Raw genomic sequence first — 56,037 nt, forward strand, 5'->3', positions numbered from 1 at the left:
AAGCGGTTAAAAATCCACCACCGAGGATCGGCGCATTTTTCGCCGCTATGGGCAAAACGAAACGCTGGCAGGAAAGGTAAAACAGAAATTATGTTTCAATCCGCTACTGGCAGCGGCAATCATCAATCTGATGCATGATTGTCCTTACCATAAAAAGTAGTTGATCTGGTATCGACAAGCTCTTATTTTGCTTCTCAGTTTTTAAACGAGATGAAACTGATGCCTACTATTACAGCCAGTAGTATGAAAGAAGCAAAAGAGTTAATGAATTGTGGGAAGTACAAAGAAATCGTTCTCAATTTCGATATTGATGCTGACGATTTTTTCACACTCGCAACATCCCAGTCAGGAACAAAAGTCACCATCACAGACAGAAATAATCGCTCATCGGTCAAAGCAGAAAAATAATAAAAACCCCTGAGGCTCTTCTTATGCTGTTAGCTATTGGTACCGTCGCTGTTGCTTTTCTTTCCACGTTGATGCTGATCTGGCTTGACGATCGCATTACCGACCAGGATTAACGACCCGGGCCGGCGATAAGCCGCAAAACCGCCCGCCTCTGTGTTTCTCTCGCCCGTAGCCATCGGCTGCGGGCGATTCAAAAAACCCGCCAATCCCGTTTTCACATTACGCACTGATGATTTTCGCCCGCCGGGCAGGTCATGCATTCGCATAAAAACAGGGGCTTAAAGAAGAAAACGAGAAGGGAGCCCCGCGCCGCCGACGGCGCGGAGCACGGCGATTACAGCGACTTCGCCAGGCGCTCGACGGCGGTCATCAGACCCTCTGTCGACACCGTCGAGTAGGACAGGCGCAGCGTGCGGGTATCCGGGTTATCGTTATAGAACGCTTCTCCTGGTACGTAGACCACGCCATTTTCCAGCGTTTTCTTCATCCATTCCATGGTATCGAACGGATAACGGAAGCGAGCCCACAGGAACATACCGCCTTTAGGACGGCTGAACGCCAGATGCTCGCCAAGCTGCGATTCCAGCGCGTCGGCCAGCGCCACGCACTTCTTGCGGTAATCTTCGCGGATCAGGGCAATCTGGCTTTCCAGGCGGTTCATGCTCAGGTATTCCGCGGTGATGACCTGCGAGAGCATATTAGTGTGCAGATCCGCCGCCTGTTTAACGATCACCGTCTGCTGCGCCAGCCAGTCCGGCATCACGATCCAGCCAATACGCATCCCCGGCGCGAGGATCTTGGAGAAGGTGGAGGTATAAACCACCTGATCTTCACAGCCCAGCTCAACCGCATACTGATACAGCGGACGGCGTACTTCATCAGTGAAGCTGATTTCACCGTACGGATCGTCTTCGATAATGACGAAGTCGTGCTTTTTCGCCAGCTCAACCAGGCGGCGGCGACGCGCTTCGCTCAGGGTTTTCCCGCCGGGGTTGCCAAACGTCGGCACCAGGTAAACGGCTTTCACACGCGTGGTTTCCAGCAGATCGGCCAGCTGTTCCACCAGCATGCCGTCATCGTCGGTATCCACGCTGAGAATATTGGCCTGCGCCAGCTGGAAGACCTGCAGCGCCGCCAGATAGGTCGGACGCTCAACGACAATCGCATCACCCGGATCGAGCAGAGTGCGGGCGACGATATCCAGCGACTGCTGCGAACCGGAAGTGATATAGACATGGCTTGCCGAACAGGCCACGCCGCGCGCCTGACACAGTTCGCTAACGGCCTGACGCAGCGGCGGATAACCTTCGGTCAAACCGTACTGGAACGCATCGTTAAAGCGCCCGTTCATCACCTGCTGCACCGCCAGGTTCAGGCCTTCGGTATCAAAAAGCTCCGGGGCCGGAATACCGCCGCCCAGAGAGATAACGCCGGGCAGCTTACTGTGCTTGAGGAGTTCGCGGACGGCGGAGGGCTTAAGTTCACCCGCGCGGGCGGCGAGTCGCCGATCGTGCATACTATTTTCCTTTTCTGTCTTGTTGTTGTGATGTTTTATCTGTTTTTTACCGATAATTCCCCCGGTCGCACTATGCTCACTGGGGCTACGGGTTCGTATGTTCGGTAGCCCGGACAGATGCGCAGCATCGCCTCCGGGATATTCCCCAGCATCCTGCGGCCTTCCCCCGGGGGCGGCGCGATGCGCCTTGCCCGGGCTACAAATGCCGCAGGTGACGAGAACCGCAATCCGGGGCCAAACTTAACGGCTATCTGTGTCTTTTAGCACGATTAACGGCTCAATATCGCTCTCTTTTTTAACCACCAGAGAATCATCTCCGCGCAGGCAGGTCCCGCCGTAGTTACCGCCGACGGTGAAGGTGCAAACCTGGATGTATTTGCCATCCACTTTTGGCAGGCACCACAGCTGCTGGTAGATATTTTTGCGGTCGAAAAACTGGCCGCTGGTTTTATCCAGCACTTCGTCCTGCGGGCCAATCAGGTCGATATTGTTGCCGCAGCGGCCCGAGATAGGCTTAACCGCATAGCCGCTTTCCGCCAGCTGCTCGTTGACCACAAAATCAGTATCCAGAAGATAGCGATGATTGGGGAACAGCGACCACAGCACCGGCAAAATCGCCTTGTTGCCGGGGATGACCGTCCACAGCGGCTCGAAGACTAATACTTCCGGGCGCAGCAGGACGTCTATCAGGCGCACTTCATTATTCGGGTGTCCGGTACGTATCGGCACCGCTGCGTACTCATCGGCGCTGACTTCCCGCACCTGCTCAATGGCGGTCTCCCATGCCCAGGTTTTCCAGACGCAGTTGACCAGACGCCCGTCGGCATCAATCAGCTGCCCGGCGGCATCCCAGCGCAGCTCATCCAGGCCAAACAGAATTTTGCTCTCGAAGCCGGCCTGAGTCAGCGAACGCTGGATAAACTGCGCGTGGTAGTTCTCCTCCAGATCCTTATCCTGCATGATGTGCACGAAAGGACGCGCCCGGCTGTGCTTCCACGCTCCGGCCAGCTCATCCAGCAGATTTTCCGCCGGGTTGTGACCGGTGCCGTAGTAGCCCTGCTTCAGCCACTGCTCGAGGATCAGCCCGCCTTCGGTATGGCAGGACGCGGAATCGGCGTTGTACTCATACACCTTGAGCCCGCGCTCATCCATACAGAAATCCATGCGGCCGGTAATCATATGATGGCGACGGCGCTGCCACGAGAGGCGCAGACGCGGCCAGAGAATTTTCGGAATATCGAACAGCGCCAGCAGGCTGTCATCCTTCATCACCTTGTCGGTGGCGTGCAGGTACATCAGATGCAGCTCGTTGGTGGCTTTGATAAGCTCCTGCTCGGCGCTTTCGGTGATGGTGAAATACTGGTAAGGGTCTTTATTGATGACGTGGCCGTTGGCTTCCACGTAGGCTTTTTGCAGCGAATCTTTCTCGTTGAGCCAGTTGCCGCGGTATTGGCCTTTATTCTGCAGCCGCGCGCCTTTGATGGCCATCGCCTCACCCGGCAGCACCGGCTGCGGCAGGCTGTGCTCGGTATCGGCGGTTTGGATCATCCAGCCGAGGATTTCGGTATCGGCAAAGGTGTCTTTAATCGTGTAGAGGCCGTTTTTCACTTCCAGCGTCAGCTCGCGGGTCCACTGCTGGCCCTGCGGCAGCGGCGAGTGAATGACGTTCTGTTCGGCGATCCTGACCTTATTCCCTATCAGTTGCGTAATCACCGCCACGTGGCCCGTGTGCTTAAACTCGCCGCCTTTCTGCCAGATCAGCAGTGAGCCGGCGAGAGGCGGACGGCGGGAGCCGTTGGCGAACGCCTGCAGCGGCAGAATATTGTCGTTGACCACCTCGCGGAGAAAACGCAGGGAGAAGATTTCGTAGGCCATGCCGACATCGGTGAAAACAAAACCGTAGGTGAGGAACAGAAAGCGGCGCGCGAACTCCACGCACTGCCATTTGTGCCCCATATACTCATTACCGATATAGCTGCGGAACGTGGCGTCATCCGGATAATCTTGCGGATTTAAGCTACTGTAATTAGAAGAATAAATCGCCACGCCGCCCGGTGCGTAGCCTAATAGTGTACCAAACGGGGCGTCACTGCTTGTGGAACCTTTGCTCATTTAGCCTGACCTCAAATTAATGCAGCCCGGGCAGTTGGCGAAACAAAACTCCCTCTTCTTATCCTGCCGCAGGCACTTACCAGACAGAGGTGGAATGATGATACCACTCATTCGATTCGCTAATCGTGCCCTTAAGGAAAATAAGCCTGCGCCCCCGGGCAAAAGTGATATCGTTATTTGAGATAAAAAAACAATCAGGAGTCGACAATGAGCACACCATCGCATCTGACCGCCCAACCGCTGGTCTGGGGGCATGGCCCCCGCACCTTTGAGGTGTTCCTCGAACCCACCTGTCCTTTCTCCGTGCGGGCATTTAATAAGCTTGATGACCTGCTGGATGAAGTTGGCGCGGATAACGTGACGATCAAAATTCGTCTGCAGTCTCAACCGTGGCATCTGTTTTCCGGCGTCATCGTCCGCTGCGTTCTCGCAGCCTCCACCCTGCCGCACGGCCGCGAGCAGGCGCATAAGGTGCTTAAAGCCGTCGCCGACCACCGCGAAGAGTTTGAGTTTACCGACCACTGCAGCGGGCCGAACATGAACGCCACGCCGCAGCAGATTATCGAGCGTATCGAACGCTATAGCCACGTCTCGCTGGCCGCGGCGTTTGCCCGCCCGGAGCTGCAAAACGAGATCAAATGGCATAGCAAGTACGCGCGCCAGAACGGCATCCACGTGTCGCCGACCTTTATGGTTAACGGCCTGGTGCAGGCGGATCTCGGCAGCGGCGACGACGTCAGCGTATGGGCCGCGCGGATTCTGGCTTAGTACGACTCTCCCGCGCCGGCGCGGTAACGCCAGCGACACGACATCAACACCTCACTAAAAAGGCAGATCAGCATGTCAGAGAATAACTACCAGCCACCTAAAGTGTGGGAATGGAAGCAAAACAACGGCGGCGCATTCGCCAATATCAACCGTCCCGTCTCCGGCGCAACGCACGATCGGGAGCTGCCGGTGGGCGCGCATCCGCTTCAGCTCTATTCGCTGGGGACGCCCAACGGCCAGAAAGTGACCATTATGCTGGAAGAGCTGCTGGCGTTAGGCGTCAGCGGCGCGGAGTACGACGCCTGGCTGATTCGCATCGGCGAAGGCGATCAGTTCTCCAGCGGCTTTGTCGAGGTTAATCCGAACTCAAAAATCCCCGCGCTCCGCGATCACTCCACCACTCCGCCGACCCGCGTTTTTGAATCCGGCAGCATCCTGCTCTATCTGGCGGAAAAGTTCGGCTTCTTCCTGCCCAAAGATCCGGCAGGCCGCGCCGAAACCCTCAACTGGCTGTTCTGGCTGCAGGGCTCGGCTCCGTTCCTCGGCGGCGGCTTTGGCCACTTCTTCAGCTATGCGCCGGTGAAAATCGAATACGCGATCGACCGCTTTACGATGGAAGCCAAGCGCCAGCTTGACGTGCTGGACAAGCAGCTTGCCCGCGGCCGTTTTGTGGCAGGAGAGGAGTACACCATCGCCGACATGGCCATCTGGCCGTGGTACGGCAACGTGGTGCTGGGGAATGTTTACAACGCCGCCGAGTTCCTGGATGCCGGTAGCTATAAAAACGTGCTGCGCTGGGCGCAGGATGTGGGTAAGCGCCCCGCCGTTCAGCGCGGGCGGATGGTTAACCGCACCTCAGGCCCGCTCAACGAGCAGCTTCACGAGCGCCATGACGCCAGCGACTTCGACACGCAAACCGAAGATAAACGCCAGGCGTAGCGCCCATGCCCGCCGGAGGCTTCCGCCTCCGGTTTTTAGCGCAAATACTTCTCAAACCACGCCAGCGTGCGTTGCCAGGCCAGGTCAGCCGCAGCCCGGTCGTAGCGCGGCGTGGAGTCATTATGAAAGCCGTGGTTAACACCCTGATAAATATAGGCCTCGTAGACTTTATTGTGTGCCTTCAGCGCTTTTTCATAGGCGGGCCAGCCTTCATTAATGCCGCTATCGAGTCCGGCATAATGCAGCAGCAGCGGCGCTTTAATTTTATCGACCTCATTCAGCGGCGGCTGGCGGCCGTAAAACGGCACCGCGCAGGCCAGCTCAGGGATCGCCACCGCCGCCGCGTTGCTGACGCCGCCGCCGTAGCAGAACCCGGTGATACCGACCTTCCCCGTCGCCTGCGGATGCTTCGCCATAAACGCGACCGCCGCAAAGAAATCATTCATCAGCTTCACGGGATCGACTTTCTGCTGTAGCGCGCGGCCTTCATCATCATTACCGGGATAGCCGCCGACGGAGCTCAGGCCATCCGGCGCCAGCGCGATATAGCCCGCTTTCGCCACCCGCCGGGCAACGTCTTCAATATAGGGATTCAGGCCGCGATTCTCATGAACCACCACCACGGCGGGCGCTTTGTCGGCTATTTTCACCGGCGTCACCTGATAAGCCCGCACTTCGCCGTGGCCGTCAGGAGAAGGGTAATGAATATACTCCGGACGGATATCCGGGTCGGTAAACGCCACCTGCTCCGCCAGAGCATAGTCGGGCTTCAGCAGGTTAAACAGCGCCAGCGCGGTCATCCCGCCGACGGTATACTTCCCCGCCAGCTGGAGAAACTCGCGTTTGCTGATTTTGCCGTGGGCGTAGTAGTCATAGTATTCGAGCAGCTGCTGCGGAAAATCTTTGGCCGTTAGTCGCGTCATCACCCTGCCTCCGTTATTAAGCGCCCTTTAAGCAAAGCAGAAGCCCGGACATACGCCAGCGGAGAAAAGCAGAAACGGGGAGTAAAAAGCCCAGCGGCCAACACCGCCGGAAGAGGAGGGATCAGTGTTTCACTTTGGTCAGACGATCGAGGTAGCCCATCACAAAGGCCGACAGCACAAAGGTCAGGTGGATGATGACGTACCACATCAGCTTATTGTCCGGGACGTTTTTCGCATCCATAAACACCCGCAGCAGATGAATGGAAGAGATCGCCACGATGGAGGCGGCAACCTTATTTTTCAGCGAAGTGGCGTCCATTTTGCCCAGCCAGCTGAGCTTCTCCTTGCCCTCGTTGATATCCAGCTGGGAAACAAAATTTTCATAGCCGGAGAACATCACCATCACCAGCAGACCGCCCACCAGGGTCATATCCACCAGCGACAGCAGGGTCAGAATCATATCCGACTCACTGACGCTGAAAATATGCGGCAGTATGTGGAAGATCTCCTGAAAAAATTTGATCGTCAGCGCAATCAAACCGAGCGAAAGGCCAAAATAAACCGGCGCCAGCAGCCAGCGCGAGGCGTACATAGCATTTTCCAGAAAGCGTTCCATAAGATCCTGTCAGTTAACATAAACGGCCGCCATTATACCGCAACAGGGCAACGTTATAGCAACAGGCGTCCAACAAGAGAGCGATTCGAGGAGATAAAAAAGGCTGGCGCAAGGCCAGCCTGAGAAGATGGGTGGAGAGAGGTTACTTCGCTTTGACGGTTTCTTCGCCCACCAGGCCAATCTTCAGATAGCCCGCCTGGTGCAGGGTATCCATAACCTTCATCATCGTCTCGTAGTCCACGGTTTTATCCGCGCGGAAGAAGACGGTGGTGTCTTTCTTGCCTTCGGTCAGCGCATCCAGCGAGGCGATCATGCTCTCGTCGGTAATGGGGTCATTGCCGAGGAACATGGTTTTATCCGCCTTCACCGACAGATAGATCGGCTTTTCCGGACGCGGCTGCGGCTGGCTGGAGGAAGCAGGCAGATTCACCTTCACGTCGACGGTAGCCAGCGGCGCCGCCACCATAAAGATGATTAACAGCACCAGCATGACGTCGATAAACGGCGTCACGTTGATGTCGTGCATTTCGCCGTTATCATCGAGGTTTTCGTTAAAATGCATCGCCATAAAGCATTAACCTACGCGTAGTTTCTGGGCGGTACGTACCGGCTTAACGCCGCTGGCGCTCAGGTCCAGGTCGCGGCTTTGCAGCAGCAGAACCTGGGCGGCGACATCGCCAAGGGACGCTTTATAGCTGGCGATCATGCGGGCAAAAATGTTGTAGATGACCACCGCCGGAATCGCAGCGAACAGGCCAATTGCCGTGGCCAGCAGCGCTTCCGCGATACCCGGCGCAACCACCGCCAGGTTAGTGGTCTGGGTCTGGGCAATCCCGATAAAGCTGTTCATGATGCCCCAGACGGTACCAAACAGACCAACGAACGGGGAAATCGCGCCGATCGTCGCCAGATAACCGTTGCCGCGCCCCATGTAACGACCCACCGCCGCCACGCGACGCTCCAGTCGGAAACCGGTACGTTCTTTAATGCCTTCGTTATCTTCAGAACCCGCGGAAAGCTCCAGCTCGTTCTGCGCCTCGTTGATCAAGCGCGAGGTCAGGCTTTTCGCATCGAAACCGTTAGCGATGTCGCTGGCCTGGTCGAGAGAGCGTGCTTCAGCAACCAGCTGCTGTTCGCGCTTGAGGCGGCGCTTGCTGGCCAGGATCTCTGCGCCTTTGCCGAAAAAGATAGCCCATGTAACGACCGACGCCAGAATCAGGCCGATCATCACTACCTTAACGACAATATCGGCATGATGATACATACCCCAAACGGAGAGATCCGCCTGCATCAAATTATTACCCACACTGTATCTCCAGGACGTAAATTACAAAATCTGCGCACAATAATATCAAAACGACATCGAATTGATAGTGGTTCTCATTAGTATTTACACTGTGCAGCAAATCACGTTTATTTTCCTTGCGCTTACGCAGTAAAAAAGTTGCTGACCCCGCCGTTGATAAAATTTTTACCTGTATCCGCCGCGACCCGGTACATCAACGGGCATTCATGTTAGTTTAGACGTCCAGACGTATAAAAACAGGTTATCTGAACATGGCTGATAAACATCTTGATACTGCGCTGGTTCACGCCGGGCGCAGCAAAAAATACACCCTGGGCTCGGTAAACAGCGTCATTCAGCGCGCCTCATCGCTGGTTTTCGACACCGTCGAAGCGAAAAAGCACGCGACGCGCAACCGCGCCAAAGGCGAGCTGTTCTACGGGCGTCGCGGGACGCTGACCCATTTCTCCCTGCAGGAAGCAATGTGCGAGCTGGAAGGCGGCGCCGGCTGCGCCCTCTTCCCCTGCGGCGCGGCGGCGGTCGCGAATACCATTCTGGCGTTCGTCGAGCAGGGCGACCATATTCTGGTGACCAACACCGCCTATGAGCCTACCCAGGATTTCTGTACGAAAATTCTCGCCAAACTCGGCGTCACCACCGGCTGGTTCGACCCGCTCATCGGCGGCGATATCGCCCGTCTGGTGCAGCCGAACACCCGCGTGGTGTTCCTCGAATCCCCCGGCTCCATCACCATGGAAGTCCATGATGTTCCGGCGATCGTCGCGGCGGTACGTCGCGTCGCTCCAGAAGCCATCATTATGATCGACAACACCTGGGCGGCAGGCGTGCTGTTTAAAGCGCTGGAGTTTGGTATCGATATCTCCATTCAGGCCGGCACCAAATACCTGATCGGCCATTCCGACGCGATGGTGGGTACCGCCGTGTCCAATGAGCGCTGCTGGGCGCAGCTGCGCGAAAACGCCTATCTGATGGGGCAAATGGTGGATGCCGATACCGCCTATATGACCAGCCGCGGCCTGCGCACCCTGGCCGTCCGCCTGCGTCAACACCATGAAAGCAGCCTGCAGATTGCCGAATGGCTGGCGCAGCATCCGCAGGTGGCGCGCGTGAATCATCCCGCCCTGCCCGGTAGCAAAGGCCATGAGTACTGGAAGCGCGACTTCACCGGCAGCAGCGGTCTGTTCTCTTTCGTGCTCAATAAACGCCTGACCGACGCCGAACTCTCCGCTTATCTGGACCACTTCAGCTTGTTCAGCATGGCCTACTCCTGGGGCGGCTTTGAATCGCTGATTTTAGCCAACCAGCCGGAACACATTGCCGCAATCCGTCCTGATGCTGAAGTTGATTTCAGCGGCACGCTGATCCGCCTTCATGTCGGGTTAGAAAATGTTACCGATCTGCTGGATGATTTAGCGGCGGGCTTCGCGCGTATCGTGTAAAGTGACAGTCAGTGGCAACAATAGCGGACGTTTTTTAGAAAAACGGCCGCTTTAGTTGCGCCCGGGATCAAGGTGCCCGAGCCTCTTCAGGAGTACACTAGACAAAAAACACGGTACCACTTAGGAAAGTCCATGGTTGTCATTCAAGAAATTGTCGCCGCGCTGTGGCAGCATGATTTTGCCGCGTTGGCAAACCCCCACGTTGTGGGCGTTGTATATCTGGTCATGTTCGCAACCCTGTTTCTGGAAAACGGTCTGCTGCCCGCCTCATTTTTACCGGGCGATAGCCTGCTGCTGCTCGCCGGGGCGCTCATCGCCAAAGGCGTAATGGACTTTGTACCTACGGTCGCCATTTTAACCGCCGCTGCCAGCCTCGGCTGCTGGCTGAGCTATATCCAGGGGCGCTGGCTGGGTAACACCGTTACGGTTAAGCGCTGGCTTGGGCATCTGCCGCATAAGTACCATCAGCGGGCAACCTGCATGTTTGACAAACACGGCCTGCTGGCGCTGCTGGCTGGGCGTTTCCTGGCGTTTGTTCGCACCCTTCTGCCCACCATGGCGGGCATTTCCGGGCTGCCAAACCGCCGCTTCCAGTTCTTCAACTGGCTGAGCGCGCTGCTGTGGGTTGGCGTAGTCACCGGTCTGGGCTATGCGCTGAGCATGATTCCCTTCGTTAAGCGCCATGAAGATCAGGTTATGACCTGCCTGATGATTCTGCCTATCGCGCTGCTGATCGCCGGGCTGCTCGGTACGGTTATCGTGGTGATTAAAAAGAAATACTGTAACGCCTGATCGTTTACCGGGGCGGCGCGGATTCGCCGCCCTTACATCGTTCGTCACATCCCCTGAATCGTTCTGATACGCGCCGCATCCTCCCCCGGCGTCATGCCGAAATAACGCTTAAACTCGCGGCTGAACTGCGACGCGCTTTCATACCCCACCCGCATCGCCGCCGCGCTGGCCTTCATACCATCGTGGATCATCAGCATGCGCGCTTTATGCAGGCGATAGGTTTTCAGGTACTGCAGCGGGGAGGTGCTGGTGACCGATTTAAAGTTATGGTGAAACGCCGAGACGCTCATATTCGCTTCCGCCGCCAGCTGATCGACGCTGAGGTTCTCTGTGTACTGGCTTTCAATGCGCTTCAATACGCGGCTAATCAGGCTGAAGTGGGTCTGACGACTGACCAGCGCCAGCAGCGCCCCCCCGCACGGCCCGGTCAGCACGTGATAGAGAATTTCGCGGATAATCTGTTTGCCAAGAATGCGCGCGTCCAGCGGGCGCTCCATGACATCCAGCAGGCGCTCCGCCGCGCACAATATCTCTTCGGACAGCACCGCAGAGTTGATCCCGCTCGACGCCATGGACGGCTGAAACTGCTCATCTTCCCCGATATCCATCAGCAGTTCTTGCAGCTGAAGAATATCGACGTTCAGCCGAATCCCCGCCAGCGGGACTTCCGGAGTGGCGAAGGTTTCGCATTCAAACGGCAGCGGTACCGTCAGCAGCAGATACTCATTGGTGTCATAGCGAAAGGTACGCTCGTTAATGTAGCCAATTTTATGCCCGGAAAAGAGAAAAACGATCCCCGGCTGATACATAACCGGCGTGCGCGTCCCCGGCTGGGTACCGTACAGCAGGCGAATATCCGGCAGCAGAGCATTAAGCATTTCTTCTTTATCTTTCAGCTGATTAACCTTATGCGTTAATAGCTGGCATATCTCAGCGCGGTTCATTTATCGTGCTTCTCCGAACGTTTTTATACCTTCGCATTGTGCGCACTTCCGGCGAATTTCTCCAGCCCCAAGGAGAAATGGGCAAGACAACGGCAGGAATGTGCATTGAGGGGAACGGCCCGCGGGAACACAATGTCCGTCATCTGGCAGAGGTATTGTCTCTGTTGGCGGTTTTATCTATTTGAGGGCACCAGCCATGAATAATTTCGACCTACATACCCCAACCCGTATTCTGTTCGGTAAAGGCGCGATTGAAAATCTGCGCGATCAAATCCCGGCGGATGCACGCGTGCTTGTCACCTACGGCGGCGGTAGCGTGAAGAAAACCGGCGTGCTTGATCAGGTTCTGAGCGCGCTGAACGGCATTGACGTTCGGGAATTTGGCGGCATCGAGCCAAACCCGGCCTACGAAACGCTGATGAACGCGGTGAAAATCGCGCGTGATGAAAAGATCACTTTCCTGTTGGCGGTGGGCGGCGGCTCCGTTCTCGACGGCACCAAATTCATCGCCGCGGCGGCCCACTATGCAGCCGATAGCGATCCGTGGGAAATCCTCGAAACCTACGGCAGCAAAGTGGCCAGCGCTATCCCGATGGGCTCCGTGCTGACGCTGCCGGCGACCGGTTCCGAATCCAATAAAGGCGCGGTGATCTCGCGTAAAACCACCGGCGACAAACGCGCGTTTATGTCCACCCACGTCCAGCCGGTGTTCGCTATTCTGGATCCGGTTTACACCTACACCCTGCCGCCGCGCCAGGTGGCTAACGGCGTCGTTGACGCATTTGTCCATACCGTTGAGCAGTACGTTACCTATCCGGTCGACGGCAAAATCCAGGACCGCTTTGCCGAAGGTATTCTGCTGACCCTGGTGGAAGACGGCCCGAAAGCGCTGAAAGAGCCGGAAAACTACGACGTTCGCGCCAATATTATGTGGGCGGCCACCCAGGCGCTGAACGGCCTGATTGGCGCAGGCGTGCCGCAGGACTGGGCGACCCATATGCTCGGCCACGAGCTGACCGCCATGCACGGTCTCGATCACGCCCAGACGCTGGCTATCGTTCTGCCGGCCCTGTGGAATGAAAAACGCGATGCTAAACGCGCCAAGCTGCTGCAGTACGGCGCCCGCGTCTGGAACATCACCGAAGGTTCCGAGGAAGAGCGCATTGACGCCGCCATCGCCGCAACGCGTGATTTCTTCGAACAGATGGGCGTCCCGACGCGCCTTTCCGCCTACGGTCTGGATGGCAGCTCCATCCCGGCGCTGCTGGCGAAACTGGAAGAGCACGGCATGACCCAGCTCGGTGAAAATCAGGATATTACGCTGGACGTCAGCCGCCGTATTTACGAGGCTGCGCGCTAATCAACGCCCTCTCCGACGCGTAAACTCGCGCAAAGGAGAGGAGTTTAACTACCGTTTTTAGCTATTTCGTCCAGACTTAATGCTACCCCTCGGCGGAATTTATTCCGCTGAGTTCATTAACAGGAGGAAGGCATGACACATCCAACCGTTATAAAACTACACGACGGCAACCTGATGCCGCAGCTGGGGCTCGGCGTGTGGAAAGCAGGCAACGAGGAAGTCGTCTCCGCCATTCATAAGGCGCTGGAAGTCGGTTATCGCTCGTTTGACACCGCCGCCGTGTACCAGAATGAAACCGGCGTCGGCAATGCGTTAAGCAGCGCAGGCGTCGCCCGCGATGAGCTGTTCGTCACCACGAAACTGTGGAATGACGATCAAAAACAGCCCAAAGAAGCGCTGCAGGAAAGCCTTAAAAAACTGAAGCTCGACTACGTCGACTTATACCTCATTCACTGGCCGGTTCCGGCAACTAACCATTACGTCGACGCCTGGAAAAGCTTAATTGAGCTGCAGCAGCAGGGACTGGCAAAAAGCATCGGCGTCTGTAATTTCCAGGTTCATCATCTGCAAAAAATCATCGATGAAACCGGCGTCGCTCCGGTGATAAACCAGATTGAACTTCACCCGCTGATGCAGCAGCGCCAGCTTCACGCCTGGAATGCGACGCATAAGATCCAGACCGAGTCCTGGAGCCCGCTTGCGCAGGGCGGCGAAGGGGTATTCGATCAGAAAATTATTCGTCAACTGGCGGATAAATACGGTAAAACCCCGGCGCAGATCGTTATCCGCTGGCATCTCGACAGCGGCCTGGTGGTGATCCCGAAATCGGTGACGCCATCGCGCATTGCCGAGAATTTTAACGTCTGGGACTTCCGTCTTGATAAAGATGAATTGAGTGAAATCACTAAACTGGACCAGAACAAACGCCTGGGGCCAGACCCGGATCAGTTCGGCGGTTAACCTTTCCTGCTCCGTCGGCTTCCGGCGGAGCATCGCTTTGCTATCTGGCTAAAACCACGTACATTCAGGGTTTATTGCAATCAAATGGATGCGTGCTGATGAGCTGTATTTTCTGCCAAATTGTTGAGGGGAAAGCCCCCTGCCATAAGGTGTGGGAAGATGAACACCACCTCGCCTTTCTCTCTATTTTCCCTAATACCGACGGTTTTACGGTCGTGATCCCGAAGAAGCACTACCCCAGCTATGCGTTTGATATGCCGCCGCAGGCATTGGCCGATCTGGTGCTGGCGACGCAGAAGGTGGCGAAGCTTCTGGATAAAGCCTTTGATGACGTGGGCCGCACGGGGATGTTTTTTGAAGGCTATGGCGTTGATCATGTCCACAGCAAACTCAGCCCGATGCACGGCACCGGGGATATGACCCAATGGCGGCCTATCGAGTCGCGTCAGACTAAGTTTTTTGCGCAATATGAAGGCTATCTCTCCTCCCACGATCATGAGCGGGCGGATGATGAAAAGCTGGCGGCGCTGGCGGCCAGAATCAGAGAAGCCTAGCCATAGAATTTGCTTTGCCGTTTGGCAAGCGGCTGCCCGGGCCCGGAATTATCAGGCCCGGTCAGCGAAGCGCCAGCGGGCAATGCAGCCGAATTAACGACCGGCGACCTTACCGCGTTTTACGGGCTTCTTCGCCGTCGCCCCGCCGTTCGAGCGCTGGTGCACAATCGGCGTATGCTTGGTCAGCGCCGGACGGGTGTGGCGGTTCTGGCGACGCGCTTCGCGCATTTCGTCGATCGTCGGCGCCGGTACCAGGCAATCGCGACGGCTGCCGATCAGGTGCTTTTTACCCATGGTTTCCAGCGCCTGGCGGATCAGCGGCCAGTTGGCCGGATCGTGATAGCGCAGCAGTGCCTTGTGCAGGCGGCGCTGTTTGTCACCCTTCGGCACCACCACATCCTCACTCTTATAGCCAATCTTACCCAGCGGGTTCTTGCCGGTGTAATACATGGTGGTCGAGTTCGCCAGCGGCGACGGATAGAAGTTCTGCACCTGATCCAGGCGGAAACGATGCTGTTTAAGCCACAGCGCCAGATTCACCATATCTTCATCCCGCGTGCCGGGGTGGGCGGAAATAAAGTATGGGATCAGATACTGCTCTTTACCGGCCTGCTTCGAATAGGTATCAAACAGCTCTTTAAAACGATCGTAGCTGCCCATACCCGGCTTCATCATTTTCGACAGCGGTCCCTCTTCCGTATGCTCCGGGGCAATCTTCAGATAGCCGCCAACGTGGTGGGTAGCCAGCTCTTTGATATAGCGCGGGTCTTCAACGGCGATGTCGTAACGTACGCCGGAAGCGATGAGGATCTTTTTGATGCCTTTCAGGTCACGGGCGCGGCGATAGAGATTAATCGTCGGCTCATGGTTAGTGTCCATATGCGGGCAGATATCCGGATAAACGCATGACAGGCGGCGGCAGGTCTGCTCGGCGCGCGGCGACTTGCAGCGCAGCATATACATGTTGGCCGTTGGGCCGCCAAGATCGGAAATAATGCCGGTAAAACCGGGAACCGTGTCGCGAATCGCTTCGATTTCATTGATGATCGAATCTTCGGAACGGCTCTGAATGATACGCCCCTCATGCTCGGTAATTGAGCAGAAGGAACAGCCGCCAAAACAGCCGCGCATAATGTTAATCGAGAAGCGGATCATCTCGTAGGCCGGAATGCGGGCATCGCCGTATGAGGGATGCGGAACGCGCTTATACGGCAGGGCAAACACGCTATCCATCTCTTCGGTGGAGAGCGGGATTGCGGGCGGGTTAACCCAGATATAGCGCTCGCCGTGCTTCTGCATCAGCGCGCGGGCGCAGCCGGGGTTGGTTTCATGGTGCAGAATACGCGACGCGTGCGCGTAGAGAACCTTGTCGCCTTTCACCTTCTCAAAGGAAGGCAGCAGGACGTAGGTCTTCTCCCACGGCTTCGGACGCGGGGGCTGCACGGTAACGCGCTTCGCTTCCTGTTTTGGCGGTGCGACGGTTTTGTTATCCGCGCACGGCAAATCTTCACCGTACGGATGCGGAATCGGGTCGATTTTCCCCGGCGTATCCAGACGCGTGGAATCCACTCCGCTCCAGCCCGGCAGCGCCTCTTTCACCATGATGGCGGTGTTGCGTACGTCACGAATTTGCCCGATGGGCTCGCCGGCGGCCAGACGGTGCGCCACTTCCACCAGCGGACGCTCGCCGTTGCCGAACATCAGCATATCGGCTTTGGAGTCCACCAGAACCGAGCGACGCACGGTATCAGACCAGTAGTCGTAGTGCGCGGTACGGCGCAGGCTGGCTTCGATACCGCCGAGGATCACCGGGACATCTTTCCAGGCTTCTTTACAGCGCTGGGTATAGACCAGCGTGGCGCGATCCGGGCGTTTACCGGCAACGTTACCCGCCGTATAGGCATCGTCATGACGCAGCTTGCGGTCGGCGGTGTAGCGGTTGATCATCGAATCCATGTTGCCGGCGGTGACGCCGAAGAACAGATTCGGTTTACCCAGGCGCATAAAATCGTTTTTATTATTCCAGTCCGGCTGGGAAATAATCCCCACGCGAAACCCCTGCGCTTCCAGCATGCGTCCGCAAATCGCCATGCCGAAGCTCGGGTGATCGACATAGGCATCGCCGGTAACCAGAATGATGTCGCAGCTATCCCAGCCAAGTTGATCCATCTCTTCTCGCGACATCGGCAAGAACGGCGCGGGGCCAAAGCAGGCGGCCCAGTACTGCGGCCAGGAGAAAAGGTCACGATCCGGTTGGATCAGGGATATTGCGCTCATATTGCTTCCGGGGAAATGATAAAAAAATAATCAAAAAGGGCGGCGATTATAAGCCGGAACGATGGAAGAAATGAAGGAGGTTTTTCCAATCCCGGCCGCATGGAACCGGGACAGAATAAATTACGGCGCCGGATTCACCAGAATCTGGCCAATGGAACCCCGGTCGGCAAGCTCCAGCGTCTGGCTTAAATACTGGAACGGGAAGTGCGGCCAGGAGGGCTGATTGTAATAGACCAACAGTTCAACTTGGCCGTCGATCCAGACGGTATCCTTCCAGCCGCGATCTTCCGGGAACGGCGCGGAGCCGTTGACGTTACGCACCTGGAACATGACGCCTTCAATATGGAACGACTGCGGCCGGTCGGCGCGCACAATCCAGCGCTCCCAGGTGCCCTGCTGCGCCGTAATATCGATACGCTGCGGATCCCACAGCTGACCGTTGATCCCCGGATCGTCGCCAAGGGTGATCTCACGGCTGCGAATCGCCGCGCCGGCCAGAATTTCCGTCGGCAGCAAACGCACGGGCAGACTATCGGTCACCAGCGGCAGCAGGCCCGTCGGGCGCAATGTCAGAATCAGCGTGGAGATCAGAATGCTCGACGGCTCGAAGAAGCCGCGAATACGATCGACGATGCTTGCCGCTTCCCCGCAGGTGATCGACACTTCATCGCCGTTGGTCATATCGACCAGAATTTCTCGACGCTCGCCCGGCGCCAGCGACAGCTGCTTCAGCGAAACCGGCGCGGGCAGGAGCCCCTGGTCACCGGAAATCACGTGCAGCAATCGGCCATCGCTCATCTGCAGCTGATAGCGACGGGAGTTGGACGCATTCAGCAGGCGCAGGCGCACCCAGCCGCGCGACACCTCAACGAAAGGCCCCTGTACGCCGTTCACCAGCAGCGTATCGCCCACGAAACCACCGCTACCGGGCTCGCTGTATTCAGGCGTACCGAAGTTATCCAGACGCTTGTCCTGAATAATCACCGGGAAATCATCCACGCCGTAGTGATTGGGGATCGGCAGATTCTTACTGACATCATCTTCCACCAGCCACATGCCGGCCAGGCCGTTATAGACCTGTTTTGCCATATGGTTTGGGGTGTTGGCCTGATACCACAGGGTCGCCGCGCTTTGGCGGATTGGCAGTACCGGCGCCCAGTCGGCGTTAGCGGACATCATGCGCGCGGCGCCGCCGATCAGCGGACCGGGGACCTGCAGACCACGGATGGTCATCGCCACGTTTTCCGTCAGGCGGTTGCTGTAGATCAGCTTGACATCGTCGCCGTTCCAGACGCGAATGGTTGGCCCCATATAGCGACCGTTAATCCCCCACACCGAGGCGCGGGTACCGGGCGTAAACGACCAGTGCGCGCGCTGTAGCGTCAAGAATAGCGGCTGCCCGCGGCGGGACTCCAGCAGAGGGGGGATCGGCAGCGCAGGCTGCTGGCCAGCGGCCTGTGCCTTCAGCGGCGCGGCGCCCGCGCACAGCGCTACGCCTGAAGCCTTAATGAACTGACGCCGACTGAGTGACATATTAACTCCATGAAATACTGACTAATTAATAAGGGAATTCGTTTCCCGCCAGCAATCCGCGCGCTGTTTGCGGCGTTTCCTGTGTTATTTCTTTGCGGCCGCTTCGCGTTCGGCAACTTCTTTATCCAGCTCAGCGATTTTCGCGGACATCAGCTCGCGGCAGTGCGTGGCCAGCGCGCGAACGCCCTCTTTTCCATACTGGCTGGTATCTACCGGCGGCAGCATTTCTACAATCACCAGACCGTTATTCAGGCGATTGAGATTAATTTTATTCGATGTATTAGACACGCACACCGGAATAATGGGCACGCCAGCCGCGACAGCAGCATGAAAAGCGCCGGTTTTAAAAGGCAGCAAACCGCGGCCGCGGCTGCGGGTCCCTTCCGGAAACATCCAAAAAGAGATATTGCGCTTTTTAAATGCGTTCACGACTTCGGCAATAGTGCCATGCGCCTTTGCCCGGTTATTGCGATCGATCAGCAGGTTCCCCGTCAGCCAGTAGAGCTGGCCGAAAAAGGGGATCCACGCCAGGCTCTTTTTACCTACGGTCACGGTCGGCGGCTGCACGATATTTGATGCCGTCACCATATCATAGTTATTCTGGTGGTTAGCGATATAGATAGCGTTGCCGTAGCTTTCCGCGTCGGCTGGCTTGCGCAGCTCGACTTTCAGGCCGAAGACCGGCGACAGTTTGCCAAACAGGTGGCCGAAGGTGGCGACGTGCTTAGGGTTACGCGGGCTGAACAGACAATAAATACAGCCGAAGATGCAGACCAGAATACAATAGATGACAACGATAATTAGTCGAAAAATAAATAGCATAGCTACCTCTGAAACCCAAACCGCTTAGAATTATACTCGCTGTTTCGCAGATTGCAGGCATCGGGCATCATTGCAAAGCGCGTTGCGCATCTCGAATGACGCTGGCGGATATTGTTCATCGCAATGCCTGAATAAACAACGATTTTGCGGTAAATATTAACCTCCCCCGCCGAACCGCGGGGGAGGATGTTCCTACTCTTCGCTATCGCCCGCGGAGGCGCGACGCGGTGAATCAATCTCCACCCGGTCAATTTTCTGTAATCCGCGCATCAGAGAGCCGCGGCGGCCGCGCTCGCCGGTGACTTTTTGCAGCTCTTCCGGGCGTAGTTTGATTTTCCGTTTGCCGACGTGAATCGTCAGCGTACTTTGCGGCGGCAGAACGAACAGGTGCGCCAGGCCATCCTGGCCCGCAGCCGCTTCCGCCGACGGAATACTGATGATCTTGTTGCCTTTGCCTTTCGACAGCTGCGGCAGGTCGCTCACCGGGAACATCAGCATGCGGCCGGCTGCGGTAATGGCCAGCAGCATATCGGACTCATCCTCAATCACCAGCGGCGGCATTACGTGCGCGTTATCCGGAAGGCTAATCAACGTCTTACCGGCACGATTGCGCGCGACCAGATCGTTGAAAGTACAAATAAACCCGTATCCTGCGTCGCAAGCCAGCAGCAGTTTTTGGTCATCGGCCTCCATCAGCATATGTTCTACCGTCGCCCCCGGCGGCAGCGTCAGCTTACCGGTGAGCGGCTCGCCCTGTCCGCGTGCGGACGGCAGGGTGATCGGGTCAATCGCGTAGCTACGCCCGGTGGTGTCAATAAAGACCACCGGCTGATTGCTCTTCCCTTTCACTGCGGCTTTAAAACTGTCGCCCGCTTTATAGTTCAGCCCCGGCGCGTCGATATCGTGGCCTTTGGCGCTGCGCACCCAGCCGCTCTGCGACAGAACGATGGTGACCGGCTCGGACGGCAGCATATCGTGCTCGCTCATCGCTTTCGCTTCTTCACGCTCGCGCAGCGGCGAACGGCGATCGTCGCCAAAGGCGTCGGCGTCGGCCTGCAGCTCTTTCTTCAGCAGGTTATTCATTTTGCGTTCAGAAGCCAGAATGGCCTGCAGATGGTCGCGCTCTTTTTCCAGCTCGTTCTGCTCACCGCGAATCTTCATCTCTTCCAGCCGGGCGAGATGACGCAGTTTTAACTCCAGAATCGCTTCCGCCTGAGTTTCGCTGATGCCAAAGCGCGACATCAGGGCCGGCTTCGGCTCATCTTCGTGACGGATAATTTCGATAACTTCATCGATATTCAGAAACGCCACCAGCAAACCTTCCAGGATATGCAGGCGCTTAAGGACTTTTTCCAGACGGTAGCTGAGACGACGGCGCACGGTATCGCGGCGGAAAGTCAGCCATTCCGAGAGGATTTCCAGCAGATTTTTTACCGCCGGACGGTTATCGAGCCCGATCATATTCAGGTTGATACGATAGCTCTTTTCCAGATCGGTCGTCGCGAACAGGTGGTTCATCACCTGCTCCATATCCACGCGGTTAGAGCGCGGGACGATCACCAGGCGAGTCGGGTTTTCGTGATCCGATTCGTCGCGCAGGTCATCCACCATCGGCAGCTTTTTGTTGCGCATCTGGGCGGCGATCTGCTCGAGCACGCGGGCGCCGGAAACCTGATGCGGCAGCGCGCTGATCACCACCGCGCCGTCTTCTTTCGTCCACACCGCGCGCATCCGCACCGAACCGCGGCCGTTCTGATAGATTTTGCGGATTTCGGCGCGGGGGGTGATGATTTCCGCTTCGGTCGGGTAATCCGGCCCCTGTACGATATCCAGCAGATCGTCCAGCGAGGTCTGCGGTTTTTCAATCAGGGTAATGGCCGCCTGAGCGACTTCACGCAGGTTGTGCGGCGGAATATCCGTCGCCATGCCGACGGCAATGCCGGTAGTGCCGTTGAGCAGAATATTAGGCAAGCGCGCAGGCAACATCTTCGGCTCCTGCAAAGTGCCGTCGAAGTTCGGTACCCAGTCAACGGTGCCCTGCCCCAGTTCGCTCAGCAGCAGTTCAGCATACTTCGACAAACGGGATTCGGTATAACGCATCGCGGCGAAGGATTTAGGATCGTCCGGTGCCCCCCAGTTCCCCTGACCGTCAACCAGCGGATAGCGGTAAGAGAAGGGTTGCGCCATCAGCACCATGGCTTCATAGCAGGCGCTATCGCCGTGCGGATGGTATTTACCCAGCACGTCGCCGACGGTGCGGGCGGACTTTTTGAACTTGGCGCTGGCGTTGAGACCCAGCTCAGACATCGCATAGACGATGCGACGCTGGACCGGCTTCAGGCCATCGCCAATAAACGGCAGCGCCCTGTCCATGATGACGTACATGGAGTAGTTCAGGTAGGCGTTTTCCGTAAATTCGTGCAGCGCAAGGCGCTCTGCCATATCGCTCATTAATCGTGAATCCTCAATCTGCGTACCGGCCGTTCGGACGGCAAAACTACCGGCGATAATACCCTATCTAACGCCCTGAGTCACAGGGCGTTAGGCCGGTTGAGGAATTCAGTGGACATCCTTCATTTCAGCGGAAGATAAACGTCCGTCTGCAGCTCATGTTCACCGACTTCATGCACGAAAGTGAAGTAGCGAAAGAAAACAGGGAAATCGCGCAGCGACTCTCCCGATGCGGGCAGCCAGTCGCGATAAAGAAACCAGATGCTCTGCGCGAGCGTGTCCAGAGAGCCATGATGACGCACCACTGCGCAACGTCCGCCGGGGATCTCGCCATTCACCACGCCGAAGCTGTTTTCCGGCACCGGCTGGCTGACCGTACCGCCAATATCGAAACGAAAATCGTCAGCCGGGGTGGCCGCGGGGTCGTCCCAGGAGATTCCCCAGGTTGCGCAGCTGGCGACCGGGGACAGACCGCTCACCTTGCGCCAGGCGATAAACTTCGCGGCGGTCTCATTGACTAAATCAGGGTTGCCGCGATGCCGCAGCCTCGCGATCTGAGTGGTAGGTAGCTGGATTATTTTAACATCCATCGGGTGTTGCTCCTGTAGCGTATGTTTCGGCACACGTCGATGCCATTCCAGCCAGTCCGGCTGTTGACGGAACTGGCTGGGGCTTTGCGCGAAAGCGCTGCGGAAGGCACGGCTGAACGACTCAGGATTCTGGAACCCCGCATCAAGGGCAATATCGATAATCTTTTCCTGTGGATTAAACGCCAGTCGCCAACAGGCGCGACGCAGACGTAGCCACTGGATATAGCGATAGAGCGGTACCCCGCTATAGGCGCTGAATTGCCGGTGAAAATGATACGGCGAGCTGTGGGCTATCGCACTAAGCGTCTCCAGCGACAGCGGCGTGTCCAGATGGCGTTCAATGTACAAGCACACTTGCTGAAAACGCCCGGCAAAGGCCGGGCTTACCTGAGTATCGTTCATCGCATCCTCCCGGAAACATACTCTGACAGAGCGAGGAGTGCGGTTCCTGACCGATCTTGCTTAAGATGATAAGAAAATTATGGCGTGATTTTACGAATCTGCTTTACGTCGATTTCCACTGAGTTCCAGTCTTTATCCACTTCACCCTGAATCTCTACCGTATCCTGCGGGGTCACGGTCACGCCGTTCCAGCGCTTGTGATCGATATCGACGTTCACGGTGCCGGAGCTGTCCTGGAATTTATACAGGTCGTCGGAAATACGCTCCACGATTTTACCGCGCAGGGTCACCCAGGTATCGTCACGCAGGCTTTTCGCATTCGCAACCGTCGTTACGCTCCCGTTCGGGCCAATGAACCCGCCGTTTTGCGTGGTCGTCTGGCTGGTTTGCGTCGAGCCGGGTCCGGAAAATCCGCCCTGCCCGGCGGCCAGTACCGGCATGGAAACTAAGGCGATGATAGCGGTCATTGCGGCGATTTTCTTCATGATGTGTTCTCCCTTTGTGTTTATATCGTCACTATTACACCGGGCAAAACTTAACGACTTCTTAAGCGGAAAAAATAAATTTTATTCCTGTACAGCGCGCGCCGCAACGCGCTTTACTGCGGGAATATCCGAGGGACACAGGAGCAGAAAATGCGCATTTTACTGGTGGAAGACGACAAACTGATCGGCGACGGCCTTAAAACCGGACTGACCAAGCTGGGCTTCAGCGTCGACTGGTTTACCCGCGGCGAAGAGGGCAAAGCCGCGCTGTACCACGCCCCTTACGACGCCATTATTCTGGACCTGACCCTGCCCGGCATCGATGGGCTGGATATTCTGCGCGAATGGCGCGACAAAGGCCGCCACGAACCGGTACTGATCCTCACCGCCCGCGACGCGCTCAGCCAGCGCGTTGAAGGGTTACGTCTCGGCGCCGATGACTACCTCTGCAAACCTTTCGCACTGGTTGAAGTCGCCGCGCGTCTGGAAGCGCTGATGCGTCGCGCCCACGGCCACAGCAGCAGCGAGCTGCGGCACGGCAATGTTGTTCTCGATCCAGGCCGACTCACGACCACGCTAAACGGCGAGAGCCTGCCGCTCAAGCCAAAGGAGTTTGCTCTGCTGGAACTCCTGATGCGCAACGCCGGACGCGTGCTGCCGCGTAAGCTGATTGAGGAAAAGCTCTATAGCTGGGATGACGATGTCTCCAGTAACGCGGTAGAAGTGCACGTCCATCATCTACGCCGTAAGCTCGGCAGCGGCTTCATTCGCACCGTGCACGGCATCGGCTATACCCTGGGGGATGCATGAAACGGCTGGGTAGACTGAGCCTGCGCGTCCGCCTGACGCTGCTTTTTCTGCTGCTGACCAGCGCCGCCTGGGGCATTGCCAGTCTTGTGGCCTGGCAACAAACCGCCGACAAGCTGGATAAGCTGTTCGATACCCAGCAGCTGCTGTTCGCCCGCCGCCTGAGCGCGATGAATGTTGACGAACTCCATACCCTCGCTCCGCAGGTACGGGAGCAGAAAAAGGTCAAACATGGCCATCTCGATGACGATGCGCTGGCTTTCGCTATCTTTACCGCCGATGGCAAAATGGTGCTTAACGATGGCGAAAATGGCCAGGATATCCAGTGGGGTAACCATCGGGAGGGGTTCAGCGATGGCTACCTGCGCGGCGACGATGACGAGTGGCGCTTCCTGTGGCTTACCACCCGCGACGGTCGCCATCGTATCGCCGTCGGTCAGGAGTGGGATTACCGCCGCGAGATGGCGCTGGATATTGTCACCTCCCAGCTTACTCCCTGGCTGGTTGCGCTGCCGCTGATGTTTTTGCTGCTCATCGTGCTGTTGAGCCGGGAGCTGGCGCCGCTGAAAAAGCTGGCCACCACGCTGCGCGCCCGGGCGCCGGACTCCGCCGAAACGCTAAATAGCGAGAACGTGCCCAGCGAAGTTCGCCCGCTGGTCGACGCGCTAAATCAGCTCTTTACCCGGACGCATGACACCATGATCCGCGAGCGTCGCTTCACGTCCGATGCCGCCCACGAGCTGCGCAGCCCGCTGGCGGCGCTGAAGGTGCAGACCGAAGTGGCTCAGCTCTCAACGGACGATCCGCAAGGGCTGGATAAAGCGCTGGCGCAGCTTCACCACGGGATCGATCGCGCCACTCGCCTGGTCGACCAGCTGCTCACCCTGTCGCGTCTGGATTCGCTGGCGCAGCTGGACGATCTCCAGACTATCGCCCTTGATGAACTGCTGCAGTCGGCGGTCATGGAGATGTACCACCCCGCGCAGCAGGCCGGCGTTGAGCTACGCCTGCACCTGAACGCGAAAAACATCACGCGCACCGGCCAGCCGCTGCTGCTGAGCCTGCTGGTGCGCAATCTTCTGGATAACGCCGTGCGCTATAGCGCCGCCGGACGCCAGGTCGACATCATCCTTGATGCGGGTGAATTTCGCGTACGCGATAACGGCCCGGGCATCAGCGCCGAGGCCCTGACGCGCATCGGCGAGCGCTTTTATCGCCCTCCCGGCCAGGAACAACCCGGCAGCGGCCTTGGGCTCTCCATCGTCAAACGCATCGCCGCGCTGCACGGGATGACGGCCAGCTTCGACAACGCCCGGGACGGCGGATTCGAGGCGCGCATTCGCTGGTAGCGGCATTATTGCTAAAAAAGCAAAAGACTTTGCACATTTTGCTCATTTTACCGCTTTGCCCTGCGGGGTAAAATTAGCCTCAAAATTGAAAAGTTGAGGATAAAAAATGAGCAACATCCTGATTATTAACGGTGCGAAAAAATTCGCCCACTCTAACGGCCAGCTGAACGACACCCTGACCGAGGTCGCGGATGGTTATCTGCGCGACGCCGGGCATGATGTTAAGGTCGTCCGCGCCGAGAGCGACTACGACATCAAAGAAGAAGTGCAGAATTTTCTCTGGGCAGACGTGGTTATCTGGCAGATGCCGGGCTGGTGGATGGGCGCACCGTGGACGGTGAAAAAGTACATTGATGATGTCTTTACCGAAGGTCACGGCGCGCTGTATGCCAGCGATGGCCGCACCCGCTCCGACGCCAGTAAGAAATATGGTTCCGGCGGCCTGATTCAGGGGAAAAAATATATGCTGTCCCTGACCTGGAACGCGCCGATGGAAGCGTTCACCGAGAAAGATCAGTTCTTCCACGGCGTTGGCGTCGACGGGGTGTACCTGCCATTCCATAAGGCCAACCAGTTCCTTGGGATGAGCGCCCTGCCCACCTTCATCGCCAACGATGTGATCAAAATGCCCGATGTTCCGCGTTATACGGCAGAATATCGCAAGCATCTGGCGGAAATTTTTGGTTAACTGTAGTGAGTTATGAAAAGACGACAAGCGCGGCTCATTTTAGCGGCGGCTTGAAGTATGATGAGAATATACAGAAGGAGTTGAGTTAACCATGTTGACAGTGATCGCTGAAATTCGCACTCGTCCGGGCCAACACCATCGTCAGGCGGTGCTGGATCAGTTCGCAAAAATTACCCCGACCGTTCTCCAGGAAGAAGGCTGCCACGGCTATGCGCCGCTGGTGGATCACGCCGCTGGCGTCAGTTTTCAGACTACTTCACCGGATTCCATCGTGATGGTCGAGCAGTGGGAAAGCGTCGCGCATCTTGAAGCGCACCTGCAGACGCCGCACATGAAAGCCTACGGCGAAGCCGTGAAAGGCGACGTGCTGGAAATGAATATTCGTATTCTTGAAGCGGGTATTTAAGCAAGCAAACGACATCGGCCGGTTTCCCGGCCGATTTTTTATTATCCGTCCAGCTCCGCCAGATCGCCCTTCTCCTGCAGCCAGTTACGCCGATCTTCAGAACGCTTCTTCGCTAACAGCATATCCATCATGGCGGTCGTCTGCTGCTCGTCTTCATCGTTGATAATCAGCTGTACCAGACGGCGGGTATTCGGATCCAGCGTGGTCTCGCGCAGCTGCATCGGGTTCATCTCACCCAGCCCTTTAAAGCGCTGCACGTTCGGCTTGCCTTTCTTGCGCTTAAGCTGCTCCAGCACGCCGGTTTTCTCTTCTTCTGTAAGCGCGTAATACACCTCTTTGCCGAGGTCGATACGGTACAGGGGCGGCAGCGCCACGTAGACGTGACCCTGCTTAACCAGCGTGCGGAAGTGCCTGACAAACAGCGCGCACAGCAGCGTCGCGATGTGCAGGCCGTCGGAGTCGGCATCCGCCAGAATACAAATCTTGCCGTAGCGCAGCTGGCTCAGGTCGTCACTATCCGGGTCGATACCGATGGCGACGGAAATATCATGCACTTCCTGGGAAGCCAGCACCTCATCGGAAGAGACTTCCCAGGTGTTCAGGATTTTACCTTTCAGCGGCATGATCGCCTGATACTCGCGATCGCGCGCCTGCTTGGCCGATCCGCCCGCCGAATCCCCTTCCACAAGGAACAGTTCGGTTCGGTTCAAATCCTGGGCGGTACAGTCCGCCAGCTTACCGGGCAGCGCCGGACCGCTGGTCAGCTTTTTACGCACCACTTTCTTCGCCGCGCGCAGGCGACGCTGGGCGCTGGAAATCGCCATTTCCGCCAGCAGCTCTGCCGACTGAACGTTCTGGTTCAGCCACAGGCTGAAGGCGTCTTTGACCACCCCTGAAACAAACGCGGCGCACTGACGTGAAGAGAGGCGCTCTTTCGTTTGCCCGGCAAACTGCGGGTCCTGCATCTTCACGGACAGGACGTAGGCGCAGCGCTCCCAGATATCTTCCGCCGACAGCTTCACGCCGCGCGGCAGAATATTGCGGTATTCGCAGAACTCGCGCATGGCGTCCAGCAGCCCCTGGCGCAGGCCGTTAACGTGGGTACCGCCCTGCATCGTCGGGATCAGGTTGACGTAGCTTTCGGTCAGCAGTTCACCGCCTTCCGGCAGCCACAGCAGCGCCCAGTCAACCGCTTCGGTATCGCCGGAGAAGGTGCCGACGAACGGTTTTTCCGGCAGCAGCGGCAGGCCGTTAACCGCTTCGCTAAGATAGTCGGTCAGACCATCGGCGTAGCACCAGCGCTGTTCGCTGTCGTTAACCAGATCGCGGAAAACAATCTCTACGCCCGGGCAGAGAACGGCCTTGGCCTTTAATAAATGAGAAAGGCGCGAGACGGAAAAACGCGGGCTATCGAAAAAGCTTTCGTCCGGCCAGAAGTGCACGCTGGTACCGGTATTGCGCTTACCGCAGGTACCGGTCACGTGGAGATCTTCTACTTTATCGCCGTTTTCAAACGCGATGCTGTAGACCTGGCCGTCGCGGCGCACGTTCACCTCAACGCGTTTCGATAAGGCGTTGACCACCGAAATCCCTACGCCGTGCAGGCCGCCGGAGAACTGGTAGTTCTTATTGGAGAACTTCCCCCCGGCGTGCAGGCGGCAAAGAATCAGTTCAACTGCCGGAACCCCCTCTTCAGGGTGGATATCCACCGGCATTCCGCGTCCATCGTCGATGACTTCCAGCGACTGATCGGCGTGGAGAATCACCTCCACGCGTTTCGCGTGACCGGCCAGGGCCTCATCCACGCTGTTATCAATAACTTCCTGACCAAGATGGTTTGGACGTGTGGTATCAGTGTACATTCCCGGACGGCGGCGAACCGGCTCTAGCCCGGTGAGTACCTCAATGGCATCAGCGTTATATGAAGATTGCGTCATGGTGTGTATTCGTAGGTCGTTCCGAACCGCTCAGCGCAGGCCCAGAAAATCGATAATCTGAGTGAAATGATCTTCAAAGCCAACAAATGCGTGATTACCGCCCTCCTCTACCGTTTGTCGGCAGGAGGCGAAATAATCCACGGCCTGGCGGTAATCAAGCACTTCATCACCCGTTTGCTGCAATAACCAGATTAAATCCGGCGCTTCCAGCGGGTCAATTTGCATGACCTTGAGATCGTAAATATGGCGAGACTCTAGCACATATTGCTGCCCCGTGTATGGATTCTCATTGGGGCCAAGGAAATTGTTCAACAGCTCAAACGGGCGCACCGCGGGGTTCACTACCACGGCGGGCAGCATAAAGCACTGCGATAGCCAGGTCGCGTAATATCCCCCCAGCGACGACCCGACAACGCCCAGCGGTTCACCGCCATGCTCCAGCACGATAGACTCCAGATGCTCAGCCGCCTGCGCGGGATAAACCGGGAGCTCCGGTATCACCATCGAGATGTCAGGATAGGTCTGCGCCAGCCACGCTTTCAGCGCAGTCGCTTTTGCCGACCGAGGCGAGCTGTTAAAACCATGCAGATAGAGAAGCGTAGACATCAGTATCCTTCTGAAGCGATATCCGGGTGAAATTTCACGCCTTCGAGGCGGCAAACTTCAGTGGTCAATGTGCCGTCAGGATGCAGTTCCAGCCAGCGCCAGCCTGGGGAGACGGTATCGAGCGTGAAGTTCGCGCAGTGCGGTTTAAACTGCACGCAGGTGGATGGCGTGGCCATCATGCGCCGTCCGTTCCAGTCAAGGTCCAGCTCCTGGTGAATATGGCCGCAGAGCAGATGCTTAACGCGAGGAAAAGCGGCCAGCGCGCAATCAAGCGCCCCGGCATTGCGCAGGCTATGCTGATCCAGCCAGCTACAGCCTGACGGCATGGGATGATGGTGCAACAGCAGCAGCGTATACCGCTGCGGAACTTCGGTCAGCTTCTGCTCAAGCCATTCCAGCTGGAAATCGCTCAGCTCGCCGTGCGGCACGCCGAACACCTGGCTATCCATCAGCAATACTTGCCAGTGGTCGCCCAGCAATACGCGTTTAGCGGGAGAGATGCCGGATTCCTGCAGCGTGCTGTACATTGCCGGTTGAAAATCATGATTACCCGGTAGCCAGACGCAGGGTGCAGTAAAACTCGCGATGCCTTCAGCAAAATGCTGGTAGGCCGCGGCAGAGTGATCTTGCGCCAAATCGCCTGTAGCAACGATCAGGTCGCACTCTCGCTGTGAGGCGTGGATCGCATCCAGTACGGCCTGATAGCTTTCCCAGGTATTGATACCTAACAGCGTTTCATGTTTTTCAGCAAACAGGTGAGTATCGGTAATTTGTAATATCCTGACTCTGGCCTCACCAGCCAAAGGTAGGTTTAACAGGCTTTCCAAATGGTGTCCTTAGGTTTCACGACGCTAACAAACCGGAATCGCCATCGCTCCATGTGCAAAACAGTATCGCAGCCAATCGGCCAGAAACTGATTAATTTGATGCTTTTCGTCGCGTTGATGCAACTTTTTATTAGGATAATCATACCGCGCTTTAAAGCGAAAGATCTGCTGACTTGAACACACTTCAGCGACCATTGCATCGTGATAGAGCCGTACCGTCATTGACGGCAGACTCCAGTAGCTCACCGACGGCGCCGTCTGTTCAATCGCCACTAACGTAGTGTAGCGGGTCGATTCGACGATGGTTAATCGGTATTGCGCGTTGCCCACCTGGTAACTCACCTTTTCTCCCGCTGCATCCGTTCGCGGCAACAGGCGGCGCAGCTGGGCAAAGTTGGTTTCACACAGGCGCATCATTTCAGGAAAGTCAGGCGTATAACGCTTCATTTTGTCCACTCGTTTCGTAAATTGTGATAATGCAGTTGCAGCCATTGCAGCGCGATGACAGAGGCTGCGTTGTCGATTTTCCCCTCTTCCACCCATCTGTAAGCCTGTTCCCGGCTCACCACATGAACGCGAATATCCTCGTTTTCGTCGGCCAGTCCATGAATTCCTTTTGCCGTCGTTGCATCGACTTCACCCACCATAATAGACAGCCTTTCGCTGGTGCCGCCGGGGCTGGCCAGGTAGCTCAGGACCGGTTTAACCCGGCCAACAATAAGCCCGGCCTCTTCCACCGCTTCACGACGGGCGACATCTTCAGGAGATTCGCCTTCTTCTATCATACCGGCGACCATTTCGAGCAGCCACGGGCTCGCGCTGGTATCATACGCCGCAATACGGATCTGCTCGACGAGCACAACTTCATCGCGTACCGGGTCAAAGGGTAGCAAGACTGCGGCGTGGCCGCGCTCAAAAATTTCGCGGGTCACTTCGCCGCTCATCCCGCCGTTGAACAGGCGATGGCGAAAACGATATAAATCGAGCGAAAAAAAACCGCGATAAAGCGTTTCGCGTGCAATAATTTCTACATCGTTTTTAGAGAAGGTAATCCCCTGCTGATTGACGTCGCTCATTTCGATATCCTGTAGAACATGAAGTTATGAATTTATAGGCGGTGTGGCTACCGTTTTACGGCTCGTATGCTAGATTGGTGCAAATTACCGCCCCATGGCACATAACGCCAACTTTTTACGGTAACAGACTCTATACAATCAGTGATTATTTTTAGAATTTGAGTAGCGCTAAATGCTTCACAACAAGGAATGCAAATGAAGAAACTCTTTCCCATCCTTATCGGCCTGGGCCTGACTGGCTTCAGCGCCATGAGCCAGGCTGAAAACCTGCTGCAGGTTTATCAGCAGGCGCGTGTCAGCAACCCTGATCTGCGTAAATCAGCAGCCGATCGTGATGCCGCATTCGAGAAGATCAACGAAGCGCGTAGCCCGTTATTGCCACAGCTCGGTCTGGGTGCAGATTATACCTATACCAGCGGCTTCCGTGATGCTAAAGACCAGAATTCCGACGTCACCAGCGGATCGCTGCAGCTCACGCAGGTTCTGTTTGATATGTCGAAATGGCGTGCGCTGACGCTGCAGGAAAAGAACGCCGGCATTCAGGACGTCACCTATCAGACGGATCAGCAAACGCTGATTCTGAACACCGCGACGGCCTATTTTAAAGTGCTGGCCGCGATCGATACGCTCTCCTATACCGAAGCGCAGAAACAGGCTATTTACCGCCAGTTAGATCAGACCACCCAGCGCTTTAACGTTGGCCTGGTGGCGATTACTGACGTACAGAACGCCCGTTCGCAGTACGATGCCGTGCTGGCGAATGAAGTCACCGCGCGCAACGACCTCGATAACGCCGTAGAAGGGCTGCGTCAGGTGACCGGCAACTACTATCCGGAGCTGGCCTCGCTGAACGTTGATGGGTTTAAAACCACTAAACCATCGGCGGTGAACGCGCTGTTGAAAGAAGCGGAAAACCGCAACCTGTCGCTGCTGCAGGCCCGACTCAGCCAGGACCTGGCGCGCGAGCAAATTCGCCAGGCGCAGGATGGGCATCTGCCGACCCTGAATTTAAACGCGTCCAGTAGCGTATCTAATAACAGCTACAGTGGTTCTAAAAACACCACGCAGGACAGAGATATCGGGCAGAACCAAATCGGCCTGAACTTCTCCCTGCCGCTGTATCAGGGCGGGATGGTGAACTCCCAGGTTAAACAGGCGCAGTACAACTTTGTCGGCGCCAGCGAGCAGCTGGAAAGCGCGCATCGTAGCGTGGTGCAGACCGTTCGTTCCTCTTTTAACAACGTGAACGCGTCCATCAGCAGCATCAATGCCTACAAACAGGCCGTGGTGTCTGCCCAAAGTTCACTGGATGCCATGGAAGCCGGTTATTCAGTGGGTACGCGTACTATCGTCGATGTCCTGGACGCGACCACCACGCTGTATAACGCAAAACAGCAGCTGTCCAACGCGCGTTATAACTACCTGATTAACGAGCTGAACATCAAGTCCGCGCTCGGTACGCTGAACGAGCAGGACCTGGTTGCGCTGAACAACACGCTGGGTAAAGCGATTCCGACCTCGCCGGACAGCGTGGCGCCGGAAAATCCGCAGCAGGATGCCAGCGCTGACGGCTACAGCAACACCGTCGCGGCAAAACCGGCGTCCGCACGCAGCACCAGCGGCAGCAATCCGTTCCGCCAGTAATTAAGCTTGCGCACTCCACGCTTCGCTTACCCCGCGGGTAAGCGAAGCGTTAAACGTAAGGCAACGTAAAGATCCCCCGCTTTCCGCCCCTATTCGCTTCATTTTCCAGCACTCATCCTCTATCCTGAGCGTTAACAAAACGCATACCACTGGGTCCAGGAAGACAAACATGAAACGGACAAAAAATATTAAACACGCCTCCTTCCGCAAAAGCTGGAGCGCTCGTCATTTAACTCCCGTTGCGCTCGCCGTGACGGCGGTATTTATGCTCGCCGGCTGTGAACAAAGCGATGAAACGGTTTCTCTGTATCAAAACGCCGATGACTGCTCTGCCGCTAACCCGAGCAAATCCGCAGAGTGCACCACCGCTTACAACAACGCACTCAAAGAAGCAGAACGTACCGCGCCGAAATACGCCTCTCGTGAAGATTGCGTCGCCGAGTTCGGTGAAGGTCAGTGCCAGCAGGCGCCGGCTCAGGCAGGCATGGCTCCGGAAAACCAGGCCCAGGCGCAAAGCAGCGGCAGCTTCTGGATGCCGCTGATGGCGGGCTACATGATGGGCCGGATGATGGGCGGCGGAATGGGCGCTCAGCAGCCGCTGTTCAGCTCAAAAAACCCGGCCAGTCCGGCCTATGGTAAATACACCGACGCGGGCGGTAAGAGCTACGGCGCAGCGCAGCCGGGCCGTACCATGACCGTGCCGAAAACTGCGATGGCGCCAAAACCAGCCACCACCAGCACCGTGACGCGCGGCGGGTTTGGCGACTCGGTCGCTAAGCAATCAACCATGCAGCGTAGCTCAGCAAGCTCCTCTTCTTCACGCTCGATGGGCGGCTAAGCGACATGGAAAGAATCAGCATTACCGAGCGCCCGGACTGGCGCGAAAAGGCGACAGAATATGGCTTTAACTTTCACACCATGTATGGCGAGCCATACTGGAGCGAAGAAGCCTATTACAAACTGACGCTGGCGCAGGTTGAAAAGCTTGAAGAGGTCACCGCTGAGCTGCATCAGATGTGTCTGCAGGCGGTGGAAAAAGTCATCGCCAGCGATGAGTTAATGGCCAAATTTCGCATCCCCAAACACACCTGGGGCTTCGTACGCCAGTCGTGGAAAACCCATCAGCCCTCGCTGTATTCGCGTCTCGATCTCGCGTGGGACGGCGTGGGTGAACCGAAGCTGCTGGAGAACAACGCCGATACGCCAACGTCCCTCTATGAAGCGGCATTCTTCCAGTGGATCTGGATGGAAGATCAGCTGAACGCCGGTCAGCTGCCGGCGGGCAGCGATCAGTTCAACAGCCTGCAGGAGAAGCTGATCGATCGCTTTGGCGAGCTGCGCGAGCAGTTCGGCTTCCAGCTGCTGCATATGGCCTGCTGTCGCGATACCGTTGAAGACCGTGGTACCGTGCAATATTTACAGGACTGCGCCGCAGAAGCGGGCGTGGCGACCGAGTTCCTCTACATCGAAGATATTGGTCTCGGCGAAAAAGGCCAGTTTACCGACCTGCAGGATCAGGTGATTGGTAATCTGTTCAAGCTCTATCCATGGGAGTACATGCTGCGCGAGGTGTTCTCCACCAAGCTGGAAGATGCGGGCGTGCGCTGGCTGGAGCCGGCGTGGAAGAGCATTATCTCCAACAAAGCGCTGCTGCCGCTGCTGTGGGAGATGTTCCCCAACCATCCGAACCTGCTGGCCGCTTATTTCAGCGAAGATGCGCATCCGGAGCTGGAGAAGTACGTTATCAAACCGATCTTCTCCCGCGAAGGCGCTAACGTCTCTATCGTGGAGAATGGCAAAGTGCTGGAGGCGGTAGAAGGGCCGTACGGTGAAGAGGGCACCATCGTCCAGGCGTTCTATCCGTTGCCGAAGTTTGGCGACAGCTACACGCTCATCGGCAGCTGGCTGATTAACGACCAGCCGGCGGGAATTGGCATTCGCGAAGACCGGGCGCTGATCACTCAGGATCTGTCGCGCTTTTATCCGCACATTTTCGTCGAGTAACAGCAAACCCCGGCGGCATTGTTTACTGCCGGGGTTTATCTATTTTCAGGCGCCAATGACTACCGACAGCATGCTCAGGGAGCCCATTTCCATTCCTTCAACCGGGATCGTAATCGGCTCTTCACCGTCCCAGGCGCCCAGCACATACAACAGCGGCAGAAAGTGATCGGCCGTCGGGTTCGATAACGATCCGCCTTCATGCGCCAGGTAATTCACCAGCGGATGTTCCGCTACGGGACCTTTCCAGTCCAGGTTCGCCTTCACGTAGTCATTAAACGACGCCGCCCAGGGATAAGGTGTATTTTCGCCGTGCCAGCGTGCGGTACGCAGGTTATGCACCACGTTGCCGCTTGCCACCAGCATAATGCCCTCATCGCGCAGCTGAGCCAGCTTACGCCCCATTTCGAAATGCCATGCCGCGGGCTTCGTACTATCAATACTCAGCTGTACCATCGGAATATCGGCATCGGGATACATTTTAATCAACACGCCCCAGGAACCATGGTCAAAGCCCCAGGCTTCTTTATCCAGCGTCACCGGCACCGGCGCCAGCAGCTCGACCAGACGCTGGGCCAGCTCAGGCGAACCCGGCGCCGGATAATGCGTATCGTAGAGCGCCTGAGGGAAACCGCCAAAATCATGAATCGTTTTCGGCGCCTCCATCGCGGTCACTCCTGTACCGCGAGTGAACCAGTGCGCGGAGATCACCACAATGGCTTTAGGCCGCGCCAGCGTCTCGCCCAGATGCCGCCAGGCGCGAGTATAGATGTTATCTTCCAGCACGTTCATCGGGCTACCGTGACCTAAAAACAGCGCGGGCATGCGGGTACGGGACATAGTGATATCCTTTATTAAGAAAGTTGATGTATTTACATTACGCTCTTTCTATGGAGGATAAACTCAGATAAGCATGATGATGATCGTCAGAAAATTTGAATGTAAGCGGCGGTAAAGAGTGAATCCGCGCGCTCGCGATCGTCAATGGATCACGGTACTCTTAATAAGAATCATTTTCATAAGGAGGTGAATGTTGTCCTCACCCGTCATTTTGACCCTGCTGGCAGGGAGCGCTACCTTTATTGGCGCCATTTTCGGCGTTATCGGGCAGAAACCCTCGAATCGCTTACTGGGGTTCTCACTGGGATTCGCCGCCGGGATCATGCTGTTGATTTCGTTGATGGAGATGCTGCCCGCCGCGCTGGCTACCGAAGGCATGTCCCCCCTGCTCGGCTACGGCATGTTTATTATCGGCCTTCTGGGCTACTTTGCGCTTGACCGCATGCTGCCTCACGCCCACCCGCAGGATCTGATGTCTCCCGGCATTTCCCGCCCGCGCAACCTGCGCCGTACGGCGATTTTGCTGACCTTAGGCATCAGCCTGCATAACTTCCCCGAGGGCATTGCGACCTTCGTGACGGCCAGCAATAATCTCGAGCTGGGCATGGGGGTCGCGTTAGCCGTTGCGCTACACAACATCCCGGAAGGACTGGCGGTAGCCGGACCGGTATATGCCGCCACGGGCTCCAGAAGTAAAGCGGTGTTCTGGGCGGGTCTTTCCGGCATGGCGGAAATCTTCGGCGGCGTGCTGGCCTGGCTGGTGCTGGGCAGCGCGATATCCCCGGTGATGATGGGCGCCGTTATGGCCGCGGTTGCCGGTATCATGATTGCGCTGTCGGTTGATGAGCTTATGCCGCTGGCGAAAGAGCTCGATCCACAAAGCAACCCGAGCTATGGCGTGCTGTGCGGGATGTCAGTGATGGGATTAAGCCTGGTGGTTTTGCAAACGGTGGGCATTGGCTGAGTCAATGCCCCCATTATTTCACTTGTCAATTCATTACATGAATTCATCATTAATGATGAATTGAGAACAGGTATTAAATTTAACCTTTAGTCAATTAAGACCATGCGTAAATAGCCTTTTCACAGCATTCGCCCTCATTGCTTTGGCATTAATTTGACGTTAATTCTGCGAGTATCAAACGAAATTCATTCACATCAACAATCAATACAGGTAAAGCCACCGTCAAAAGAGATATTACATTGCGAAATATCCTAAAAAAAGCGCACTAAAATGCATACATTAAGGAAAACTGCGAGTTACCTTTAATTACAATTAACATGCGTAACAGTGAGCAGCATGATAGTTTTTACGCGTTGAATTAATATTAATTCAAGCAAACCCAATCCCATACCAGTTGTCGTAAACCTCATATTTAATATTTATCATCTATAAAGGACTATATTCCATGTTTAAAAAAACGCTGCTCGCTGTTGTCACTACCGCTGTTTTTTCTGCGACTGCTTTTAATGCCAGCGCTGAAGATCAGGGCCACGGTATTGTCACCTTCTCCGGTACCGTTATTACCGCCCCTTGCTCTGTGACACCGGAAAGCTCTCAGATTGATGTCGATCTCGGCCAGGTTGCCGATAGCGTACTGAACGGCGGCCAGTACTCTCAGCCTGCAGATTTCTCTATCAAACTGCGCGACTGTATTCTGAGCACAACGGATGATAAAGGCGTGAAAACGACAACGGATAAAGTGAACGTGACCTTCACTTCTGCCAACGTCGACAGCAATGACGCCAGCCTGATGGTAAATACCAAAGAAAGCAACTACGGCGGCGCTACCGGCGTTGGCGTACGTATTATGGACGCAGGTTACAACACCGTAACCCTGGGATCCGCAGTGCCGGTAGTGTTTACCGATACCAACCCGACTCAGAACCTGGACTTCCACGCCCGCATGGAATCTAAAGGTAAAAATGCAACCGAGGGTGATGTTTACGCTCAGGCAAACTACGTCCTGGCTTATAAATAATTATCGCTTTCGCTTAATTTTTATCGATTCAAGCCGGTGATGGATTCACCGGCTTTCCTGGTCTATTTTATTAAAAGAAACGGATTTTATGCGCACTATTATTCATAGCGGTTTAATGCCAGGAAAGTTATTCCTTTTAATAAAGCATACCCTTTGCTCAGTATGTTTTACCGCATCACTATCAATGCCGCTTTATGCAATAGAATTCAATACCGATATGATTGATGCTGAGGACAGGAAAAACATCGATCTCTCGCAATTTGAAAAAAAAGGCTATATTCCTGTCGGCACCTATGTAGCACGCGTACAGATCAACAAAAATACCTTACCAAAAGCCTATCACCTGGAGTGGATAAAAGCTGATAACGAAAGCGGATCTCAGCTTTGCCTCACTAAAGAGCGCCTGGCAGAGTTCGGCTTTGCCGATGCGTTTATTGAACCGCTACAAATGTGGAATCAAAAAGGCTGTCTCGATCTCAGCCATCAGCCAGAGCTGATTATTCGTCTGGATAAAGCGAACATGGTACTGACGTTAACCGTACCCCAGGCATGGATGAAATATCAGGCTAAAAACTGGACGCCGCCGGAGTACTGGGACGACGGTATCGCGGGGCTTATGCTGGATTATAACCTTTACGCCAGCCAGTACACGCCGAGCCACGGCGACAGCAACCAGAGCGTCAACTCATATGGCACACTGGGTTTCAACCTCGGTGCATGGCGCTTACGTAGCGATTATCAGTACGATCAATCGTTTACTGAGCGGAAATCAACGGGTACCAGCAGCAGCCTGCCGCGTACCTATTTATTCCGCCCGATTCCGTCCCTGGCGTCAAAATTCACGATGGGCCAGTACGACCTGAGCTCAGGCCTCTACGATACTTTTCACTTTACCGGCGCCTCTCTGGAAAGTGATGAACAAATGCTGCCGCCGGATTTACGCGGCTATGCGCCGCAAATAAGCGGCATCGCGCAGACCAACGCTAAAGTCACCGTTACGCAAAACAGCCGCACGCTCTATCAAACGACCGTCTCCCCCGGGCCATTCACCATCGCCGATCTGGGCACAACCTTGCAGGGGCAGCTGGATGTAACGATCGAGGAAGAAGACGGACGCAAAAGTACGTTCCAGGTTGGTTCCGCCTCTATCCCTTACCTGACGCGTAAAGGGCAGGTACGTTATAAAAGTTCAGTGGGTAAACCCACATCAACGACCCACAATGATGTGAATAACCCCCTTTTCTGGACCGGGGAGGCTTCCTGGGGCTGGTTGAGTGATGTTTCTCTCTACGGCGGCGCTATCGTCACCGCCGATGACTATCAGGCGGCAACCGGTGGGGTTGGCTTTAACCTTAACCGTTTTGGCTCATTCTCCCTTGATATTACCCGCGCCGAGGCTAATCTACGTAATGACGATCAAGGTAAACAGCGCGGCTTCAGCTATCGCGCTAACTATGCCAAACGTTTTGAAGAAACAAACAGTCAGGTAACCTTCGCGGGTTACCGGTTCTCAGATAAAGAGTACGTCACGATGAGCGAATATATCAGCTCGCGCGATGGCTCCGACTCCAGCTCCAATGAGAAAGAGAGCTATGTGCTCTCCTTTAATCAGTTCGTTGCGCCGCTGGAGCTAAATACCTATCTGAGTGTCACACGTAATACCTACTGGAACAGTGAAACCAATACGAACTACTCGTTTTCTCTGAGCCGGAGCTTTGATATTGGTGCGTTTAAAAATATTTCAGCTTCATTGGCGATGAGCCGCGTGCGCTGGAATGATGATGAAGAGAATCAATATTACTTTTCACTCACCCTGCCGCTGGAAAATAATCGCAATATTATGTACAGCCTGCAGCGCTATGGCGACGACGCAACGACGCAAACGGCAACCTGGTACGATGGTTCAGATCGTAATAACCCGTGGAATATGTCCGTTTCAGGCACAGATAAAGAGTTTGGCGATGGCGAAGCGGCCATGCGCGGATACTATCAGCACTATTCACCCTATGGCCGGTTGAATGTAAACGGTAGCGTGAAGCCAAGCAGCTATCGCTCGCTCAGCGCTGGCTGGAACGGCTCGTTCACGGCAACCCGTTACGGTGCGGCATTACATGATTACAACACTGGCAACAGTTCTCGCGTCATGGTGGATGCGGATGGAATAGCCGGTGTTGAGGTAAACAATCATCGTAGTATGACCAATATGTTTGGTATTTCCGTGGTTCCGTCAGTGGGTAACTACACAACGGCGATGGTGATGGTGAACAACAACAACCTGCCGGATGGCGTGGATGTAACCAACTCGGTAATCCGCACCACGCTGACCGAAGGCGCTATTGGCTATATGCCCCTGAGCGCGACCAAAGGCTATCAGATCATCGGCGTCATCCGCCTGGAAGACGGACGCTATCCACCGCTGGGCGTGACCGTAACCGACAAAGCAACCGGTCGCGATATAGGTTTAGTCGCTGATGACGGCTTTGTATACCTGAGCGGAATACAGGAAAACAGCATCCTGACGCTAAAATGGAACGACAACGTGTGTGATTTGACACCGCCTAACCATAGCAATCTCGATGGTCAGGCCATTATTTTACCATGTAAGCCCGCACATTAATTCAGGATGAATGATGATGAAAATTAAGACATTTGCGAAAGGACTATTCTGTTTGTTGAGTACCAGCTTTGCGGTAAATGCCGCCGTGTCGCCCGACAGAACCCGCATTATTCTTAACCAGTCGGATAAGAGCGTCTCCGTGCGCTTGACCAACCAGAGCACAACGGCCCCTTTCCTTGCCCAATCATGGATTGAGGATAAGGATAATAAAAAATCCCGAAACTATATTACTGCTGTTCCGCCAATGGTGCGCCTCGAGGCGGGTGAGCAAGTACAGGTTCGCCTGATTCCTCAGCCAACGTTGACGCAGCTTCCGGCGGACAGGGAATCGCTGTTTTATTTCAACGTGCGCGAAATTCCGCCGCGCTCGGAACAGAAAAACGTCATGCAAATTGCCATGCAGAGCCGCATTAAAATTTTCTGGCGACCAAAGGCAGTCGAAGTGAAGAACGGGCAGGTGAATCTGACCGGTAAATTCGATATTAGCCGAACGGCCAGCGGGTTAACGTTAAAGAACAACTCCCCTTACTTTATCACCGTGGGTTATATCGGCACGAATGGCAAAACGCTGCTGCCAAAAACATCCAGCATGATGGCTGAACCGTTTGGCCTGGCGTCGCAGGAGATTAAAGACCTGCCGGCTAATTTCCAGGTAGGCTTTATTGGCGATTACGGCGGTCTGAATATGTTTAAAGTCAGCTGTAATTCTGTACAAGTGGTCTGTCAGTCTGAACCGGTGAAAAAGGGATAATAATGAAAAGACTACTAAGTTTTTTAACGTTATTAATCAGCCTGTTTTCTGTGCCATCATGGGCAGTAAATTGCTATCAAAATAACGAAGGAGGAGCAGTTACTTATACCGCTCAACTTCCCTCTTTTACTATCCCCAACGATATTACACCTGGCAAAAAAATCTGGGAAAGTTCCGACATTAATATTACCGTGTACTGCGATAACGCCAAGCAATGGAGTAGTGCAAACCCAACGGAAGAGCTTTATGCATGGATAAAACTCTCGGCGTTTAATAGCAGTGAGGTACTCAATAATCCTTATTTTACTTTTGGCGTAACATACGATGGTGTCGATTACGAAGGCATTAATCAAGGCATCAAGACAGGCGCCTGTCTGGATAGAATAGATCAGAAACCGCTGCCAAATATCTATCATAACCCGGTATGTAATGGTTCGGTACTGCAAAAAAATGTATCCTTTAACGCCCGCTTCCGCCTGTATATTAAAGTTAAAGCGATTCCTCCCGATAGCTCAACAGTCTATAATTTTGGTGACATTAACGTACTGCAATTTGATGGCGAAGGGGGAGCAAACCTGCTCAGTGATGCCAAAAATTTACGTTATTATATTACTGGATTAGATAACGTGCGGTTTTTGACCTGTACAGCTTCCGTTAAGCTTTTCCCTGAAAGTCAGACAGTGGATTTTGGCGTCATTCATGCTTATAAAACCGACATGCCAGCGCTGAAAAAAACGTTCAGCCTCTCCACCATCCGGGATCAGGCGGCAGGCTGTACTGAACAATTCGATATCACGACCAGCTTCTATACTAATGATACCCTATACGATATTACTCATTTGGATATGAATAATGGCTTTCTATTGAATATCTATGATAGCACGGCTAGTACTAACGTTATATTCAACCAATATATGCCATTCGCTACCTATATTCCGGGACGACCATCAACCGTCACGCATAACTATATTGCTGAGCTGACCCAAAATCCCTCCGTCTCAGTCAAGGATGGCCCTTTTAGCAAAGATGTGATTATAAAGATTAACTATCAGTAGCTTTCTTTTGGAGCTATTCAACAATAAAGCCGGGATATCCCGGCTTTCTCATTTTTTAGCGCAACTTTTAGCGCAACGACTGCAATCAGCTGGCTTTACGCTCGTGTTCGCGACGGTAGGCCACTAAATCTTCAATCGTGACCACTTCCATATTGTGCTGCTGAGCAAACTCGATGCACTGCGGCGCACGCGCCATAGAGCCGTCGTCGTTGGTCAGTTCACACAGTACGCCCGCCGGTTTGAGGCCAGCCAGCGTGACCAGATCAATGGTTGCTTCAGTATGGCCGCCGCGGGTCAGAACCCCGCCCGGCTGCGCGCGCAGCGGGAAAACGTGTCCAGGGCGGTTCAGGTCGGACGGCTTCGCGCCATCGGCAATTGCCGCGCGCACGGTGGTCACGCGGTCAGCGGCGGAAACGCCGGTGGTCACGCCTTCAGCGGCTTCGATGGTCACGGTAAAACCGGTACCGTAGGCGCTGGTGTTGTTCTCAACCATCATTGGCAGGTCGAGCTGTTTACGGCGATCTTCCGTCAGGCACAGGCAGACAATGCCGCTGCCATGGCGAATGGTCAGCGCCATCTGCTCAACGGTCATGGTTTCAGCGGCGAAAATCATATCGCCTTCGTTTTCACGGTCTTCATCGTCAAGCACCATCACACCGCGGCCTTCGCGCAGTGCATCCAGAGCACGTTCTACACGTTCAAAAGCGGTACCAAAAGAGGAAAGTAGCGTCTGATTCATGGTAAAAAAAACCTCATTAATTGTATGGTTACCAGAATCAGGGCAGTCTTAGGAGCGCCGGTTTAGCGGCAAAAGTCAACGCAAGCGGGTACAAACCCGGCTGAGCCGTTACTCTCTCCCATCCGGACTCTAACCGTCGGCCCCGGAATTACACCGGATCTGCTGACCTTTCTGCATTCGCAGAAAGCGCTCGCGGGCTTTCAACGCTATGGTTGATTTACCGCCGGTGGGGAATTTCGCCCCGCCCTGAGAATAAGCAAAGCAACTATAACGCTATTGACTATCGTCGGCAATGCATAAGCTTCAAACATTTATGGTTTATAGGCGCCGACGATCGCACTACAATGAGCGGATAACCGACCAGAGCAGGAAACCACCATGATTGACCCGAAAAAAATTGAACAAATCGCCCGTCAGGTTCATGAATCAATGCCGAAGGGGCTCCGCGATCTGGGGGAAGACGTGGAGAAAAAAATCCGTCAGGTGCTCCAGTCGCAGTTAACTCGCCTGGACCTGGTAAGCCGCGAAGAGTTCGACGTGCAGACGCAGGTGCTGTTGCGCACGCGTGAAAAGCTGGCGCTTCTGGAGCAGCGTCTTAACGATCTGGAAAACCGTTCGCCGAGCGCGCCGGCAGCGCCGGACGTCGAAGAGAAGCCGTAAAAACAAGCAACGGGCCGTCAGGCCCGTTGTCGTATCTGTACTGCGGTAAGTAGATTAGTGCTCCAGCTCCGCTTCTGGCGTCATGGTTTTATTCGCCTGGCGGCAGTAAAGTTCATAGCGTTGACAAAACCATTCGCGATGCGCTTCATCCATATTACCAACAATGGCCTGAAGATCGACGGGCTGACCTTGTGCGTTCATTCTGGCGAAGCTCTGGGCCAGAAAATCAAAATTCTTCATTAAATACATATCGTTTTTCTTCATACGCATACTCCTTCAGCCGTTGGTGTTCTGATTGGTCATATGCTTTTTACTGACTTCAGTATTTATCCTTACCTTAGCTTTTTTTGTACGAAAAATGCGCCTCAAATGGCGATTTGTTGAGCCAAATCATTTATGCCGTCATTAAATAAAAAGAGGCCCGCGATTAGACGATCGCGGGCCTCTTTTGTCCTGTTTTGCAGCGTTATCGCCGGTTACGCCTCGGTTAGCGCGATAATTCCGGACATACCGCCGCTACGGTGCGAAGAGAAAACATTACTGTTTGTTATCTTTCTGGATCTTCTTGATGATGTTGGTCGTCGAGCAGCCATCTTCAAAGTTGAGCACCAGCACCTCGCCGCCGTTTGCCCAGACTTCTTCGCTACCGGCGATCTGTTCCGGCTTATAGTCGCCGCCTTTTACCAGCAGATCCGGCAGAATTCCGGCAATCAGACGCTGCGGGGTATCCTCTTCAAAAGAGACCACCCAATCGACAGCTTCCAGCGCGCCCAGCACGATCATCCGCTGATCCAGCGGGTTGACCGGGCGAGAGTCGCCTTTCAGACGCCGGGTTGACGCGTCGCTGTTCACCGCAACGATCAGCCGATCGCCCAGCTTGCGCGCGTTAGCCAGGTAGGAAACATGGCCCGCGTGTAAAATGTCGAACACGCCGTTGGTCATCACCACTTTCTCGCCGCGCTTGCGCGCCGCGGCAACCGCCAGCTTCAGCTCTTCTTCGCTCATCACGCCAAAACCGGTCTCGGAGCGCCCGCGCACCGCGTTCTCCAGTTCGATAGGCGAAACGGTAGAGGTACCGAGTTTACCGACCACGACGCCCGCCGCCGCGTTGGCAAAGTAGCAGGCCTCTTCCAGAGTATTGCCGGAGGCCAGCGTCGCCGCCAGCACGCCGATGACCGTATCACCCGCGCCGGTAACATCATAGACTTCCTGGGCCTGAGTGGGCATATGCAGCGGCGGTCGCCCCGGCTGCAGCAGCGTCATCCCCTGCTCGGAACGGGTCACCAGCAGCGCCGAGAGGTCAAAATCGGCGATGATTTTCATCCCGCGTTCAACGATCTCTTCTTCATCCTTACATTTACCCGCGACCGCCTCAAACTCTGAGAGATTAGGCGTCAGCAGGGTGGCGCCGCGATAGCGTTCAAAATCCGTACCCTTCGGGTCGATAAGCACCGGGACGCCCGCGTCGCGAGCCAGCTTAATCATGGTCTGGACGCTGGTCAGCGCGCCTTTGGCGTAATCAGACAGCACCAGCGCGCCAATGGAGCTCAGCGCCTGCTGAATACGCTCGTGCATCGGCTGCGGATCGACGCCGGAGAAACCCTCTTCAAAATCGAGACGAATCAGCTGCTGGTTGCGCGACAGCACGCGCAGTTTGGTAATCGTCGGATGGGTCGGGACGGACACAAAGTCGCACTTCACGTTGACGTCGGCCAGCGCCTTGCTTAACGCGCGGGCGGCATCGTCAATCCCGGTCAGGCCAACCAGACGAGAGGTCGCGCCGAGCGACGCAATGTTCATCGCCACGTTTGCCGCGCCGCCAGGACGTTCTTCGATATTTTCCACCTTCACCACCGGCACCGGCGCTTCCGGCGAAATACGGCTGGTGGGACCATACCAGTAGCGGTCCAGCATCACATCGCCAACCACCAACACTCCTGCACGTTCAAACTCTGGCAGCGTTACTTTCATTCCTCTCTCCTGCGAGACGCAAACTTTGCGCGCGATAATAGCACACCCGGTTTTTTAGTTAAGCCATCAACCACTTCTGCCAGCTGGCGCTGACCTGTTCACGCTCCTGGCTAAACGCTTCTGGCGCCACGTTCCCCGGCTGCTCCTGCAGCGCCAGGTGATGGAGCGCATCGCGCAGCGTGGTGTAAGCGTGAGTTAACGCCCTCGCCTCTGCTTCGTCCATAATGTCGTTCTGCGCCAGCAGTTCCAGAATACGGACGTTATCGGACCAGCGCGTGAGCTTCGGTTTATCACTGGCATAGCGTAGGACCAGATACTGGGTAATAAATTCAATATCCGTGATACCCCCGGCATCGGCTTTAATATCAAAGCGATCGTGATGCTTATTCCCCAGGTGAGCGCGCATTTTTTCGCGCATTTCCCGCACTTCGGTCTGCAGTTTTTCGCCTTCTCGCGGGGTAGTAAGAATATCCCGACGAATGGCGTCAAAGCGCGCCTGTAGCTCAGGATCGCCATACACTACGCGGGCGCGAACCAGCGCCTGATGCTCCCAGGTCCATGCCTCATTTTGTTGATAATCAGCAAAGGCATCGGCGGTGGTCACCAGCATGCCCGCCGCACCAGAAGGACGTAAGCGAGCGTCCACTTCGTACAGAATGCCCGACGAGGTGCGAGTGCTGAAAAGATGCATGATGCGCTGCGCCAGCCGCAGATAAAACTGACGACCGTCGATTTCGCGCTCGCCGTCGGTCATCACCTCCATCGGACAATCGTGGAGGAACACCAGATCGAGATCGGAACTGTAGCCCAGCTCCCAGCCCCCCAGCTTACCGTAGCCAACCACCGCAAAACCGCGCCCCTGGCGATCGTGCAGGTGCGTCGGCTGCCCGTAGCGGGCCACCATCTGCAGCCAGGCCTGCTGGACCACCGCGTCAATCATCGCCTCCGCCAGCCAGGTTAAGTGATCGCTCACTTTCATCACCGGCAGAGTTCCGGCGATATCGGCCGCGGCGATATGCAGCAGCTGCGCCTGCTTAAACTGGCGTAGCGCCTCCAGCTGCTGCTCTTCATCATCTTCCGGTACGCGCAGCAGATACTGGCGCAGTTCATCGCGATAGGCATCGGTGGCCGTTGGCTGATAAAGCGTATTCGGGTCCAGCAGCTCGTCCAGCAGCAGCGGATGGCGAGCCAGCTGGCTGGCGACCATCGGCGATGCCGCGCACAGGCTAATCAGGTGCTTTAACGCGCCGGGGAATTCGCTCAGCAGCTCCAGATAGGTTGTGCGGGTGACAATCCCGGTGAGCAGCGGCGTAATGCGCGCCAGCGGCACCGGGGCATCCGCGCGCGAGCAGATTTCGCTGAGCAGATGCGGCATGAGCTGGTCGAGTACCTGACGGCCGCGCGGGCCAATCGTGCGCCGGTCCAGCTCTTTACGAAAATCGGCGATCAGCGCCAGCACGCTGCGGCGATCGCTGTCGGCGAGATGCGCCAGCGCCGGGCTGGTATCATCCTCCTGCAGCGCGTCCTGCCACAGTTCGCGCCAGTACTCTTCAAGCTGTTCATCCGGCGACTGGGTTTCATCGTCGCCGATCAATTCATTAAACACGCGCCGCACGTTGGCCATCTGCTCCGCCAGCCGCGCGCTGAGCGTATCCCAGTCGGCAGCCCCCATCCCCCAGGCCAGCCGGGCGCGATTAAGTTCATCCTGCGGCAGGGTTTGCGTCTGCTCGTCGTTGATGCTTTGCAGCAGGTTTTCCAGGCGACGCAAAAACAGATAGGCTTCGCGCAGCCTCTGCGCATCCCCTTCCGGCAGCAGGTGCAGCTCTTCGATGGCGGCCAGCGTCGGCAGCAAAGCCCGCTGTTGCAGCATCGGTTCGCGTCCGCCGCGAATCAGCTGGAAAACCTGGACGATAAACTCCACTTCGCGGATGCCGCCCGCGCCGAGCTTGATATTGTCCTTCAGTCCCCGACGGCGCACCTCACGGGCGATCATTCCCTTCATGTTACGCAGAGACTGAATCACGCTGAAATCAATATAGCGGCGGAAGACAAACGGCCGCAGCATGGCGCGCAGCTCGCTGGCGTAAACGCCATCGTTATCGCCCATGATTCGCGCTTTCACCATCGCGTAGCGCTCCCAGTCGCGCCCCTGCTCCTGGTAATAATCCTCCAGCGCGGCAAAGCTCAGCACCAGCGGGCCGCTGTCGCCAAACGGGCGCAGGCGCATATCAACGCGGTAGACAAAGCCATCCTGGGTGGGCTGATCCAGCACCTTAATCAGGCGCTGCCCGAGGCGGGTAAAAAACTGGGCGTTGTCCAGCTCGCGACGGCCGCCGCGCGTGGCGCCATGCTCCGGCCAGGCGAAAATCAGATCGATGTCGGAGGAGAAATTCAGCTCGCCGCCGCCGAGCTTGCCCATCCCGAGGATCAGCAGCGGCTGCGGCGTACCTTCAGCATTACACGGAGTGCCCCATTCACGGCAGCAGGCGGCGTATAGCCAGTCGCGCGCGGCGACGATTAAGGTCTCCGCCAGCGCGCTTAGCTGCTGCAGGCTGCTCTCTTCGCTGACCAGCGATAGCGCCTGGGCCCAGGCGATACGCACCATGATCCGACGGCGAAACTGGCGCAGCTCGCGCATCAGCGCGGCTTCATCATTAACCTCGGCCAGGCGAACCTGCAGCCAGTCGGCATAGTGATGCCACTCCTGCGCCTCGGGGGGCGCACTTTCAAGCTCCGCCAGCCACTGCGGCTGCGCGATCAGACTCTGTTCGACGAAATCGCTAAAGGCCATGACCGATTGCGCCCGATCGCTCAACGTCGATACGGGAAAATCCGCTGGTAGCCGGCCTGCGACCGTCTGCCAGTGCTGCTGTAATTGCGAAGAAAGCGGCATCTTAGGGGCTCCCTGGCCTGAAATTATCGTTTTCCACTATGCAGCCAGAACGGCTCCGCGGCCAGCGCCTGGCGACGAAAATATTCGATAACGCTGCTGTCGTTATGCGCAATCGCCCGGCGGGTTTCTTGCCAGTTTTCCAGCCACGGCGCGGCAGCGTCGATATAAGCGCCGGATAGCAGCTGAACGGTGTCAATTTCACGGGTCAGGCGCGGAAGCTGATCGACATAACCGTCAGCGGACGGCTGGCGGAAGGCGTTTTTCAGCTCCGCCGCCGCTCTGGAGAGCTGAATATCCGCGAAGCGTTTAAACGAACCGGCAATTTTCTGCTCTCCGGCTGCGTTCAGGAAGGGACGCCAGCCGCGGTTTATCAGCAGATCGGTCAGCGTCAGCTTGGCTCTGACGGTCGCCACGCTGAAAAGCGCCGCCTGGGCGGTTTCGGCCTCCGCCAGCGCCGCCTCAGCTTCGCTCAGACGCTCACGCAGCAGCGTGGTGGCCTTGCGCGGGACAATACCGCCAAACAGCACCAGCGCGTGCCGCACGCGGGCGATAGCGTGCAAAATCTCCGCTTTCGCTTTTGTATTGCCGCGATTGAGGAGTTCATCATGATACAGCCAGTGCGCCAGCGCGCTTTCCAGCGCTGCTTCCAGACCCTGCTCGACGCTGGCCTTCGGCGCGACGCGAAGGATCGTTAACGCGGTCAGCGGACGTTCTTCATTGCCCTGCGCCAGATGATAACCGCGCGCCGCCTTGCTCAGGCTGCCCTGACGCAGTACGCCGGTATCCAGCAGGCGACGGGCAAGGGTCAGAATGTCCTGGGTAGTACCGGACAGCAGTTCCAGCTCCAGTTCACAAATCGGTTCCTGATGCTCGCCGGCTTTAACTTCGCCGCGATCAAGCGCGATTTCAATTTCGCTGTCGCCTTCTTTGACCACCCATCTTTCACGCTCAAAATCGGTGCTGAAAAGCGGCTGTACGTTCTGTGCGAGCGCCGCCGGCAGTTCCCCCTGCGGCCAGACCTCAGCCGGCAGTTTCGCCAGCGCCAGCTCCGGGGTGTCCAGCGGAATGTTGTATTCCGGACGCTGATGCAGGCCGCCGACGACGCGCCCGGCGATTTTCAGCGTCATTTCATAGCGCCCCTGGTCGCCGCGAATGCGCAGCCCCATGTCGTGGCGGCGCAGCCAGTTATCCGCCGTTTCATAGTAAATATTCAGCAATTGACCCGCTGGCGTATGCTTTGCCTCCAGCGCGTCGAGGTGCTGACGCAGCGCGTCAACGCCATCCTGAGCGACGATAAACTTTAATTCGATTTCTTGAGCCATGACTGAATTCTTCCGCTTATATGCTGTGCCGGGAAATTGCGGCGAACTAACAACGATATTTCTTGTCAGTAAATAGTATTTTGCGGCGAATCGCCATGCAATGCGCATTTTGCCGGGCCACCTCCTGGATGATTCCGATTGTGGCGGAAAACTTTGCGTCGCTTCGGCGATGCCACTACTATCGTTCAACTTTTTATGACCAAACGATGACCTGATGCCAAAATTACGCCTTATTACATTGACTTTGCTGGCGCTGAGCGCCGCCACGGCGGTCCACGCGGAAGAAAAACGTTACGTTTCAGATGAACTGAATACCTGGGTGCGCAGCGGTCCGGGCGATAACTATCGTCTCGTGGGCACCATCAACGCCGGTGAAGAAGTCGCGGTGCTGCAAACCAACGACAGCACGAACTATGCTCAGGTACGCGACAACAGCGGCCGTACCGCCTGGATCCCCTTGAAAGAGCTTAGCAACGAGCCCAGCCTGCGCACCCGCGTGCCGGATCTGGAAAACCAGGTCAAAACCCTGACCGACAAACTCAACAACATCGACACCACCTGGAATCAGCGCACGGCGGACATGCAGAAGAAAGTCGCCGGTAGCGACGCCGTGATAAACGGTCTGAAAGAAGAGAACCAAAAGCTGAAAAATGAGCTGGTTGTCGCGCAGAAAAAGGTAAACGCCGCAAATCTGCAGCTTGATGACAAACAGCGCACCATTATCATGCAGTGGTTTATGTACGGCGGCGGCGTGCTGGGCGTCGGCCTGATCCTCGGACTGGTGTTGCCGCACCTGGTACCGAGCCGCAAACGCAAAGACCGCTGGATGAACTAATTCGTCTTCTCTGCCAGACTTACGTATCATCGTAAGAAAATAAAGACGGGAGAGTGAGGCGTGAAGGTTTATCTGGTCGGTGGTGCAGTACGAGATGCGTTATTAAGGCTACCGGTTAAAGACAAAGATTGGGTCGTGGTTGGCGCCACGCCTCAGCAACTTCTCGACGCGGGCTACCAGCAGGTAGGCCGTGATTTTCCCGTGTTCCTGCATCCGCAAAGCCGCGAAGAGTATGCGCTGGCGCGCACCGAGCGCAAGTCCGGCTCCGGCTACACCGGCTTTACCTGCTATGCCGCCGCTGACGTCACCCTTGAGCAAGACCTGCTGCGCCGCGATCTGACGATCAACGCGCTGGCCCAGGACGCCGACGGCCAGATTATCGATCCCTACGGCGGCCAGGCTGATTTACGCCAGCGCCTGCTGCGCCACGTCTCGCCCGCCTTTAGCGAGGACCCGCTACGCGTCCTGCGCGTGGCGCGTTTTGCCGCCCGCTACGCGCATCTGGGGTTCCGTATCGCCGATGAAACCATGGCGCTGATGCGGGCGATGGCCGATGCTGGCGAGCTGGCGCACCTCACGCCCGAGCGGGTGTGGAAAGAGACGGAAAGCGCCCTATCTACCCGCAATCCGCAGGTCTTCTTCCAGACATTACGCGACTGCCGCGCGCTCAAGGTGCTGTTCCCGGAAGTCGACGCTCTTTATGGCGTACCGGCCCCGGCTAAATGGCACCCGGAAATCGACACTGGCCTGCACACGCTGATGACCGTCACCATGGCGGCGATGCTCTCGCCCGAAGTGGATGTCCGTTTTGCCACCCTATGCCACGACCTCGGGAAAGGGCTGACGCCGAAAGCGCTCTGGCCGCGCCATCATGGTCACGGTCCGGCTGGCGTTAAGCTGGTCGAGCAGCTCTGCGCCCGTTTGCGGGTGCCAAACGAGCTGCGCGACCTGGCAAAACTGGTCGCCGAATTTCACGATCTGATTCATACCCTGCCCATCCTGCAGCCGAAAATGCTGGTCAAGCTGTTCGATAATATCGACGCCTGGCGCAAGCCGCACCGTGTCAGGCAAATCGCGTTAACCAGCGAGGCCGACGTGCGCGGGCGCACCGGCTTTGAAGCCTGCGATTATCCGCAGGGTCGCCTGCTGCTGGAAGCCTGGGACGTTGCCCGGTCGGTTTCAACTAAAGAGGTGGTGGCGGAAGGTTTTCAGGGCGTTGAAATTCGTGAAGAGCTGACGCGTCGGCGGATTCAGGCCGTCGCTCGCTGGAAAGAAAAGCGTTGCCCTCAGCCGCGGGACTGAGGGCGGGCGCTTAGAAGAAGACCACGTAGACCGCTGCCGCAACGATAAAGCGGTAGATGGCGAACGGGATAAACGAAATACGTTTAATCAGCTGCAGGAAGGTTTTAATCGCAATCAGCGCGACGATAAACGCCGTGATAAAACCGACGGCAAACATCGGAATATCGCCGGCGTTCAGGAAGCCAATGCTCTTGTACATATCCAGTACGGTTGCGCCCATCATCATCGGCACCGCCAGCAGGAACGAGAACTCAGAGGCCGCATAGCGGCTGACGCCCATCAGCATCCCGCCGGAAATAGTCGCCCCGGAACGCGAGAAGCCCGGCCACAGCGCCAGACACTGGAAGCAGCCGATGACGAACGCCTGACGATAGGTCATATCATCAATGCCCACCGCGCGCGGCTGTTTCGGCTTCAGCACCTCCGCCGCGATCAGCAGCACGCCGCCCACAATCAGCGCATACATCACGTTTATCGGGTTAAACAGCGACTTGATGGTATCGTGGAAAATCAGCCCCAGCACCACCGCCGGGATCATCCCCAAAAGAATATGGATAAGCGACAGGCGACCGCTGCCCTGGCCTTCATGCTCGGGCTTTTTGCCAAAATGAATGCCGATAAGACCAAACAGGCGGCGCCAGAACATCACCACAACGGCCAGAATGGAACCAAGCTGAATGACGACTTCAAACGTATTCGCGGTATCGCCTTCAAAACCCAGCAGATGACCGACAATAATCATATGACCAGTACTGGAGACAGGTAAAAATTCTGTCAAACCCTCAACCACACCCAATATTGCCGCTATCAGCAGCGAGTGTATATCGCTCATCCAATTAAACCCTTTAAAAAGTAAAATGAAAAAACCAGGAACGAAGAACCGAGCTATCAGGCGTGCTTATTTGGCCACAGACAGCGCGCAGAAAAGTGAGCGTACAGGTTGTACGCAAGGATTTCGAGCGCTGTCACAGGGCAAAACGGCAAAGAAAATAGCCTGATGGCCGGATTCTATGACCGGTATAAACGCAATTTGTTTAACGAGTATGACCTGAAAAGTTTTGTTTCAGATTAAGGCCACGTTCAATAATGACGCCGACGTTAGCCGCCCGGGCTACCGCCCCAGGTTTGCTGACTTTAATACGTACCCATGGAGATTGAAACTTTTCCAGCAGCAGGTCGGCAATTTCTTCCGCCACGCGTTCCACCAGCGCAAAACGCCCGCCTTCGACGTGGCTGATTACCAGCTCGCTGATATCAGCATAGCTGAGACAATCGCTGACATCATCGCTGGCCGCCGCTTTGCGGTTATCCCACGCCATTTCGATATCGAACACCAGCTTCTGTTCGATGGTCTGTTCCCAGTCGTAAACACCAATTGTGGTGATTACCGAAAGTTGCTCTATAAATACAATATCCATCACGACCTGCCTGCTTTTTGGCTAAACCGGATACCACTTCCGGCCAATTATGCGTATTATCCACAGATGCAAAGACATCCCCTAAATAATTTGCGTTGCAGGAAGACAGCGACGCGGCAAGGCTCCAGGAGCATAGCGTCGCTATGGGTCCCGGCGAGCCAATGCGCGGACAACGCGCAGTGCGCAGGGGATAAAACGACACTTTCAAAATGGAACAGCTGATGAGTGCAATCGCGCCTGGACTGGTTATCCTCGCCTACCTCTGCGGCTCAATCTCCAGCGCCATTCTCGTTTGCCGCCTCGCTGGTCTTCCCGATCCTCGCGACAGCGGCTCCGGCAATCCAGGGGCGACGAACGTCCTGCGAATTGGCGGCAAGGGCGCAGCCGTAGCGGTGCTTATTTTTGACGTACTGAAAGGCATGCTGCCGGTCTGGGGCGCGTGGGCGTTAGGCCTGACGCCGTTCTGGCTCGGCCTGGTGGCGATCGCCGCCTGCGTGGGCCATATCTGGCCGGTATTTTTTAACTTTCGCGGCGGTAAAGGCGTGGCCACCGCTTTCGGCGCCATTGCTCCTATCGGCTGGGATCTCACCGGCGTGATGGCCGGAACCTGGCTGCTGACGATTCTGCTCAGCGGCTACTCCTCGCTGGGGGCTATCGTGAGCGCGCTGATTGCTCCGTTCTATGTCTGGTGGTTCAAACCGCAGTACACTTTCCCGGTTTCGATGCTGTCATGCCTGATTCTGCTGCGCCATCACGACAACATACAGCGTCTGTGGCGTCGTCAGGAAACCCGCATCTGGACCCGGCTCAAAAAGAAGAAAAAAACGCCGGAGCAGAAATAACCTTTGCTGCGCCGCAACTTCGCGGCAAGTAAGCCCCAGGTGATTAAGGTGAACCAACGCGGCTGCGGCTCGAAGTATGACGGGTATAAGCTTTTCATATGACCGGGATGATTGGCCCCCGATCAATACTCTTCGCTGCTGTTTTATCTTGATTTTGCAGGGGCGCGACATTGCACGGCACCGTGTTACCACAGAATAAAAAAGGCTGGCAGGCCTCGCTGGACCTCCAGTTTCAATTTCTCGGCGGGAAAACCACGCTCGCCTCCCGTCGTCATGTCGGTCCCCTCACCGTTCAGCGCCCGTTTTATCCCGAAGAAGAGACCTGCCACCTCTATCTGCTTCATCCGCCCGGCGGTATCGTCGGCGGCGATGAGCTCACCATTAGCGCGACGATGGATCCCGGGTGCCACACGCTGATCACCATGCCCGGCGCCAGCAAGTTCTATCGCAGCAGCGGCGCGCAGGCGCGTCTTCAGCAAACCCTGACGCTGGCCGAAAACTCAACGCTCGAGTGGCTGCCGCAGGACGCGATCTTCTTTCCCGGCGCCAACGCCGCTTTGTCTACCGCCTTTCATCTCGCCGCGTCCAGCACGCTGCTGGCGTGGGACCTGCTGTGCCTTGGCCGGCCGGTCATCGGCGAAGCCTTTAGCCACGGCGCGCTCGCCAATCGCCTGGAGGTGTGGGTCGACAGCTCTCCGCTGCTGATTGAGCGCCTGAGCCTGGCCGATGGACAGCTGGCCTGCGTCGCGCAGCAGCCGTGGGTGGGAACGATGCTGTTCTACCCGGCGAACGAAACGCTGCTCGAAGGCGTACGCGAAAAACTTACGCCGCTGGCAAACTACGCCGGCGCGACGCTCACCGACGGCCTGCTGACGGTACGCTTTCTAAGTGACGATAATCTGCTTTGCCAGCGGGCAATGCGCGATATCTGGCAATTTATGCGCCCGCACCTGACCGGCAAATCTCCGGTACTCCCCCGAATCTGGCTGACTTAAGAGAACGCTATGGAACTGACACCCAGAGAAAAAGACAAGCTGTTGCTGTTTACCGCCGCGCTGGTGGCGGAGCGTCGCCTGGCCCGCGGTCTGAAGCTCAACTATCCCGAATCCGTGGCCCTGATTAGCGCCTTTATTATGGAGGGCGCGCGCGATGGCAGAAGCGTCGCGGCGCTGATGGAAGAAGGACGCCACGTCCTGAGCCGCGACCAGGTCATGGAAGGCGTGCCGGAAATGATCCCCGATATCCAGGTCGAAGCCACCTTCCCGGACGGCTCGAAGCTGGTTACCGTCCATAACCCGATAATCTGAGGTAGCGCGATGATCCCAGGAGAATATCAGGTAAAACCCGGCCAGATAGCGATTAACGTCGGCCGCGCCACCTGCTGCATTATCGTTGAAAATCACGGCGATCGGCCGATTCAGGTCGGCTCGCATTACCACTTCGCCGAGGTCAACCCGGCGCTGAAGTTCGATCGCCAGCAGGCGACCGGCTATCGCCTGAATATCGCCGCCGGCACCGCAGTGCGCTTCGAACCTGGCCAAAAGCGCGAGGTGGAGCTGGTGGCGCTGGCCGGAACCCGCGCGGTGTACGGTTTCCGCGGAGACGTTATGGGCGCGCTGGAGGCTAACGATGAGTGACATTTCACGTCAGGCCTATGCCGACATGTTCGGCCCCACCACCGGCGATAAAGTTCGCCTGGCGGACACCGAGCTGTGGATCGAGGTCGAAGATGATTTGACCACCTACGGCGAAGAGGTCAAATTCGGCGGTGGCAAAGTGATCCGCGACGGTATGGGCCAGGGACAGATGCTTTCCGCCGGGTGTGTGGATCTGGTGCTGACCAATGCCCTGATCGTCGATTACTGGGGGATCGTCAAAGCCGACATCGGCGTCAAAGACGGGCGGATCTTCGCGATCGGCAAAGCCGGTAACCCGGATATTCAGCCCAACGTCACGATCCCGATCGGCGCGGCCACGGAAATTATTGCGGCGGAAGGCAAGATCGTCACCGCCGGCGGCGTCGATACGCATATTCACTGGATCTGTCCGCAGCAGGCGGAAGAGGCGCTGGTCTCCGGCGTCACCACCATGATCGGCGGCGGGACCGGCCCGGCGGCGGGCACCAACGCCACGACCTGCACGCCCGGGCCGTGGTACATCTCGCGGATGCTGCAGGCCGCGGACAGCCTGCCGGTCAATATTGGCCTGCTGGGTAAAGGCAATGGTTCGAATCCGGATGCGCTGCGTGAGCAGGTCGCGGCCGGGGTTATCG

General features: G+C 56.3%; 54 protein-coding genes, 2 pseudogenes and 1 riboswitch (1 of these 57 only partly in view). Of the genes and pseudogenes, 28 read left to right on the forward strand and 28 right to left on the reverse strand.

Annotated features, from left to right (window positions below; translation table 11 throughout):
- Positions 1-219 precede the first annotated feature (219 nt).
- Entirely contained in the window at positions 220-408 is a 189-nt protein-coding gene (locus ABLU67_RS09080) for a hypothetical protein (protein ID WP_014226855.1), read from the forward strand.
- A 334-nt stretch (positions 409-742) separates the two neighbouring features.
- Here the strand turns inward: ABLU67_RS09080 and ABLU67_RS09085 are convergent, their stop codons facing one another.
- The 3 genes from ABLU67_RS09085 to ABLU67_RS09095 form a co-directional block, all read right to left on the reverse strand.
- On the reverse strand, positions 743-1,924 hold the full coding sequence (locus tag ABLU67_RS09085) for a PLP-dependent aminotransferase family protein (RefSeq protein ID WP_014226856.1): 1,182 nt from the start codon (positions 1,922-1,924) through the stop codon (positions 743-745).
- Positions 1,925-2,164: 240 nt separating this feature from the next.
- Complete coding sequence (gene gss, locus ABLU67_RS09090) at positions 2,165-4,036, reverse strand: bifunctional glutathionylspermidine amidase/synthase (protein ID WP_348852267.1); 1,872 nt, start codon at positions 4,034-4,036, stop codon at positions 2,165-2,167.
- Between the two features lie 76 nt (positions 4,037-4,112).
- A complete protein-coding gene (locus ABLU67_RS09095) occupies positions 4,113-4,256 on the reverse strand; it encodes a hypothetical protein (RefSeq protein WP_305955792.1) in 144 nt (47 codons plus the stop codon).
- Here ABLU67_RS09095 and ABLU67_RS09100 point away from each other — a divergent pair.
- Together ABLU67_RS09100 and yghU are read left to right on the forward strand one after the other, a co-directional pair.
- The gene (locus tag ABLU67_RS09100; protein WP_014226858.1) at positions 4,244-4,804 is read left to right on the forward strand and encodes a thioredoxin domain-containing protein; all 561 of its coding nucleotides are present in this window, start codon (positions 4,244-4,246) and stop codon (positions 4,802-4,804) included. The two genes, ABLU67_RS09095 and ABLU67_RS09100, sit on opposite strands and share 13 nt — an antisense overlap.
- Positions 4,805-4,876: 72 nt before the next feature.
- Positions 4,877-5,743 carry a glutathione-dependent disulfide-bond oxidoreductase gene (yghU, locus tag ABLU67_RS09105; RefSeq protein ID WP_014226859.1) on the forward strand — a complete coding sequence of 289 codons (867 nt, stop codon included), beginning with the start codon at positions 4,877-4,879 and terminating at the stop codon, positions 5,741-5,743.
- A gap of 35 nt (positions 5,744-5,778) precedes the next feature.
- Here yghU and yghX read toward each other — a convergent pair whose 3' ends face one another.
- The 4 genes from yghX to exbB all read right to left on the reverse strand — a co-directional run bounded on the left by yghX (position 5,779) and on the right by exbB (position 8,588).
- Complete coding sequence (gene yghX / locus ABLU67_RS09110) at positions 5,779-6,666, reverse strand: YghX family hydrolase (RefSeq protein ID WP_064375102.1); 888 nt, start codon at positions 6,664-6,666, stop codon at positions 5,779-5,781.
- Between the two features lie 121 nt (positions 6,667-6,787).
- Positions 6,788-7,282 carry a TIGR00645 family protein gene (locus ABLU67_RS09115; RefSeq protein WP_004105804.1) on the reverse strand — a complete coding sequence of 165 codons (495 nt, stop codon included), beginning with the start codon at positions 7,280-7,282 and terminating at the stop codon, positions 6,788-6,790.
- A gap of 142 nt (positions 7,283-7,424) precedes the next feature.
- Complete coding sequence (gene exbD / locus ABLU67_RS09120; protein WP_014226862.1) at positions 7,425-7,850, reverse strand: TonB system transport protein ExbD; 426 nt, start codon at positions 7,848-7,850, stop codon at positions 7,425-7,427.
- A 6-nt stretch (positions 7,851-7,856) separates the two neighbouring features.
- Positions 7,857-8,588, reverse strand: coding sequence for a tol-pal system-associated acyl-CoA thioesterase (gene exbB, locus ABLU67_RS09125; protein WP_032692873.1), 732 nt, complete (start codon positions 8,586-8,588; stop codon positions 7,857-7,859).
- Between the two features lie 251 nt (positions 8,589-8,839).
- Here exbB and metC point away from each other — a divergent pair, with 251 nt between their 5' ends.
- Positions 8,840-10,027, forward strand: coding sequence for a cystathionine beta-lyase (metC, locus tag ABLU67_RS09130; RefSeq protein ID WP_032692874.1), 1,188 nt, complete (start codon positions 8,840-8,842; stop codon positions 10,025-10,027).
- 132 nt (positions 10,028-10,159) lie between these two features.
- Entirely contained in the window at positions 10,160-10,819 is a 660-nt protein-coding gene (gene yghB, locus ABLU67_RS09135; RefSeq protein WP_004125241.1) for a DedA family general envelope maintenance protein YghB, read from the forward strand.
- 44 nt (positions 10,820-10,863) lie between these two features.
- Here the strand turns inward: yghB and ABLU67_RS09140 are convergent, their stop codons facing one another.
- Positions 10,864-11,763 (reverse strand): AraC family transcriptional regulator, encoded by a 900-nt coding sequence (locus ABLU67_RS09140; RefSeq protein WP_014226863.1) that lies wholly within the window; start codon positions 11,761-11,763, stop codon positions 10,864-10,866.
- 196 nt (positions 11,764-11,959) lie between these two features.
- On the opposite strand from ABLU67_RS09140, the gene yqhD reads away from it, so the two are divergent.
- From yqhD to ABLU67_RS09155, 3 genes are all read left to right on the forward strand, one after another.
- The gene (yqhD, locus tag ABLU67_RS09145; RefSeq protein WP_025105928.1) at positions 11,960-13,123 is read left to right on the forward strand and encodes an alcohol dehydrogenase; all 1,164 of its coding nucleotides are present in this window, start codon (positions 11,960-11,962) and stop codon (positions 13,121-13,123) included.
- Between the two features lie 132 nt (positions 13,124-13,255).
- Positions 13,256-14,083 carry a 2,5-didehydrogluconate reductase DkgA gene (gene dkgA / locus ABLU67_RS09150; protein WP_025105927.1) on the forward strand — a complete coding sequence of 276 codons (828 nt, stop codon included), beginning with the start codon at positions 13,256-13,258 and terminating at the stop codon, positions 14,081-14,083.
- Between the two features lie 98 nt (positions 14,084-14,181).
- Positions 14,182-14,637 carry an HIT family protein gene (locus ABLU67_RS09155; RefSeq protein ID WP_025105926.1) on the forward strand — a complete coding sequence of 152 codons (456 nt, stop codon included), beginning with the start codon at positions 14,182-14,184 and terminating at the stop codon, positions 14,635-14,637.
- Between the two features lie 153 nt (positions 14,638-14,790).
- Here the strand turns inward: ABLU67_RS09155 and ABLU67_RS09160 are convergent.
- The 6 genes and pseudogenes from ABLU67_RS09160 to ABLU67_RS09185 all read right to left on the reverse strand — a co-directional run.
- Positions 14,791-17,004 (reverse strand): annotated as a pseudogene (locus ABLU67_RS09160) (YgiQ family radical SAM protein); the annotation flags it as partial.
- 30 nt (positions 17,005-17,034) lie between these two features.
- Complete coding sequence (gene ftsP / locus ABLU67_RS09165) at positions 17,035-18,447, reverse strand: cell division protein FtsP (RefSeq protein WP_004854230.1); 1,413 nt, start codon at positions 18,445-18,447, stop codon at positions 17,035-17,037.
- Positions 18,448-18,531: 84 nt separating this feature from the next.
- Entirely contained in the window at positions 18,532-19,269 is a 738-nt protein-coding gene (gene plsC, locus ABLU67_RS09170; protein WP_004125254.1) for a 1-acylglycerol-3-phosphate O-acyltransferase, read from the reverse strand.
- Between the two features lie 192 nt (positions 19,270-19,461).
- On the reverse strand, positions 19,462-21,720 hold the full coding sequence (parC, locus tag ABLU67_RS09175; protein ID WP_064358273.1) for a DNA topoisomerase IV subunit A: 2,259 nt from the start codon (positions 21,718-21,720) through the stop codon (positions 19,462-19,464).
- Between the two features lie 122 nt (positions 21,721-21,842).
- The gene (locus tag ABLU67_RS09180; protein ID WP_032751285.1) at positions 21,843-22,712 is read right to left on the reverse strand and encodes an AraC family transcriptional regulator; all 870 of its coding nucleotides are present in this window, start codon (positions 22,710-22,712) and stop codon (positions 21,843-21,845) included.
- A 77-nt stretch (positions 22,713-22,789) separates the two neighbouring features.
- Positions 22,790-23,197 (reverse strand): YgiW/YdeI family stress tolerance OB fold protein, encoded by a 408-nt coding sequence (locus ABLU67_RS09185; protein ID WP_014839568.1) that lies wholly within the window; start codon positions 23,195-23,197, stop codon positions 22,790-22,792.
- Positions 23,198-23,347: 150 nt separating this feature from the next.
- Here ABLU67_RS09185 and qseB point away from each other — a divergent pair, with 150 nt between their 5' ends.
- The 4 genes from qseB to ABLU67_RS09205 all read left to right on the forward strand — a co-directional run bounded on the left by qseB (position 23,348) and on the right by ABLU67_RS09205 (position 26,447).
- Entirely contained in the window at positions 23,348-24,007 is a 660-nt protein-coding gene (qseB, locus tag ABLU67_RS09190; protein WP_014226870.1) for a quorum sensing response regulator transcription factor QseB, read from the forward strand.
- The gene (qseC, locus tag ABLU67_RS09195) at positions 24,004-25,353 is read left to right on the forward strand and encodes a quorum sensing histidine kinase QseC (protein ID WP_348852268.1); all 1,350 of its coding nucleotides are present in this window, start codon (positions 24,004-24,006) and stop codon (positions 25,351-25,353) included. The genes qseB and qseC overlap by 4 nt, the downstream gene beginning before the upstream one ends.
- A 106-nt stretch (positions 25,354-25,459) precedes the next feature.
- Complete coding sequence (locus ABLU67_RS09200; protein ID WP_014226872.1) at positions 25,460-26,041, forward strand: NAD(P)H-dependent oxidoreductase; 582 nt, start codon at positions 25,460-25,462, stop codon at positions 26,039-26,041.
- Positions 26,042-26,132: 91 nt separating this feature from the next.
- Positions 26,133-26,447 carry a putative quinol monooxygenase gene (locus ABLU67_RS09205; protein WP_004125281.1) on the forward strand — a complete coding sequence of 105 codons (315 nt, stop codon included), beginning with the start codon at positions 26,133-26,135 and terminating at the stop codon, positions 26,445-26,447.
- Positions 26,448-26,488: 41 nt separating this feature from the next.
- Here ABLU67_RS09205 and parE read toward each other — a convergent pair whose 3' ends face one another.
- The 5 genes from parE to nudF are packed head-to-tail and all read right to left on the reverse strand — an operon-like array spanning position 26,489 to position 30,893.
- Positions 26,489-28,384, reverse strand: a complete 1,896-nt coding sequence (parE, locus tag ABLU67_RS09210; protein ID WP_004854242.1) for a DNA topoisomerase IV subunit B — start codon at positions 28,382-28,384, stop codon at positions 26,489-26,491.
- Between the two features lie 30 nt (positions 28,385-28,414).
- Positions 28,415-28,990, reverse strand: coding sequence for an esterase YqiA (gene yqiA, locus ABLU67_RS09215; protein WP_004854243.1), 576 nt, complete (start codon positions 28,988-28,990; stop codon positions 28,415-28,417).
- Entirely contained in the window at positions 28,990-29,817 is an 828-nt protein-coding gene (gene cpdA / locus ABLU67_RS09220) for a 3',5'-cyclic-AMP phosphodiesterase (RefSeq protein WP_004854245.1), read from the reverse strand. Before cpdA ends, yqiA begins: the two co-directional genes overlap by 1 nt.
- Positions 29,818-29,841: 24 nt before the next feature.
- Positions 29,842-30,264 (reverse strand): DUF1249 family protein, encoded by a 423-nt coding sequence (locus ABLU67_RS09225; protein ID WP_004854247.1) that lies wholly within the window; start codon positions 30,262-30,264, stop codon positions 29,842-29,844.
- Positions 30,261-30,893, reverse strand: coding sequence for an ADP-ribose diphosphatase (nudF, locus tag ABLU67_RS09230; RefSeq protein WP_004854249.1), 633 nt, complete (start codon positions 30,891-30,893; stop codon positions 30,261-30,263). Before nudF ends, ABLU67_RS09225 begins: the two co-directional genes overlap by 4 nt.
- A gap of 195 nt (positions 30,894-31,088) precedes the next feature.
- Between nudF and tolC the strand changes: the two genes are divergently transcribed.
- From tolC to ABLU67_RS09245, 3 genes are all read left to right on the forward strand, one after another.
- Positions 31,089-32,537 carry an outer membrane channel protein TolC gene (gene tolC, locus ABLU67_RS09235; RefSeq protein WP_032692881.1) on the forward strand — a complete coding sequence of 483 codons (1,449 nt, stop codon included), beginning with the start codon at positions 31,089-31,091 and terminating at the stop codon, positions 32,535-32,537.
- Positions 32,538-32,706: 169 nt separating this feature from the next.
- Entirely contained in the window at positions 32,707-33,375 is a 669-nt protein-coding gene (locus ABLU67_RS09240; protein ID WP_004125303.1) for a DUF1190 family protein, read from the forward strand.
- Between the two features lie 5 nt (positions 33,376-33,380).
- Complete coding sequence (locus ABLU67_RS09245) at positions 33,381-34,541, forward strand: glutathionylspermidine synthase family protein (RefSeq protein WP_025105920.1); 1,161 nt, start codon at positions 33,381-33,383, stop codon at positions 34,539-34,541.
- A gap of 45 nt (positions 34,542-34,586) precedes the next feature.
- Here ABLU67_RS09245 and ygiD read toward each other — a convergent pair whose 3' ends face one another.
- Complete coding sequence (gene ygiD / locus ABLU67_RS09250; protein WP_014226877.1) at positions 34,587-35,378, reverse strand: 4,5-DOPA dioxygenase extradiol; 792 nt, start codon at positions 35,376-35,378, stop codon at positions 34,587-34,589.
- Positions 35,379-35,571: 193 nt separating this feature from the next.
- Here ygiD and zupT point away from each other — a divergent pair, with 193 nt between their 5' ends.
- From zupT to ABLU67_RS09275, 5 genes are all read left to right on the forward strand, one after another.
- On the forward strand, positions 35,572-36,342 hold the full coding sequence (gene zupT, locus ABLU67_RS09255; RefSeq protein ID WP_025105919.1) for a zinc transporter ZupT: 771 nt from the start codon (positions 35,572-35,574) through the stop codon (positions 36,340-36,342).
- Positions 36,343-36,787: 445 nt separating this feature from the next.
- A complete protein-coding gene (locus ABLU67_RS09260) occupies positions 36,788-37,360 on the forward strand; it encodes a fimbrial-like protein (RefSeq protein WP_032751300.1) in 573 nt (190 codons plus the stop codon).
- A 184-nt stretch (positions 37,361-37,544) separates the two neighbouring features.
- Complete coding sequence (locus tag ABLU67_RS09265) at positions 37,545-39,977, forward strand: fimbria/pilus outer membrane usher protein (protein WP_213221616.1); 2,433 nt, start codon at positions 37,545-37,547, stop codon at positions 39,975-39,977.
- Between the two features lie 13 nt (positions 39,978-39,990).
- Positions 39,991-40,728 (forward strand): molecular chaperone, encoded by a 738-nt coding sequence (locus ABLU67_RS09270; RefSeq protein ID WP_032751302.1) that lies wholly within the window; start codon positions 39,991-39,993, stop codon positions 40,726-40,728.
- A gap of 2 nt (positions 40,729-40,730) precedes the next feature.
- A complete protein-coding gene (locus ABLU67_RS09275) occupies positions 40,731-41,783 on the forward strand; it encodes a pilus assembly protein (protein ID WP_224237281.1) in 1,053 nt (350 codons plus the stop codon).
- 85 nt (positions 41,784-41,868) lie between these two features.
- Here ABLU67_RS09275 and ribB read toward each other — a convergent pair whose 3' ends face one another.
- The gene (ribB, locus tag ABLU67_RS09280) at positions 41,869-42,522 is read right to left on the reverse strand and encodes a 3,4-dihydroxy-2-butanone-4-phosphate synthase (RefSeq protein ID WP_004854262.1); all 654 of its coding nucleotides are present in this window, start codon (positions 42,520-42,522) and stop codon (positions 41,869-41,871) included.
- 106 nt (positions 42,523-42,628) lie between these two features.
- Positions 42,629-42,780: riboswitch (FMN riboswitch) on the reverse strand.
- 120 nt (positions 42,781-42,900) lie between these two features.
- On the opposite strand from ribB, the gene ubiK reads away from it, so the two are divergent.
- The gene (gene ubiK / locus ABLU67_RS09285) at positions 42,901-43,182 is read left to right on the forward strand and encodes a ubiquinone biosynthesis accessory factor UbiK (protein ID WP_004854265.1); all 282 of its coding nucleotides are present in this window, start codon (positions 42,901-42,903) and stop codon (positions 43,180-43,182) included.
- Between the two features lie 54 nt (positions 43,183-43,236).
- Here ubiK and glgS read toward each other — a convergent pair whose 3' ends face one another.
- From glgS to ABLU67_RS09305, 4 genes are all read right to left on the reverse strand, one after another.
- Entirely contained in the window at positions 43,237-43,446 is a 210-nt protein-coding gene (gene glgS / locus ABLU67_RS09290; protein ID WP_004854266.1) for a cell surface composition regulator GlgS, read from the reverse strand.
- A gap of 273 nt (positions 43,447-43,719) precedes the next feature.
- Entirely contained in the window at positions 43,720-45,153 is a 1,434-nt protein-coding gene (gene hldE, locus ABLU67_RS09295) for a bifunctional D-glycero-beta-D-manno-heptose-7-phosphate kinase/D-glycero-beta-D-manno-heptose 1-phosphate adenylyltransferase HldE (protein ID WP_014226884.1), read from the reverse strand.
- Between the two features lie 58 nt (positions 45,154-45,211).
- On the reverse strand, positions 45,212-48,046 hold the full coding sequence (glnE, locus tag ABLU67_RS09300) for a bifunctional [glutamate--ammonia ligase]-adenylyl-L-tyrosine phosphorylase/[glutamate--ammonia-ligase] adenylyltransferase (protein ID WP_004854270.1): 2,835 nt from the start codon (positions 48,044-48,046) through the stop codon (positions 45,212-45,214).
- 23 nt (positions 48,047-48,069) lie between these two features.
- Entirely contained in the window at positions 48,070-49,368 is a 1,299-nt protein-coding gene (locus ABLU67_RS09305) for an inorganic triphosphatase (protein WP_348852269.1), read from the reverse strand.
- A gap of 214 nt (positions 49,369-49,582) precedes the next feature.
- On the opposite strand from ABLU67_RS09305, the gene ABLU67_RS09310 reads away from it, so the two are divergent.
- Both ABLU67_RS09310 and ABLU67_RS09315 read left to right on the forward strand, forming a co-directional pair.
- Positions 49,583-50,203, forward strand: coding sequence for a TIGR04211 family SH3 domain-containing protein (locus ABLU67_RS09310; RefSeq protein WP_014226886.1), 621 nt, complete (start codon positions 49,583-49,585; stop codon positions 50,201-50,203).
- Positions 50,204-50,263: 60 nt separating this feature from the next.
- Positions 50,264-51,505, forward strand: coding sequence for a multifunctional CCA addition/repair protein (locus ABLU67_RS09315; RefSeq protein WP_348852270.1), 1,242 nt, complete (start codon positions 50,264-50,266; stop codon positions 51,503-51,505).
- A gap of 10 nt (positions 51,506-51,515) precedes the next feature.
- Here ABLU67_RS09315 and bacA read toward each other — a convergent pair whose 3' ends face one another.
- Positions 51,516-52,337, reverse strand: coding sequence for an undecaprenyl-diphosphate phosphatase (gene bacA / locus ABLU67_RS09320; RefSeq protein WP_004854277.1), 822 nt, complete (start codon positions 52,335-52,337; stop codon positions 51,516-51,518).
- A gap of 202 nt (positions 52,338-52,539) precedes the next feature.
- Positions 52,540-52,923 (reverse strand): bifunctional dihydroneopterin aldolase/7,8-dihydroneopterin epimerase, encoded by a 384-nt coding sequence (gene folB, locus ABLU67_RS09325; protein ID WP_014226889.1) that lies wholly within the window; start codon positions 52,921-52,923, stop codon positions 52,540-52,542.
- Between the two features lie 221 nt (positions 52,924-53,144).
- On the opposite strand from folB, the gene plsY reads away from it, so the two are divergent.
- On the forward strand, positions 53,145-53,765 hold the full coding sequence (plsY, locus tag ABLU67_RS09330; protein WP_004854283.1) for a glycerol-3-phosphate 1-O-acyltransferase PlsY: 621 nt from the start codon (positions 53,145-53,147) through the stop codon (positions 53,763-53,765).
- A gap of 97 nt (positions 53,766-53,862) precedes the next feature.
- Here the strand turns inward: plsY and ABLU67_RS09335 are convergent.
- A pseudogene (locus ABLU67_RS09335) lies at positions 53,863-53,946 on the reverse strand (short-chain dehydrogenase); the annotation flags it as partial.
- Here ABLU67_RS09335 and ABLU67_RS09340 point away from each other — a divergent pair.
- The 4 genes in view from ABLU67_RS09340 to ureC are tightly spaced (at most 9 nt apart) and all read left to right on the forward strand, a layout consistent with a single transcriptional unit that may run on beyond the window.
- Entirely contained in the window at positions 53,936-54,760 is an 825-nt protein-coding gene (locus tag ABLU67_RS09340; RefSeq protein ID WP_064404266.1) for an urease accessory protein UreD, read from the forward strand. The pseudogene ABLU67_RS09335 and the gene ABLU67_RS09340 overlap by 11 nt on opposite strands.
- Positions 54,761-54,769: 9 nt before the next feature.
- On the forward strand, positions 54,770-55,072 hold the full coding sequence (locus ABLU67_RS09345; RefSeq protein ID WP_025105909.1) for an urease subunit gamma: 303 nt from the start codon (positions 54,770-54,772) through the stop codon (positions 55,070-55,072).
- A gap of 9 nt (positions 55,073-55,081) precedes the next feature.
- On the forward strand, positions 55,082-55,402 hold the full coding sequence (locus tag ABLU67_RS09350) for an urease subunit beta (protein WP_014226892.1): 321 nt from the start codon (positions 55,082-55,084) through the stop codon (positions 55,400-55,402).
- A protein-coding gene (gene ureC, locus ABLU67_RS09355) for an urease subunit alpha (RefSeq protein ID WP_014839580.1) crosses the window boundary here: on the forward strand, positions 55,395-56,037 show its start. 1,061 nt of this gene lie beyond the right edge of the window; 643 of the gene's 1,704 nt are visible here — the first part of the coding sequence; it begins with the start codon at positions 55,395-55,397; its stop codon lies beyond the right edge, outside the window. Before ABLU67_RS09350 ends, ureC begins: the two co-directional genes overlap by 8 nt.

It is taken from the genome of Klebsiella sp. GN_Kp190 (genome assembly GCF_040061795.1).
In the GTDB taxonomy this organism is placed as follows: Bacteria; Pseudomonadota; Gammaproteobacteria; order Enterobacterales; family Enterobacteriaceae; genus Klebsiella; species Klebsiella michiganensis.

Bases quoted from the DNA above. Each gene is read 5' to 3' on its own strand.
- yqhD (WP_025105928.1), top strand. From the start codon at position 11,960: ATGAATAATTTCGACCTACATACCCCAACCCGTATTCTGTTCGGTAAA.
- ABLU67_RS09260 (WP_032751300.1), top strand. From the start codon at position 36,788: ATGTTTAAAAAAACGCTGCTCGCTGTTGTCACTACCGCTGTTTTTTCT.
- exbD (WP_014226862.1), bottom strand. From the start codon at position 7,850: ATGGCGATGCATTTTAACGAAAACCTCGATGATAACGGCGAAATGCAC.
- parC (WP_064358273.1), bottom strand. From the start codon at position 21,720: ATGAGCGATATGGCAGAGCGCCTTGCGCTGCACGAATTTACGGAAAAC.
- ABLU67_RS09100 (WP_014226858.1), top strand. From the start codon at position 4,244: ATGAGCACACCATCGCATCTGACCGCCCAACCGCTGGTCTGGGGGCAT.
- ABLU67_RS09080 (WP_014226855.1), top strand. From the start codon at position 220: ATGCCTACTATTACAGCCAGTAGTATGAAAGAAGCAAAAGAGTTAATG.
- bacA (WP_004854277.1), bottom strand. From the start codon at position 52,337: ATGAGCGATATACACTCGCTGCTGATAGCGGCAATATTGGGTGTGGTT.
- gss (WP_348852267.1), bottom strand. From the start codon at position 4,036: ATGAGCAAAGGTTCCACAAGCAGTGACGCCCCGTTTGGTACACTATTA.
- ABLU67_RS09240 (WP_004125303.1), top strand. From the start codon at position 32,707: ATGAAACGGACAAAAAATATTAAACACGCCTCCTTCCGCAAAAGCTGG.
- qseC (WP_348852268.1), top strand. From the start codon at position 24,004: ATGAAACGGCTGGGTAGACTGAGCCTGCGCGTCCGCCTGACGCTGCTT.
- ABLU67_RS09085 (WP_014226856.1), bottom strand. From the start codon at position 1,924: ATGCACGATCGGCGACTCGCCGCCCGCGCGGGTGAACTTAAGCCCTCC.
- yqiA (WP_004854243.1), bottom strand. From the start codon at position 28,990: ATGTCTACGCTTCTCTATCTGCATGGTTTTAACAGCTCGCCTCGGTCG.
- ABLU67_RS09270 (WP_032751302.1), top strand. From the start codon at position 39,991: ATGATGAAAATTAAGACATTTGCGAAAGGACTATTCTGTTTGTTGAGT.
- ABLU67_RS09275 (WP_224237281.1), top strand. From the start codon at position 40,731: ATGAAAAGACTACTAAGTTTTTTAACGTTATTAATCAGCCTGTTTTCT.
- plsY (WP_004854283.1), top strand. From the start codon at position 53,145: ATGAGTGCAATCGCGCCTGGACTGGTTATCCTCGCCTACCTCTGCGGC.
- ABLU67_RS09265 (WP_213221616.1), top strand. From the start codon at position 37,545: ATGCCGCTTTATGCAATAGAATTCAATACCGATATGATTGATGCTGAG.
- glgS (WP_004854266.1), bottom strand. From the start codon at position 43,446: ATGAAGAAAAACGATATGTATTTAATGAAGAATTTTGATTTTCTGGCC.
- ABLU67_RS09345 (WP_025105909.1), top strand. From the start codon at position 54,770: ATGGAACTGACACCCAGAGAAAAAGACAAGCTGTTGCTGTTTACCGCC.
- ribB (WP_004854262.1), bottom strand. From the start codon at position 42,522: ATGAATCAGACGCTACTTTCCTCTTTTGGTACCGCTTTTGAACGTGTA.
- dkgA (WP_025105927.1), top strand. From the start codon at position 13,256: ATGACACATCCAACCGTTATAAAACTACACGACGGCAACCTGATGCCG.
- glnE (WP_004854270.1), bottom strand. From the start codon at position 48,046: ATGCCGCTTTCTTCGCAATTACAGCAGCACTGGCAGACGGTCGCAGGC.
- nudF (WP_004854249.1), bottom strand. From the start codon at position 30,893: ATGAGCGACGTCAATCAGCAGGGGATTACCTTCTCTAAAAACGATGTA.
- yghU (WP_014226859.1), top strand. From the start codon at position 4,877: ATGTCAGAGAATAACTACCAGCCACCTAAAGTGTGGGAATGGAAGCAA.
- ABLU67_RS09180 (WP_032751285.1), bottom strand. From the start codon at position 22,712: ATGAACGATACTCAGGTAAGCCCGGCCTTTGCCGGGCGTTTTCAGCAA.
- hldE (WP_014226884.1), bottom strand. From the start codon at position 45,153: ATGAAAGTAACGCTGCCAGAGTTTGAACGTGCAGGAGTGTTGGTGGTT.
- ABLU67_RS09245 (WP_025105920.1), top strand. From the start codon at position 33,381: ATGGAAAGAATCAGCATTACCGAGCGCCCGGACTGGCGCGAAAAGGCG.
- metC (WP_032692874.1), top strand. From the start codon at position 8,840: ATGGCTGATAAACATCTTGATACTGCGCTGGTTCACGCCGGGCGCAGC.
- ABLU67_RS09185 (WP_014839568.1), bottom strand. From the start codon at position 23,197: ATGAAGAAAATCGCCGCAATGACCGCTATCATCGCCTTAGTTTCCATG.
- ABLU67_RS09225 (WP_004854247.1), bottom strand. From the start codon at position 30,264: ATGAAGCGTTATACGCCTGACTTTCCTGAAATGATGCGCCTGTGTGAA.
- plsC (WP_004125254.1), bottom strand. From the start codon at position 19,269: ATGCTATTTATTTTTCGACTAATTATCGTTGTCATCTATTGTATTCTG.
- ABLU67_RS09310 (WP_014226886.1), top strand. From the start codon at position 49,583: ATGCCAAAATTACGCCTTATTACATTGACTTTGCTGGCGCTGAGCGCC.
- ABLU67_RS09200 (WP_014226872.1), top strand. From the start codon at position 25,460: ATGAGCAACATCCTGATTATTAACGGTGCGAAAAAATTCGCCCACTCT.
- yghX (WP_064375102.1), bottom strand. From the start codon at position 6,666: ATGACGCGACTAACGGCCAAAGATTTTCCGCAGCAGCTGCTCGAATAC.
- tolC (WP_032692881.1), top strand. From the start codon at position 31,089: ATGAAGAAACTCTTTCCCATCCTTATCGGCCTGGGCCTGACTGGCTTC.
- qseB (WP_014226870.1), top strand. From the start codon at position 23,348: ATGCGCATTTTACTGGTGGAAGACGACAAACTGATCGGCGACGGCCTT.
- ABLU67_RS09155 (WP_025105926.1), top strand. From the start codon at position 14,182: ATGAGCTGTATTTTCTGCCAAATTGTTGAGGGGAAAGCCCCCTGCCAT.
- ftsP (WP_004854230.1), bottom strand. From the start codon at position 18,447: ATGTCACTCAGTCGGCGTCAGTTCATTAAGGCTTCAGGCGTAGCGCTG.
- ygiD (WP_014226877.1), bottom strand. From the start codon at position 35,378: ATGTCCCGTACCCGCATGCCCGCGCTGTTTTTAGGTCACGGTAGCCCG.
- ABLU67_RS09140 (WP_014226863.1), bottom strand. From the start codon at position 11,763: ATGAACCGCGCTGAGATATGCCAGCTATTAACGCATAAGGTTAATCAG.
- ABLU67_RS09095 (WP_305955792.1), bottom strand. From the start codon at position 4,256: ATGGTGTGCTCATTGTCGACTCCTGATTGTTTTTTTATCTCAAATAAC.
- ubiK (WP_004854265.1), top strand. From the start codon at position 42,901: ATGATTGACCCGAAAAAAATTGAACAAATCGCCCGTCAGGTTCATGAA.
- folB (WP_014226889.1), bottom strand. From the start codon at position 52,923: ATGGATATTGTATTTATAGAGCAACTTTCGGTAATCACCACAATTGGT.
- ABLU67_RS09115 (WP_004105804.1), bottom strand. From the start codon at position 7,282: ATGGAACGCTTTCTGGAAAATGCTATGTACGCCTCGCGCTGGCTGCTG.
- ABLU67_RS09305 (WP_348852269.1), bottom strand. From the start codon at position 49,368: ATGGCTCAAGAAATCGAATTAAAGTTTATCGTCGCTCAGGATGGCGTT.
- ABLU67_RS09205 (WP_004125281.1), top strand. From the start codon at position 26,133: ATGTTGACAGTGATCGCTGAAATTCGCACTCGTCCGGGCCAACACCAT.
- yghB (WP_004125241.1), top strand. From the start codon at position 10,160: ATGGTTGTCATTCAAGAAATTGTCGCCGCGCTGTGGCAGCATGATTTT.
- parE (WP_004854242.1), bottom strand. From the start codon at position 28,384: ATGACGCAATCTTCATATAACGCTGATGCCATTGAGGTACTCACCGGG.
- ABLU67_RS09350 (WP_014226892.1), top strand. From the start codon at position 55,082: ATGATCCCAGGAGAATATCAGGTAAAACCCGGCCAGATAGCGATTAAC.